We start from the raw sequence: 43,241 nt of genomic DNA on the forward strand, positions 1-43,241 counted from the left end.
CATGAGCAGGCGAGCAGGGAAGGCCTTTTCGAAAGGCGTAGATAGGAGGGCTATCTGCGGATAAAAATAGGTGGGTGCACTTCCCGATTCGGCGCGCCAGTTCTCTTCGATGAAAGGGATCGACAGTTGCTCTCCGAAGGCGAAGGCCACACGTTCGAATCGTGTCGGGTGCGCCGTTGCAATCTATGATTGCCGTTATGTCGGGCTCTGGCCTCCAATAAGCTAACTCTTAATCAGCGGGTCCTAGGTTCGAGCCCTAGTGCGCCCACCAAATAAATCAAAGACTTATGGCGTTTTCGCCGTTTCAGTTTCGAGAACTGAAACGGTTTTTGAAACGGTTTTGGCCGAAGTTTGCGATTAGCCCGCTTCTCCCACGATCTTTCTCGGCATCTTGCCGGGGGGGGCGGGGCGATGCGATGCTGTCCTCCTTCGCCTCCTACTCGCTGGAGAAGAAGGTGTCGAAGACCCCGCGGGAGTTTGGGCGTGGCGCCATCGAGGGGGTGGCGGGGCCAGAGAGCGCCAACAACGCCGGCGCGCAGACCTCCTTCATCCCGATGCTCACCCTGGGCATCCCCTCCAACCCGGTGATGGCGCTGATGATCGGGGCGATGATCATCCAGGGCATCACGCCTGGCCCTAACGTGATGAGCGAGAAGCCGGAGCTGTTCTGGGGGCTGATCGCCTCCATGTGGATCGGCAACGTGATGCTGGTGCTCTTGAACCTGCCGCTGATCGGGCTGTGGGTGCGGCTGCTCAGCGTGTCGTACCACTTCTTGTTTCCGGCGATCGTGGTGTTCTGCTGCATCGGCGTCTACAGCGTGAACAACAACCCGATGGACGTGTACACCATGGCGCTGTTCGGAGTGCTGGGTTACGTCCTGGTGAAGCTGGAATGCGAGCCGGCGCCGCTGCTGCTCGGCTTCGTCATCGGCCCCATGCTGGAGGAGTACCTGCGGCGGGCGATGCTGATTTCCCGCGGCGACCCTATGGTCTTCCTCACCCATCCCATCTCCGCAGCTCTGCTGGCAGTAGCCGTGATCGCCCTCGTCGCCGTCCTCGTCCCCTCCATTCGACACACAAGGGAAGAGGCATTTCAGGAATAGGATGGCCAACTTTTCGAGGGGGTAGTCGGGAGCAAAGGGTCGCCGCGAAGCGGGCTCTTATGAAAGAGGGATTTGCGAAAGACTGGTGCATTTCCTCGTTTCACGGAATCGAGGAGATGCTCTATGTCTTTGCGTTAACGCATTTTCTTTACGCGAACCGGTATCCACTTCGCTAGAATATGCCATAGAGCACGCGCCGATCAGTTCGCATCACAAGCTGATCGGTGCGTGCGTGGGTGTCACAGGCCGAGATAGGCGGTGCGCACCTTGGGGTCGTCGAGCAGGGCGGCGCCGGAGCCTTCCATCACCACGCGGCCGGTCTCCAGCACATAGCCGCGGTCGGCGATGGCCAGCGCCGCCGAGGCGTTCTGCTCCACTAGCAGCACGGTGATGCCCTCCGCCCGCAGCGCGCGCACGGCGGCGAGGATCTGGTCCACCAGCAGCGGCGCAAGGCCGAGCGACGGCTCGTCCAGCAGCAGCAGCTTGGGCGCCGCCATCAGCGCGCGACCGATGGCGAGCATCTGCTGCTGGCCGCCGGAGAGGCTCATGGCGGCGATCCTGCGCTTTTCCGCCAGTACCGGGAACAGGGCGAAGACGTGATCAAGCCGCCCGCGCATCCCTGCATCCTGCCGGCGATAGGCGCCGAGCCGCAGATTGTCTTCCACGCTCAGCGGCCCGAACACTTGCCGCCCTTCCGGCGACTGGGAGATGCCGCGCACCACCCGCTGGTGCGGCTCCAGCCGCTCGATGGCTTCGCCCTGAAACAGGATGCGTCCGGAGCGCGCCGGCTGCACCCCGGAGAGGGTGCGCAGCAGCGTGGTCTTGCCGGCGCCGTTGGAGCCCACGAGGGCGACGATCTCGCCGGCCTTCACCTGAAGCCACACCTCGTGCAGCACGTTGATGCGGCCATAGGCGGAGGTGATGGCTTCAACCGTGAGCACGATCGGCCTCCCGCGCGCCGTGGTCGCCGAGATAGGCGGCGATGACCTGAGGGTTCTCGCGCACCGCGCGCGGCGCGCCTTCCGCCAGCGGGCGGCCCTGGGCCAGCACCAGCACCCGGTCGGAAATCTTCATCACCAGCTTCATGTCATGCTCGATGAGGACCACGCCGACGCCGCTTTTGGCGATGTCGGCGATGAGATGGTCGATGGCCTCGGTCTCCACCGCGTTGCAGCCGGCGGCGGGCTCGTCGAGCAGCAGCACCTTGGGGTTCGCCGCCAGCGCGCGGGCGATCTCCAGCCGCTTCAGCGCGCCATAGGGCAGGGCGCCGGCGGAGGCATCCGCCAGATGGGCAAGCCCCACCCGGCCGAGCAGCGCGAGCGCGTGCTCCCGCGTCACCTTGTTCTGCCGCGCCACGGAGGGCAGGCCGAGGAGGTCGGCGAGGAAGGAGGTGCGCTCGGCGAGGTGGCAGCCCACCATCACGTTCTCCACCGCACTCATGCGGAAGAACACCTGCAGGTTCTGGAAGGTGCGCGCCATGCCCCGGCGCACCAGCAGGTGCGGGGCAAGGCCGGTCATGTCCTCGCCGGCTAGGGTCACCTTCCCCCGCGAGGGGCGGTAGATGCCGGTGACGAGGTTGAACAGGGTGGTCTTGCCCGCCCCGTTCGGCCCGATGATGGAGAAGACCTGCCCGGCCTCCACCGTGAAGGACACGCCGTCCACCGCCTTGAGGCCGCCAAACGAGATGCCCATGTCGCGGACTTCGAGGAGGCTCATGGCAGGCGCTCCAGGATATAGGCGCGGATGGATGGCACGATGCCCTGGGGCAGGAAGATCATGAACACCATGATGAGCAGGCCCAGCACCGCCTGCTCGTAGTCCTGGAGCGCGGTGAGCATCTGCGGCAGCACCACCAGGAAGGCCGCGCCCACCACGGTGCCGAACACCGAGCCGAGGCCGCCGATGATCACCATTGCCACCAGTTCGATGGAATGGGAGAAGCTGGCTGCCTCTGGCGTGATCAGCCCGTTCATGGCGGCAAGCAGCCCGCCCGCCACCGCCCCGTAGACCGCCGCCACCACGAAGGCGGCAAGCTTCTTGGCGCCCACATCGATGCCGGTGCCGGCGGCGGCCACCTCGCTGTCGTGGAGCGCGCGCAGCGCCCGCCCGGTGGGGCTCGCCGCGATGTTGAGCGCCAGCAGGGCGCCGATGAGCAGCGCGCCGGACGTGACCCAGTACCAGTTCAGCGCCCCGGCCATGCGCCAGCCGAACAAAGACAGGCGCGACACCGCCATGCCGTCCGGCCCGCCGGTGATCTCGGCCTCGCTGTGCAGCACCAGGGCGACGATGACGCCGAAGCCGAGGGTGGCGATGGCGAGGTAATAGCCCTTCAGCTTCAGGATGGGCCGGCCCACCCCATAGGCGATGGCGCCCGCCAGCACCGCGCCGAGCACGAGGCACAGCAGGGGATCGAGCCCCAGCCGCGCCGGTCCGATGGCCACCGCATAGGCGCCGATGCCGACGAAACCGGCGTGCCCGAGACTCACCTGTCCCGCATAGCCCATGAGGATGGTGAGGCCGAGGGCGGCCAGCGCGAAGATCCACACCAGCGCCGCCACCCGCAGGTGGAAGGAGGAGGGCGCCAGAACCGGCACCAGCACCATCAGCGCGGCGAGGACGACCAGCGGGGTGAAGCGAGCCCGCAGCACGCGGGAAAGGGTTGCCGTCGCACCCATCATACGCGCTCCACGCTGCGGCCGCCGAACAGGCCGCGCGGCAGGAAGAACAGGACGAAGAGGATCATCAGGAAGGCCACCGCGTCCTTGTAGGTGGAGGAGACATAGCCGGCGCCGAAGGTCTCCAGCAGGCCGATGAGCAGGCCCCCAACCACCGCGCCCACCGGATTGCCCATGCCGCCGAGCATGGCGGCGGCAAACCCCTTCAGGGCGAACAGGGTGCCGATGTCGTAGCGGGTCAACGTGATGGGGGTGGCCACCACGCCGGCCAGCGCGCCGATGGCCGCCGAGAGGCCGAAGGCCATGGCGAGGATGAGCGTGACATTGATGCCCACGAGGCGCGCCGCGAGCCGGTTGGCGGCGGTGGCGAGCAGCGCCTTGCCCGACAGGGTGTGCTCAAGGAAGAGATAGAGCGCCACCACGAGGCCGAGCGTGGTACCGAGCACCCACAGGCTCTGCGGCAGCAGGGTGGCGCCGCCCACCGGGATGGGGGTGTCGCCCGAGAAGGCGGGCAGGGAGTGGAACTGCTTGTCGAACACGATCTGCGCCACGCCCTTGATGAAGATGGAGGCGCCGATGGTGATCATGATCAGCGTCACCGGCGAGGCGCCGCGTGCCGGCTCGATGGCGAAGCGGTGCAGCAGCAGCCCCACCCCCACGGACGCCACCACCGCGATGAAGGCCGCCACCGGCAATGCGAGCCCGGCCGACATGAGGAACACGGTGGCCATGCCGCCGATCATGACGAAATCGCCCTGGGCGAAGTTGATCACGTCGGAGGCGTTGTAGATGAGGGTGAAGCCGAGGGCGATGAGCGCATAGATGGCGCCCACCGTCAGCCCGGAAAACACCAGCTGGAGAAATTCGGACATGATCGGGCCTGGCCTTTGGAGCGCTTTCGAGCGAAGTGGCGACCGGTTCGCGTGAAGAAAACGCGTCAGTACAAGAGACGAGCGCCATCGCTGCGGCGGCGCGCGCGGCACCGCCCTGTTTCAGGGGGCAGGGGTGAAGCCGCGCCTCAGCGCGTGGGGGCGTCCAGCGTCCAGTCACCGCCGCGGATCTCCAGCATGCGGAAGGAATCCGTGCCGAGGCCCAGATGGTCGGTGGGCGAGAAGCTGTAGACGCCGGTCACGCCCACGTAAGTCTTGGTGGCTTCCAGCGCGTCGCGGATCTTCTTCGGCTCGGCGGACTTGGCCTTGTCGATGGCCTGCGTCACCAGCTGGATGCCGTCGAAGCCGTAGCCGCCGAAGGTGGAGACGCTCTGGCCCGTGGCCTTCTCGTAAGACGCCTTGTAGCCGGCGACCACCGCCTTCTGCGGGTCCTCGGCGGCGAGCTTGTCACCAACCAGGATGGCGGGTGCCGGCAGCCGCACGCCTTCCGCCGCCGGTCCCGCCAGCTCGATGAAGCTCTTGGAGGCGACGCCGTGGCTCTGGTACAGCGGCAGCTTGAGACCGAGCTGGGCATAGTTGCGGGTCACGATGGCCGGACCCTGGCCGAAGCCGGGATTGAGCACCGCCTCGACGCCGGCGGTGTTCTTGATCTTGTTGAGCTGGGGCGTCATGTCGGAATCGGTGGCACCGTAGGTTTCGTCGGCGAGCACCGTGATGTTGTAGCCGCCGATCACCTTCAGGCACTGGTTGCGCATGGACTTGCCGAAGCCGTCGGTGCCCGAGATCATGCCGATCTTGGTGATGCCGCGCGCCTTCATGTCCTCGAAGATCTTCTGGCAGGCGGTCTTGTCGGTGTGGGGCGTCTTGAAGACGAAGGGGCGCACCGGCTCGATGATCTCGATGCCGCCGGCCAGCGACACGAAGGGGATGCCGGCCTCCTCGAACACCGGGATCATGGCCATGGTGGCGCCGGTGGAGGTGCCGCCCACCATGGCCACAACCTTGTCGTCTTCCACGAGGCGAGTGGCGAAGGTGCGCGCCTTGTTGGCGTCGCCACCATCGTCATAGAGCACCAGCTCCACCGGGCGGCCGAGCAGCCCGCCCTTCTTGTTCAATTCTTCCACATAGATCTTCAGGGTCTTGGCCTCGGGGTCGCCGAGGAAGGCCGCCGGGCCGGTGGCGGACACGACCGAGCCGATCTTGATGGGGTCCGCGGCCAGAGCGGGCGCGGCGGCGAGGGGCGCGAGGGCGAAGCTTGCGAAGGCGAGGGCGGCAGCGCGCAGCACCGGCCGCAGGCGAGCGGTCGTATCCATGAAGCGTTTCTCCAAAAGGTCCATTTCGGGCCAAGGAGCGGGTTTGCCCGCCTCCAGCCGCCGCGCCATTCGGCCGACGGTAGGGGAACTATATAATTAACCGACCGGATGGTCAATATAATCAGCGCTCCCCGAAAACGCTTGATGTGGATCATTGATCGACCAGCCGGACAATATTTGTTATCTCCTGTCCATTCGCCCAGGGGCGGACGATGGCCGGTGCCGGGGCTCGCCCAGCGGGGCGCCGGAGGGCAGGAACAGGACAGATGGCTCGGACACGCGCGCAGGACTACGACGCAAAACGGCAGGTGATCCTGCACAAGTCGGCGGAGCTGTTCGCCCAGTTCGGCTATTCGGGCACCTCGATCACCATGATCGCGGAGGCGTGCGGCGCCTCCAAGGCCTTGCTCTATCACTATTATCCAGACAAGGAGGCGGTGCTCTTCGACATCCTCTCCACCCATCTGGAACAGCTTATCCAGGCGGTGGAGACGGCGCTGGAAGCCGCCCCCGAGGGCGATCGGCTGTTCGCCATCGCCTCTGCCCTGCTCGAATCCTATCGCGATGCCGATGCCGAGCATCAGATCCAGATCGCCAATCTCAAGCTGCTGCCGGCCGACAAGCAGGATGCGTTGCGGGCCATGGAGCGCCAGCTTGTGGTGCTCATGTCCGACGCCATCGCGCAGGAGGTGCCGCAGATCGGTCGGGGGCCACTGTTGAAGCCGGTCACCATGTCCGCCTTCGGTATGCTGAACTGGCACTATCTGTGGTTTCGCGACGGCAAGGGGCTGACCCGCGCCGAATATGCCCGCCTCGTCACCAGCCTGATCACCGCCGGCGCGGCGGGAGCGGCCGCGGCCGTTGCGGGCCCCGAGGCGCCGCCCCGTGCCGAGCCCCGCGTGCGCGCGATCACGCCGTCCGCCGCGCCGGTTGCGGCCGCGCGACGCCGGGCTCCGGCGTCAGCCGCCAAGGCCGGACGGCGCAAGGCCGAGTAGAGCGCGATACGGGCAGATTGCTTCAATTTGCTCGGTGAATCGCCCTCTCACGCTCTCGTCCGGGGTTTCCGCTTGCGCGCATCTCGGGCTATGGAACGGCATGTCGCGCCGCGCCCTTGATCTCATCCTCGACCATGTCCGCGCCGAGCCCTCGCGCACCTGGTCCATCATCGTCACCATCTATGGCGATGCCATCGTGCCGCGCGGCGGCTCGGTGTGGCTCGGCACCCTGCTCGCCTTCTTCAAGGGGTTGGACATCGCCGACGGGGTGGTGCGTACCGCCATGTCGCGCCTCGCCGCCGACGGCTGGCTGACGCGCACGCGCATCGGCCGCAACAGCTTCTATGGTCTCGCCGACAAGGGCCGCGAGACCTTCGCCCGCGCCACCGAGCACATCTACAGCCACCGCCCGCCCGAATGGCGCGGCCATTTCCAGATGCTGCTCATCGAGCCCGCCGCGCGGGAAGGCGCGCGCGCCGCTCTGGACGCGGCCGGCTATGGGGTTCCCCTGCCCGGCGTCTTCATCGCGCCGGCGGGCGCCGAGGTGCCGGAAGAGGCGTTGGGGGCCCTGCGGCTTGAGGTTTCGGGCACGCCGGAAGCCCAGCAGGACCTCGCCGGCCGCGCCTGGCGGCTGGAGGAGACGGCGCAGGCCTATGTGAGCTTCATGGAGGTCTTCGCGCCCCTGCGCGCGGCGCTGGCGGCGGGGGAAACCCTTTCCGATCTTGAAGCCATGGTGGCGCGGGTGCTGCTCATCCACGAATATCGCCGCATCGTACTGCGCGATCCCATTTTGCCGGCCGCCATCCTGCCTGCCGACTGGCCCGGGCCGGCGGCCCGCGCCCTGTGCGCCGACATCTATGCTCATGTGATCGCCGCGTCCGAGCGCTGGCTCGATGACAACGCCGTGGGCGAGGACGGCGAGCCGCTCCCGGCCAGCGCGAAAATAAGGCGTCGGTTCAGAGACTAAGACCCGCTTATGACCCGCCGGGGGTGGCCGGAACGGGCATGATGCGCCGCAACATGTTACGAAAAACAATTGCTATAGAATTTTTCGTAATATATAAAACCGACACCCAGGGAGGAGAGCCCATGTACACGCAGGCCCTCAACGCCAATCCGGACGCCGACACCCGTGACCTTGAGGACGCCGCACAGCTTGCCCGTTTTGAGGCGCGTGTGGCCGACGAGGAGCGGATCGAGCCCAACGACTTCATGCCCGCCGCCTATCGCCGGACGCTGACGCGGCAGATTTCCCAGCACGCCCATTCCGAGATCATCGGCATGCAGCCGGAGGGCAACTGGATCACCCGCGCGCCCTCCCTGCGGCGCAAGGCGGCGCTGCTCGCCAAGGTGCAGGACGAGTGCGGCCACGGCCTCTATCTCTACGCGGCGGCCGAGACGCTCGGCACCTCCCGCGAGGAGCTGGTGGAGCAATTGCTCTCGGGCAAGGCGAAGTATTCGTCCATCTTCAATTATCCGACGCTGACCTGGGCGGATATCGGCGCCATCGGCTGGCTGGTGGATGGGGCGGCGATCATGAACCAGATCCCGCTCTGCCGCTGCTCCTACGGCCCCTATGCGCGGGCCATGATCCGGGTGTGCAAGGAGGAATCCTTCCACCAGCGCCAGGGCTACGAGATCATGCTCACCCTCGCGCGCGGCACGGCGGAGCAGAAGGAGATGGCGCAGGACGCGCTGAACCGCTGGTGGTGGCCGAGCCTGATGATGTTCGGCCCGCCGGACGCGGCCTCCAGCCATTCCGACAGCTCCATGCGCTGGAAGATCAAGCGCTTTTCCAATGACGAGCTCAGACAGAAGTTCGTGGATGCCACGGTGCCCCAGGCCCACTTCATCGGCCTCACCTTGCCCGATCCGGACCTTTCCTTTGACGAGGCCGCCGGCCACTGGCGCTATGGCACCATCGACTGGGAGGAATTCAAGCAGGTGATCGCCGGCAACGGCCCCTGCAACCGCGATCGCATGGCCACCCGCCGCAAGGCCCACGAGGACGGCGCCTGGGTGCGCGAGGCCGCCCGCGCCTTCGCCGAAAAGCGCGCCGCCGCCAAGACCGCCGCAGCGGCCTGAACCAACGCAAGATTTCGAGGAGACGCCTTATGGCCGACGCCGCAACCCCCTTGTGGGAAGTGTTCATCCGCAGCCGCAACGGGCTGGCGCACAAGCACGCCGGATCGCTCCACGCCGCCGACGCCACGCTGGCGCTCCAGGCCGCGCGCGATCTCTACACTCGTCGCGGGGAAGGGTTATCCCTGTGGGTGGTGCCGTCCAGCGCCATCACCGCCTCCGATCCGGCGGACAAGGGCATGATGTTCGAGCCCACCGCCTCGAAGATCTATCGCCACCCCACCTTCTACGAAGTCCCGGAAGAAGTCGGGCACATGTAATACCAACGGCACCGGTCTTCGACCGGTGCCGAGAGGGTTACGCTCAGACGCCGCGCGGGCTTTTCCGGCGGGCAATGAGGCAAGCTCGTCGCCCGCCTGCATGACCGAGGCGCGTTGCGCCCCTCATCACCAACAAGACTGCCCGCACGGCGGGCCGAGGCGAGGAACCCCACCATGGCCACCACCTCCATCACCGTGCGCGAGACGCCGCTGGTGCGCTATTTGCTGCGCCGGGCCGACGATGCGCTCATCCTCGGCCATCGCCTGTCCGAATGGTGCGGCCATGCGCCCACCATGGAAGAAGAGATGGCGCTGGCCAATATGGGCCTCGACCTCCTCGGCCAGGCGCGCTCGCTCTATACTTACACCGCCGAAGTGGAAGGCCAGGGGCGAACCGAGGATGACTTCGCCTATCTGCGCGGCGAGCGGGCCTATGGCAACCTGCTGCTGGTGGAACAGCCCAACGGCGATTTCGCCCAGACCATGGCACGGCAGCTCTTCTATTCGGCCTTCATCGATCCCTATTGGCGGGCGCTGATGGCCTCGCCTGACGCGACGCTGTCCGCCATCGCCGCCAAGGCGGAGAAGGAAAGCGCGTATCACGTGCGCCATTGCGCGGAATGGCTGATCCGCCTCGGCGACGGCACGGCGGAAAGCCACGCCCGCGCCCAGGCGGCGGTGGACGGCCTATGGGCCTTCACCGGCGAATTGTTCGAGGTGGATGCGGGCGAAGCCGGGCTCATCGCCGATGGCACCGTGCCGGACCCGGACAGCCTGCGCGCGGCGTGGACCGCCACCGTGTCCGCCGTGCTGGCGGAAGCCACCTTGAAGCTGCCGCAGGCCGGCTGGATGCAGAAGGGCGGGCGCGACGGCCGCCATTCCGAGCATCTGGGGCCGCTGCTCACCGAGCTGCAATATCTCCAGCGCACCTTCCCGGGAGCCTCCTGGTGACCGGCGCGGCGCTGGCCGATCCGGCGGCGCTGCGCGACGAGGTCTGGCGCGTGGCGGGTGCGGTCACCGATCCGGAAATCCCGGTGCTCTCCATCGCCGACCTCGGCGTGCTCAGAGATGTGCGCGTCGCGGACGGGCGAGTGGAAGTGCTGATCACGCCCACCTATTCGGGCTGCCCGGCCATGACCATGATCGCGCTGGAGATCGAACTGGCGCTCGACAAGGCGGGCCTTGGCCCGGTGGTGGTGAAGACCGTGCTGGCCCCGGCCTGGACCACCGATTTCATGAGCGAGGACGGCCGGCGCAAGCTGAAGGCCTACGGCATCGCCCCGCCGGCGAAAACCGCCGGGCGGCGGGCGCTGTTCGGGGTCGAGGTGGTGGACTGCCCGCAATGCGGCTCCTCCGACACGGCGGAAATCGCGCCGTTCGGCTCCACCTCCTGCAAGTCCCTGTGGCAGTGCAAGGCCTGCCGCGAGCCGTTCGACTATTTCAAATGCCACTGACGGGTGACGCCATGGACAACGCGATCGACACCACCGCCGCTTCCGGCATCCCGTCCACCGGCGCGGGCGCTGCCCCGAGGGGGGCGGGCACGCCGAAATTCCACCGCCTCGCCGTGCGCGAGGTGCGCCGCGAGACCGTGGACGCGGTCTCCATCACCTTCGAGGTGCCCTCGGCCCTTGCCGCCGATTTCGCCTTCGCCCCCGGCCAGTATCTGACCCTGAAGGCGACGCTGGAGGGGGAGGAGATCCGCCGCTCCTATTCCATCTGCTCCGGGCCGGACGACGGCGAGCTGCGCATCGCGGTGAAGCAGGTGGAGGGCGGCCTGTTCTCCACGTGGGTGAACGAAAGCCTGAAGGCCGGCGATGTGCTGGAGGTGATGACCCCCACCGGCCGCTTCGGGCTGGAGCAGGCGCCGGGCAATGCCCGCATCCATGTGGCGTTCGCGGCCGGCTCGGGCATCACGCCGGTGCTCTCAATCGCCCGCGGCGTGCTGGCGCGGGAGCCGGACAGCCGCTTTTTCCTATTCTACGGCAACCGCTCCACCGACAACATCCTGTTCCGCACCGAGCTGGAGGAACTGAAGGACCGCTTCCTCGGCCGGCTGTCCGTGTTCCACGTGCTGTCGCGGGAGCAGCAGGACCTCGCCATCCTCAACGGCCACCTGGACGGGGAGAAGGTGCGCCTGCTGCTCACCGCCATGGTGCCGGCGGCGGCGGTGGACCATGCCTTCGTCTGCGGCCCCACCGCCATGATCGACGAGCTGGAGGCGACCCTTGCCGACCTCGGCCTGCCGAAGGACAAGGTGCATGTGGAGCGCTTCGTCTCGGCGCTGGGCGGCAAGCCGCGTGCGAAGCCGGTGGTGGTGCCCGATGCCGCGCCGGCCCATGTGGCCTCCCTCATCGTGGACGGCAAGCGCCGCGACGTGCCGGTCGCCGAGGGTGAGGCCGTCCTCGACGCGGCGTTGCGGGCCGGCATGGACCTGCCCTTCGCCTGCAAGGGCGGCATGTGCTCCACCTGCCGCGCCAAGGTGGTGGAAGGCTCGGCCGAGATGGAGGTGAATTATTCGCTGGAGCCGTGGGAGCTGGAAGCCGGTTTCATCCTCACCTGCCAGGCGAGGCCCACCACCGCGCGGGTGGTGGTGGATTTCGACCAGGTGTGAGTGGGGGCGCCTTCGCGGCGTCCCGCCCATCGCGGTATAGAAAAAGGCCCGGCTTGCGCCGGGCCTTTTCAGTTGGGATGACGGCGGGCGCACCCGCCGCCGGGAGGATGGAAAGCTCACCCCTTGGGGCGGCGGTCGATGATGCGCTTGGCCTTGCCGGTGGCGGTGCGCTCGATGCCGCCGGGCTCGTGCAGCGCGATGCGGGTGGTGATGCCCACCGTGTCCTTGATGCGGGCGAGGATGCGCGCCGCGCAGGCCTCAATGTCGATGCCGCCATGGACCTCCTCGCGGATCTCCGCATGCACGGTCATTTCGTCCATGCGGCCCTCGCGGGTCAGCTCCAGCTGGTAGTGGCCCGAGCAGGTCTCGATGGAGAGCAAAATCTCCTCGATCTGGGTGGGGAACACGTTCACGCCGCGCAGGATGATCATGTCGTCCGAGCGGCCGGTGACCTTCTCCATGCGCCGCATGCCGGGCCGCGCCGTGCCGGGCAACAGGCGGGTGAGGTCGCGGGTGCGGTAGCGGATGATCGGGAACGCCTCCTTGCTGAGGGAGGTGAACACCAACTCGCCCTTTTCCCCGTCCGGCAGCACTTCGCCGGTGATGGGGTCGATCACCTCCGGCAGGAAGTGGTCTTCCCAGATGTGCAGGCCGTCCTTGGTCTCCACGCATTCCTGCGCCACGCCGGGACCGATGACCTCGGAGAGGCCGTAGATGTCGGTGGCGTCGATGGCGAAGTCGCGCTCGATCTCCTCGCGCATGGCATTGGTCCAGGGCTCGGCGCCGAAGATGCCGTATTTGAGCGAGGAGGCGCGCGGGTCCAGCCCCGCCTTGGCGAAGCCGTCCAGCAGCGCCAGCATGTAGCTGGGCGTCACCATGATGGCGTCGGGCTTGAAGTCGTGGATGAGCTGAACCTGGCGCTCGGTCATGCCGCCCGACATGGGCACGACGGTGCAGCCGAGGCGTTCCACGCCGTAATGGGCACCCAGGCCGCCGGTGAACAGGCCGTAGCCGTAGGCCACATGCACCATCATGCCCGGCCGCACCCCCGCCGCGCGGATGGAGCGGGCCATCACGTCGGCCCACATGTCGATGTCGGCGCGGGTATAGCCCACCACGATGGGCTTGCCGGTGGTGCCCGAAGAGCCGTGCACCCGCAGCAGCTTCTCGCGCGGCACCGCGAACAGGCCGAAGGGGTAGTTGTCGCGCAGGTCGGTCTTCACCGTGAAGGGGAATTTGGCGAGGTCCGACAGATCGCGCAGGTCGGAGGGGTGCACCCCCGCCTCGTCGAACTTCCTGCGGTAGAACGGCACGTTCTCATAGGCGTGGCGCAGCGACCAGGCGAGGCGCTCGCGCTGGAGGGACTGGATTTCGTCCCGGGATGCCCGTTCCGCTGCATCGAGGCCGGCCTCGAAGGTCCGGCCAAAGGAAACCGCCGGCAGAGCCATGTTCATCGTCTCCTCCATTCAAGCTGTGGTCGTGTGGTCGCGGCTCTCTGGCGCGCTTGGGGACGGGGCGATTAACGCCCCGCCGATGGTGCGAGAATGCCCGCGAAACTGCGCGATCACCACGCCATCCTCGCTCACCTCCACGTCGTAGATGCCGGAGCGCCCGCTGCGGGCGATCTCCCGCGCCGTGGAGAGGAGGGTCTTGCCGCGGGTGCCGGGGCGCAGGTAAGTGACCGCGCAATGGGCGGCCACCGTGCGCTCGTCATAGGAGTTGCAGGCGAAGGCGAAGGCGCTGTCCGCAAGGGCGAAGATGAAGCCGCCATGGGCCATGCCGAAGCCGTTGCACATGCGCTCGGTGAGCGTCATGGAGATCGTCGCCGTGCCGGGGCCCACCGCGACCAACTCCATGCCCAGCCCCTGGCTCGCATGGTCGGTGGCCCACATGGCGTCGGCGCTGAGGCGCGCGGTTTCCTGCGGCGTGCGCGACGGGGCTGCGTGAGGAGCGTGGGCGGGATCAGGGGCGAGGGTGCTCATGCGCGGCGTCCCGAGAAGCGCGCCGGGCGCTTTTCCATGAAGGCGGAAACGCCCTCGCGATAGTCCGGGGTGCGGCCGGCCTCGCGCTGGAGGTCGCGCTCCAGATCGAGCTGGGCGTCGAGGTTCTGGCCGGCGGAGGCGTTGAGCGCTTGCTTGGTGAGGGCGAGGCCCTGCGTCGGCTGGCAGGCGAGATGGGCTGTGAGGGCGCGGGCCTCGTCCAGCAGCGCGGCGTCGTCCACCGCCTTCCAGATCAAGCCCCAGCTTTCGGCCTTCTCGGCGCTGACCGGCTCGGCCAGCAGCATGAGGGCGCGGGCGCGGGCATCGCCGATGAGGCGGGGCAGGAAGAAGGTGCCGCCGGAATCCGGCACGAGACCGATCTTGGCGAAGGCCTGGATGAATTTCGCCGACCGCGCCGCCAGAACGATGTCGCAGGCAAAGGCGATGTTGGCGCCGGCCCCCGCCGCCACCCCGTTCACCGCGCAGACCACCGGCTTGCGCAGGGCGCGGATGCGCCGGATGAGGGGATTGTAGAAGGCCTCGATGGTGGCGCCGAGATCGAGCGGGCCCTCCGCGTTGGCCCGGTCGCCGAGATCCTGCCCGGCGCAGAAGCCGCGCCCGGCGCCGGTGAGCAGCACCGCCCGGCAGGCGTCGTCCGCTGCGGCGTCGAGGGCGGCGGCAAGCGCGCGGTGCAGATCCTCGGTGAAGGCGTTGAGGCGGTCGGGGCGGTTGAGGGTGAGCTCCACCCAGCCCTCATGCTGCGCCACGAGCAGCACCGGCGGCGCTGTGGCCGGCTCGCTCGTCAAGGTGTCCGCTTGGAGTGCGACCACTTCATCCTCCCTGTCTCGAGCTCTTGCGAGCCTCTTGAATTAACCGGTCGATCGGTTAATCTTTAGCGCAAGGGGCGGGCTTGTCAACATGGACGAGGCCCCGTGCCGGGAGGGGACGCCGGCCGGTCGCGGCGACCGGGCGGCAGGTTCCCTCGCAAACCAGAACAGCGCCTGGTCCGGTGGGACGAGGCTTCAGGGAGAAGGCCATGGATGATCTGTTCCAGGCGCATGCCGCGCTGCTGGAGAAGGCCGTTTCGGCGTCGCGCGAGCGCGGCTTCTGGGCGGCGTTTGCGGAAAACCCCAAGGCCTATCCGGAGGGCGCCGCGAGCGCCGGCAAGGCGGCCTTCGCGGCCCTGAAGAGCCAGCCGTTCGATCTCGGCGGCGAGGGGGAGCAGGAAGGGGAGGGCGCGCGCGTCGGCGCCGAGGTCTCGCCGTTCGGGCCGGCGTTGGGCATCACCTATGCGGCGCGCAGCGTCGACGCGCTGGTGGCCAATGCGGAGCGGGCCGGCGAAGGTTGGGCGCAGGCCTCCGTGGAGCAGCGGGTGGGCGTTGCGCTGGAAATTCTCGCGCGCCTCAACGCCGAAAGCTTCCTCATCGCCGAGGCGGTGGAGCACACCACCGGGCAGGCCGGGCCCATGGCCTTCCAGGCCGGCGGCCCCCATGCGCAGGATCGCGGGCTTGAAGCCGTCGCCTATGCCTATGCCGAGATGGCGCGGGTGCCCGGCGCGGTGCGCTGGGAGAAGCCCATGGGGCGCGCCTCCATCCGCCTCGACAAGGATTTCCATGTGGTGCCGCGCGGCATCGGCCTCGTCATCGGCTGCGCCACCTTTCCCACCTGGAACAGCTATCCCGCCCTGTTCGCGGACCTTGTCACCGGCAATGCGGTGATCGTGAAGCCGCATCCCGCCGCCATCCTGCCGCTGGCGCTGACCGTGAAAATCGGCCGCGAAGTGCTCGCCGCGCAGGGCTTCGACCCGGACGTGCTCCAGCTCGCCCCCGACACGGTGGAGGCGCCGCTCGCCAAGGAACTGGCGACCCATCCCGCCATTGCCCTGGTGGATTTCACCGGCTCGTCGGCGTTCGGCGGCTGGCTGCGGGCCAACCTGCGGGACAAGCTGGTGTTCACGGAGGAGGCGGGGGTGAACACCATCGTCATCGCCTCCACCGGTTCGTTCGCGGCCATGTGCGCCAACATCGCCTTCTCGCTCTCCCTTTACAGCGGGCAGATGTGCACGGCGCCGCAGACCATCTTTGTCCCCGCTGAAGGCATCGCCACCGACGAGGGCCATAAGAGCTTCGACGAGGTGGCCGCCGGCATCGGCGCCGCCATCGACGCGCTGCTGTCCGATCCCGCCCGCGCGGCGGCGGTGCTGGGTGCGATCCAGAATCCGGCGACGCTGACGCGCATCGCGGAGGCGCGCGGCCTCGGCCGCATCGTGCGCGACAGCGCGGCGCTTCAGGTGGAAGGAGCCCGCACCGCCACGCCGCTGCTTCTCGCGGTGGAGGCGGGCGACGAGGCAGCCTATCTGGAAGAGCGCTTCGGCCCCATCGCCTTCGTGGTGGCGGTGAAGGATGCGCCCGATGGCGTCGCCCGCGCCACCCGCGCCGCCCGCGAGAAGGGCGCCATCACTGCCGCGCTCTACAGCACCGAAGAGGCCGAGATCGCCGCGGCCATCCCGGCCTATGCGAAGGCTGGCGTGGCGCTTTCGGTGAACCTTACCGGCGGCATCTACGTGAACCAGAGCGCCGCCTTCAGCGACTACCACGTCTCCGGCGCCAACCCCGCCGGCAACGCCTGCATGACGGATTCAGCCTTCGTGGCAAGCCGCTTCCGCGTGGTGTGCGTGCGCCGCCCGGCCGCCGCCTGACCCCAGACATCCGGAGAACAACAATGGCGCACGCCTTTATCTGCGATTTCGCGCGCACCCCCATCGGCCGCTATGCCGGTGCCTTGAGGGATGTGCGTGCCGACGACCTCGCCGCCCATCCCATCCGCGTGCTCAAGGAGCGCAACCCGGGCGTGGACTGGGAGGCGGTGGACGATGTCATCCTCGGCTGCGCCAACCAGGCGGGGGAGGACAATCGCGATGTCGCCCGCATGGCGGCGCTGCTCGCCGGCCTGCCGGTGAGTGCGCCGGGCACCACCGTGAACCGGCTGTGCGGCTCCGGCCTCGACGCCGTGGGCATCGGTGCCCGTGCCATCATGACCGGGGACGCCGACCTCATCATCGCCGGCGGGGTGGAGAGCATGACTCGCGCGCCCTTCGTCCAGGGCAAGGCGGCCGAGGCGTTTTCCCGGCAGGCGGAGATCTACGACACCACCATCGGCTGGCGCTTCGTGAACCCGCTGATGAAGGCGCAATACGGCGTGGATTCCATGCCGGAGACCGGCGAGAACGTGGCCGAGGATTTCCAGATCTCCCGCGCCGACCAGGACCTGTTCGCGTATCGCTCCCAGCAGCGGGTGAAGGCGGCGCAGGACGCCGGCTTCTTCGCCCGCGAGATCGCCCCCATCGAGGTGAGGGGCAAGAAGGGCGCGGTGATCCGCGTGGAAGCGGACGAGCATCCGCGCGCCGAGACCACGCTGGACCAGCTTGCCGGCCTCAAGACCCCGTTCCGCAAGACCGGCGGCACGGTGACGGCGGGCAACGCCTCCGGCGTGAACGACGGCGCCGGGGCGCTCATCCTCGCCTCCGAGACGGCGGCGCGGAAGTACGGCCTCACCCCCCGCGCCCGCGTGGTGTCGGTGGTGCAGGCCGGGGTGCCGCCGCGCATCATGGGCATCGGCCCGGCGCCGGCCACGCGCAAGCTTCTGGAGAAGAACGGCCTCGCGCTGGCGGACATCGACCTTTTCGAGCTGAACGAGGCCTTCGCCGCCCAGGCCCTCGCGGTGCTGCGCCAGCTGGGCCTTCCCGACGACGCGGAGCATGTAAATCCCCACGGCGGCGCCATTGCGCTTGGCCATCCTCTTGGGATGTCGGGGGCGCGGCTTGCGATGACGGCGGTGAGCGCGCTGGAGGTGCGCGGGGGCAGGTGGGCGGTGGCGACCATGTGCATCGGCGTCGGCCAGGGCATCGCCGCCCTCATCGAGAGGGTCTGAGCCGTGGATGCCGTGACACCTCCGGTCACCGTTACGCGGCATGGCGCCGTCGGCGTGATCGCCATTGACTTTGCGCCGGTGAACGCCCTGTCGAAGGCGGTGCGGCAAGGGCTGCTGGATGCCGTGCGCGCGCTGGAGGCCGATCCCGATGTGGCGGCGCTGGTGATCAGCGGCGGGCCGGGCCGCTTCATCGCCGGCGCCGACATCCGCGAGATGAGCCAGCCGCCGGATGCGCCCTTCCTGCCGGATGTGGTGGCGGCCATCGACGCTTGTGCAAAGCCGGTGGTGGCGGCCATCGCCGGGGCGGCGCTGGGCGGCGGCTGCGAGATCGCGCTCGCCTGCGACCTCAGGCTCGGCGGGCCGAAGGCGCTGGTGGGCCTCACCGAGACCCGGCTCGGGCTCATCCCCGGCGCCGGCGGAACCCAGCGCCTGCCGCGCCTCGTCGGCGTGGCCCAGGCCATCGCCCTCATCTGTGAGGGGCGGGTGCTGAAGGCGGGCGATGCCCTCGCCCTTGGCCTGCTCGACGAAGTGGTGGAGGGTGACCTTCTCGCCGAAGCCATCGCCCGCGCACCGGGCGTCACGAAGCGCCGCCTTTCGGAACTGCCGGTTCCCGCCGGCGACGACGCGGCGGAGGAGGCGGCCATTGCCAGCGCCCGCAAGGGGGCGAAGGGTGTCCCGGCCATCGCAGAGGCCATCCGCGTCATCCGCGCGGCGGGGGAGGCTGAGTTTACGACCGGCCTCGCCGCCGAGCGCGCCGCCTTCCTCGCCCTGCGCGAGAGTGCCGAGGCAAAGGCGCTGCGCCATCTCTTCTTCGCCGAGCGCGAGGCCGGCAAGGTGCCGGGGCTGGAGAGCGTCGCGCCCCGTCCGCTGGAGGCGGTGGCAGTGATCGGTGCCGGCACCATGGGCGCCGGCATCGCCGTGGCGCTGGCCGATGCCGGCCTTGCCGTCACCCTGGTGGAGCGCGATGGGGAAGCCGCCGCCGCCGGCTTGCAGCGGGTGGCCGATCTCTACGCCCGGCAGGTGAAAAGCGGTCGGCTGACGCAAGCGCAGGGCGCCGAACGCCGCGCCCGCGTCACCCCCACCGCCGACTGGGCGTCTCTTGCCGCCGCCGACCTGGTGGTGGAGGCCGCCTTCGAGGACATGGACGTGAAGGCCGACATCTTCCGCCGTCTCGATGCGGTGGCAAAGCCCGGCGCGGTGCTGGCCACCAACACCTCCTATCTCGACCTCGACGCCATCGCCGCCGAGACCTCGCGGCCGCAAGACGTGGTGGGCCTGCACTTCTTCGCCCCGGCCAACGTGATGAAGCTGCTGGAGGTGGTGCGCCCGGCCCGCACCGCCCCCGATGTGATCGCCACGGCGCTGGCCCTGGCGAAGCGCATGGGCAAGCAGCCGGTGGTGGCGGGCAATTGCGACGGCTTCATCGGCAATCGCATCTATGCGCTCTACCGCCGCCACGCCGAGGTTCTGGTGGAGGACGGCGCCAGCCCGCAGGAGGTGGATGCGGCGCTGGAGGCCTATGGCTTCGCCATGGGCATCTTCGCCGTGTCCGACATGTCCGGCCTCGACATCGCCTATGCCATGCGCAAGCGCCGGGCGGCCACCCGCGATCCGGCCGAGCGCTACGTGGCCATCGCCGACCGGCTGGTGGAACAGGGCCGCCTCGGCCGCAAGACCGGCGCCGGCTGGTATGCCTATGACGCGGCGGGCGGCAAATCCGCCGATCCCGTGGTGGAGGCGCTGATCGCCGAAGCCCGCGCGGAGAAGGCCATCACGCCCCGCGTCTTCTCCGCCGGACAGATCCAGCGCCGGCTGCTCGCCGTCATGGCGAACGAGGGCGCCAAGGCGCTGGCGGAGGGCATCGCGCTGCGGGCCTCCGACATCGATCTCGCCTTCGTCCATGGCTACGGCTTCCCGCGCACCAAGGGCGGGCCCATGTGGGCCGCCGACCAGATGGGCCTGCGCGCGGTCGTCACCGAAGTGGAAGCCGCCCACGCCGCCGGCGGCGCCGGATCCGAGCCCGCGCCCCTGCTGCTGGCCCTCGCCCGCGACGGACGCAGCTTCGCCGACTGGCAACCGACAGAACAGGCAGAACAACAGGGAGGACAATAGCCATGACCCAAATCCTCAACAGCTACGCCCTCGACCGCTGGTTCGTGCCGCAAGAGGGCCTCATCGACATCCCGAGCGCCATCGACGGGCGGGTGGTGGCGCGCACCTCCACCAAGGGGCTGGATCTCGCCGCCATGGTACGCCATGCCCGCGAGGTGGGCGGGCCGGCCTTGCGCGGGCTCACCTTCCACGAGCGCGCCGACATGCTGAAGGCGCTCGCCGCCCATCTCGGCGCCCACAAGGAGGCGCTCTACGCCCTCGCTGCCGACACCGGGGCCACCAAGCGGGACAATGCCATCGACATCGACGGCGGCATCGGCACCCTCTACGCCTATGCCTCCCGCGGCCGGCGGGAGCTGCCGGGCGAGCGCTTCGTGGTGGAGGGCGGGCCGGAAGCTCTTTCCAAGGGCGGCTCCTTCATCGGCCTTCACATCCTCACCCCGCTGCAGGGTGTGGCGGTGCATGTGAACGCCTTCAACTTTCCCTGCTGGGGTCTTCTGGAGAAGCTTGCCCCCGCGCTCCTCGCCGGCGTGCCGGTCATCACCAAGCCGGCCACCGCCACCGCCTATGTGGCCGAGGCGGTGGTGCGGCTGATCGTGGAGGCGAACATCCTGCCCAAGGGCGCGTTGCAGCTGGTGAGCGGATCGGCGGGCGACCTGCTCGATCATCTCACCGGACAGGATGTGCTCTCCTTCACCGGCTCGGCGGAGACCTCGCAGATGTTGCGCGACCATCCGGCGGTGTCGCGCAACGCGGTGCGCTTCATCGCCGAGCGGGATTCGCTGAACGCCGCCGTGCTCGGCCCGGACGCCAGCGAGGGTGCCCCCGAGTTCGACCTCTTCATCAAGGAGGTGGTGCGCGAGATGACGGTGAAGGCGGGCCAGAAATGCACCGCCATCCGACGCATCATCGTGCCGCGCGCCCAGGAAAGCGCGGTGATCGCCGCGCTGAAGGGGCAACTGGCGAAGATCACCCTCGGCGATCCCCGCCGCGACGACGTGCGCATGGGCCCGCTGGCGAGCCTTGCCCAGCGCGACGCCGCCCGGGAGGCGGTGGCGCAGATCGCGCAGGAGGCGGAGATCGTCTTCGGCGATCCCGATGCCGCCGAACCCATCGGGGCCGATGCGCAGGCGGGGGCCTTCATGGCGCCGGTGCTGCTGCGCTGTGCCAAGCCGCTGGCGGCGGTGGCGCCCCACGCGGTGGAGGCCTTCGGCCCGGTGGCCACCGTGATGGCCTATGACCGGCTCGACGATGCGGTGGCGCTGGTGGCGAAGGGCGAGGGCAGCCTCGTCGCCTCGGTGTTCACCTATGATCCGCAGGTGGCCGACACGCTGGTGTTCGGCATTGCCGCCCATCATGGCCGGCTGCTGGTGCTGGACCGGGACTGCGCCGGGGAATCCACCGGCCACGGCTCGCCCATGCCGGGCCTCGTGCATGGCGGTCCCGGCCGGGCCGGCGGCGGCGAGGAGATGGGCGGGCTGCGTGGCGTGTTCCACTATATGCAGCGCACGGCGCTGGAGGGCTCGCCGGCCCGGCTCTCGGCCCTGACCCGCACCTGGCTGTCCGGCGCGCCGGCCCCGGTGACCGCCGAACACCCCTTCAAGCGGGATTATGAGGCGCTGCGCGTGGGCGACACCGTGGAGACCGCCTCGCGCGTCATCAGCCTCGACGACATCGAGCACTTCGCCCATTTCACCGGCGATACCTTCTACGCCCACATGGATGAGGCGGCGGCCAAGGCCAACCCCTTCTTCCCCGGGCGCGTGGCCCACGGCTACCTCATCCTGTCGTTTGCCGCCGGACTCTTCGTGGACCCTGCGCCGGGGCCGCTGCTGGCCAATTACGGGCTCGACGCCCTGCGCTTCCTGAAGCCGGTGTCGCCGGGGGATGCGATCCGCGTGCGACTCACCGTCAAGCACAAGCAGCCGGGCCGCCGGCCGGACTATGGCGAGGTGCGCTGGGACGCCGAGGTGTTCAACCAGAACTCAGAGACGGTGGCGCGCTATGAGCTGCTGACCATGAGCGCGCGGGCGCTGAACGAGATCCCGATTCGCGCCGCCGTCTGAAGCCGTCCGGTCACTCTCTACCGGGCTGCGGTGCGCGGGTGGGCCGGGCCAGCTCCGCCACCAGAAAGTCGATGAAGGCGCGTGCGCGGCGCGAGAGGACGCGCGTCCTGGGGTAGGTGAGGCTCACCTGGATCGGGGGGAGAAAATAGTCAGTCAGAAGCGCAGTCATGGCACCGGATGCGAGATCCGCCTGCGCCAGCCAGCTCGGCACGACGGCGATGCCGCGTCCGGCGCGGGCGGCATCGTATGCCACCTCGTCGCTGTTTGTGCATAGTCGTCCTCGGAGCCGGACGGCCTGGCGCCCGTGCTCGGAATCGAACTCGAGGCTCGCGTCGATGGTGTTGGTGGCCACGATGACGTCGTGCACGTCCAGATCGACGGGCTCGGTTGGCCGGCCACGCGCGGCGAGATAGGTGCCGGAGGCGACGACGACCCGCTCATAGACCCGGATGGAGCGGGAGACCAGCGAGCCCGAGCGGGGCTCGGCCGTGGTGACGACGATCTCGAGGCCCTCCTTGATCATGTCGTCCACCGTATCGGACAGCACCACCTCCACCGATACCGCCGGATGCAGCCGCATGTAGGCCGGAAGCAGCGGGACGATGTGAATCCGCCCGAAGGAGACGGGCACGGCGATGCGCAGCAAGCCGGCGATCTCCGGCCGCTGCCCGCGGGCGAAGGCGCGCACGTCGTCCAGGGCCTCCAGCATGCGCTGCACATGGCTGTAGAGCTGCGCGGCTTCGGCCGTGGGGTTGATGCTGCGCGTGGTGCGCACGAACAGCGGCATACCGAGGCTCGCCTCCAGCCCGGCGATGTGCTTGCTCACCGTGGATTGCGAAATACCCATGTCGCGACCCACGGCCGAAAAATTGCCGCGCTCCATCAGGCGGGCGAAGGCGATGTAGGCTTCGATGCTTTCCAACATTTATTCCATACGGAATATGTCATAGGCGATTTGCGATGCTTACGCCTGAACGATCGGTTAGTAAATAAGAATCATAAACCAGAAACGATGGGGAAACGCATGCAGAAAAGGATCGCCGTCATCGGCGCGGGAACGGCTGGCCTTCACCTTGGCCTGCATTTGCGGCAGTTCGGCATCGACGTCACCATATTCAGCGACCGCCGACCGGATCAGTTTCAGGGCCTGCGTCTGCTCAATACGGTTGCTCATCATCACGTGACCGTGGAGCGCGAAGACGACCTCGGTTGCAATCACTGGCCTCTCGATGAATATGGCTATTCTGGTCATTATTACTTCGTCGGCGGCCCTCAGCCGCTGCGCTTTTATGGCGCGCTGGAACGGCGGAGCCGCGCGGTGGACTATCGCATCTACCAGCCGCGCCTCATGGAGGACTTTCTGGCGCGTGGCGGCCTGATCGAGTTCCGCGAAATCACCCACGAGGACATTCCTGAGCTCGTCCGCGGGTTCGGCCTTATCGTGGTGTGCACCGGCAAGGGCCCCTTCGGGCAGATGTTCAAGCCGGAACCGGCCTATTCGCCTTTCGAGCGGCCGCAGCGCGCGCTGTGTGTCGGGCTGTTCAAGGGCATCCGCGAGCCGGCGACGCGCGCGGTGGTCATGAACTTCTCTCCAGGCGCCGGCGAGATGATCGAGATCCCGACCTATTCCTTCGGGGGCATGGCGACGGCGCTCGTGATCGAGAACCATGTCGGCGGCGATCTCGAAGTGCTCGCCAAGGCCTCCTATGCGGAGAGCCCCAGAGCTTTTCTGGATCTTTTGCTGCAGAAGCTGCGCCAGCACTATCCGGACTGCGCCGATCGCATCGACGAGCGCGAATTCGACCTCGCCAATGGACCGCTGGATATCCTCCAGGGCGGCGTGACCCCGACGGTGCGCAAGAGCCATGTGGCGCTCGATGGAGGTAAGCTCGCCGTCGCCTTGGGCGACGTGCAGGCGGTGGTGGATCCGGTGCTGGGACAGGGCGCCAACATGGCTTCCTATGCTGCCATCATTCTTGCTGAGGAGATCGTCGGGCAGGACGTCTACGACGAGCGCTTCATGGAGCGGGTGGAGGGACGGCGCCGCGACCGCGTCCTCAGCGCCACCCGCTGGACCAACTACATCCTCAACGCCCTCGGCTCGCTCGACCCGGACCTGCTGAACTATATCGGGGCTCTCAGCCAGCGCCCCGACCTCGCGGACGAGTTCACGGAAAACTTCAACTTTCCCGAACGCCAGTGGGATTGCTTCGCGAGCCCCGACCGCATTCGCGCCTGGATCGAGACCCGGCTGGCGGCTCCTCCGGCCGCGGACGTCCTCGCCAAAGCCGGCTGATCCCGTGGGGCGCATCGTTCGCGGTGCGCTTCCAACCGTTGCCGGCCTCCGGCGCAGCCGCTGCTGCGTGAGGCCACGCTTTTGGAGATACCGGTCGTGCCTGTTTCCGTTGATCTGTTCCGTAGCGCCCTCTCTCGCCTTGCCTCCGGCATATCGGTCATTTCGACCGCCCAGGAGGGCGAGCGCCGGGGGCTGACCGCCACCGCAGTGTGTTCCGTATCCGCCGAGCCGCCGACGATCCTCGTCTGCGTGAATACCGCGACAGGTACGGCGAAGATGATGAAGGACAAGGGTTGGTTCGCGGTCAGCCTCGTCAGCGAGGCGCACCGGGGTGTCGCCGAGGTCTTCGCCGGCCGCAACGGCCTCGCCGGTGATGCCCGCTTCCTCCATGGCGACTGGATTGAGGGCGAGAACGAAGCGCTGCCCGTGCTGTCGGGCGCGCTTGCGAGCCTCGAATGCCGCGTGACCGACGTCGTTGTTTCGGGCACGCACGAGGTGTTCTTCGGTCTTGTGGAGGCGATCCGCGTCGAGGATGGCGTTCCGCTCATCTACCACGGTGGCGGGTTTCACCTGCTGCCTCAGGCGGCGCCAACCGCAACGGAAACGGTATCGCAACACAGTCCGGCACCCGCCGCCGCCCGGTAGGAGGGCGGAACCGGCGTGACAAAAACAATCAAACGGGAGGAAAAAATGGTGAGTGCAAGCTATTCGGGCTCGGGGAAAGCTGATGTGGCCCCAGCCGCGAGCGATATCGAGCGGTCGGCCCTGAGGCGGACCATGGTCGGCCATGGCGCCTTGATGATCTTCGCGGCCCTGGTGGGTGGCGTGGGCTTGTGGATGTATCTGCTCGGCGGGTTCGAGATCGTTCCGGGCTATATCCTGTCGTTCCAACTGCCCGGATCGGCGGATGGCTGGCAGAGGGCCCATACCGGGCCGGTCCTCAATGGGCTCATGGTGATCGCCATCGGGTTCGCGCTCCCGTTGCTCGATTTCTCGGCGCGATGGTCGAAGATCCTGGGATGGACCATCATTCTCGACGGCTGGTCCAATACCGGCTTTTACTTCTTCAGCAATTTCTCCCCCAACCGCGGTCTCGCCTTCGGCCCGAGCAGGGTTGGCCCGGCCGACATCTTCAGTTTCCTTGCCCTGGCTCCCGCCTACCTGTTCGGCGTCCTCGCCATGGTCGCGCTGGTGGTGATCGGCTGGCGTGCCATCGGCAGCGCGCATTCCGCCGGAGTGTCGCGATGATTGGTCGCCATCGCCATCGGGTGGAAGCGGAGGGGGAAACCATGGGCAAAAGATATATTGCGACGGCCGCTCTGGCCCTTTTCCTGTCAGGCCAGGTTCATGCCGCCGATCTCGGCTCGGCAGCACCGGAGGCTTCGGTGTTTCGACCCTGGTACATCCATGTGGGCGCCATGGGCGTCATTTTCGACGAGGGCGCGAGCATCACGCTCGGCGGAACGCCCGTGCCGGGCGTAAGCGCCACGGCGGACGACAATTTCACTGTCGGTTTCGAGGTGGGCTACCGCTTTACGCCCAACATCGCCGTGTCGTTCACCGCCGGCTTTCCGCCCAGCACGACCCTCACCGGCACCGGCCCACTGGCGGGCATCGATCTCGGTCGGGTCACCTACGGACCGGCGGTGCTCTCTGCCCACTACCATTTCACCAATTTCGGTCCCCTGTTCCAGCCCTATCTGGGCGCAGGCGTCAACTACACCCTCGTCTGGAACGAGAAGGATCGGGCGGTCAGGGACCTGAAGGTGGACAATGCCTTTGGGTTTGTTCTCCAGGCCGGCATCGAGAGCGACATCTCTGAGCATTGGGGGAGCTTCGTCGATGTGAAGAAGATCTTCCTGACGACCGACGCCACTGGCCTCGTGGGAGGGGTGCCGGCCACGGCGGACATTGATCTCAACCCGTGGATCCTGATGGGCGGGGTGACCTATCGCTTCTAGAGCGGTTCCGCGCGAAGCGGACATCGCTTTGCGCGGAAAAGCGATCGAGCCCTCACCCGAGACGTTCATTCGAATCCCCCCGGCAGCAGGTCCTGGTCTCGCGCATCGCCGACCGGGCCTTTCCGTCGGGACGCAGCGGCGCGAGGCCGCCATGCGGAGCATATGATCATGCAGACTTATCCCCTCATCATCGCCGGCATGTCCGTGCCGGCAGGCGCGCATTTCGAGGTCCGTAATCCCGCCGACGGGAGCGTGGTCGGACTCGCTCCGAAGGCGTCCCTGGCGGACCTCGACGAAGCTGTCGCCGCCGCCACCGCCGCTTTTCCGTCCTGGAGCGCCACGCCGGATTCCATACGCAAGGCGGCTTGCCACGCGGTTGCGGACACGCTCGCGGCACATGCGGAGGAGCTGGCGCGCCTCGTCACCCTGGAGCAGGGTAAGCCCCTAAACGGCCTCGGGTCCCGCTGGGAGATCGGCGGCGCCCAGGCCTGGGCGCACTACACCGCGGACCTCGAGCTGCTGCCCAAAGTGCTTCAGGACGACAATGCGGGACGGGTCGAGTTGCATCGCACAGCGATCGGGGTGGTGGGCTCGATCACACCCTGGAACTTTCCGGTGATGATCGCCATCTGGCACATTGTGCCCGCCATTCGCGCCGGCAACACGGTGGTGGTGAAGCCTTCGCCTTATACACCCCTGTCCACCATCCGCATGGTGGAACTCATCAACGCCGTGCTGCCGCCCGGGGTGGTGAACTGCGTGACCGGCGACAACGAGATCGGTGCCGCCATGTCCACCCATGCGGGCATCGGCAAGATCGCCTTCACCGGATCGAGCGGGACCGGCAAGAAGATCATGGCCTCCGCCGCACCGACCCTCAAGCGCCTCACCCTAGAGCTCGGCGGAAACGACGCGGGCATCGTGCTGCCGGACTGCGACCCGAAAGCCATCGCCGAAGGCCTGTTCTGGGGGGCTTTCATCAACAACGGCCAGACCTGCGCGGCGCTGAAGCGGCTCTATGTGCACGAGCGCATCCATGACGAGGTCTGCGACGAGCTGGTGGCGGTGGCGCGTCGCACGCCCGTCGGCAACGGCCTCGATGAGGGGAGCGTGCTTGGGCCGATCCAGAACCGGATGCAGTTCGAACGGGTGCGGCAACTCGTGGACGATGCCGTCGCGCACGGTGGGCGCCTGCTCTCGGGGGGGCCGCCGCCGGATCCGGAGGGATCGCTGTTCTATCCGCCGACACTCGTCACCGGTCTCGACAATGGTGTGCCCCTTGTGGACGAGGAGCAGTTCGGTCCCGCGCTGCCCATCATCCGCTATGCTGATGTGGAAGCCGTGATCGCGCGAGCCAACGACAATCCCAACGGCCTGGGCGGTTCGGTCTGGAGCCCCGACATCGAAGCGGCGACTTCCGTCGCCCGGAGGCTTCGGACGGGATCCGTCTGGATCAACAAGCACGGCGCCATCCAGGCCAACGCCCCCATGGCGGGGGTGAAGCAATCAGGGCTCGGCATTTCCTTTGCAGAGGAAGGGCTTCAGGAATACACGGATGTGCAGGTCATTTTCAAATAATACGATCGGCCACGGTCTTTGAGCGATGCCAGGTGGGTTTCGCTTAAGCGCCGCGTGGGCTTGCCCAAGGGCCGGTGAGTCAATCTCACCGGCCCTTGGTATAATAGTTTGATAAACGTCAACTGGAGCCCGCGTATCCTGGGCAGTTGTTCGCATTGGAGTTGATGGTCGGCCTGGGCTTGCACTCGTGTTGAGTAGGGGGGCGAACGGGAGCGGCAATTGTATGTGTTCACGGGATCGGATCGGCACTTCCGGTATCATGACGCCAACCTTGGTCCACAGTCCAGCAACGGAGCTGCCGGCAGGCTGGCGGCCATGACATTGCGAAAGGTCGGAAGGGGCGCAAACGCCGGTCCGGACGTGTTTCCAAAAAGGCGCTTACATCCAGCTAATCCCCGCTGATATCCGTGCTCTCCGCATGCCAGGCAACAATACTCTGATGTTGAGCGCCAAGTTTCGTGATGCCGAGAGCTACGATATCGCCAGGTTTTAGGAAGACTGGATCAGGCTTCATACCCATTCCTACGCCAGGTGGAGTACCGGTGGTGATGATGTCTCCTGGCATCAGCGTCATGTAGCGGCTCACATAACTGATGATCGTTGCGCAACTGAAGATCATCGTACGGGTATTGCCTGTCTGCATGCGGCGGCCGTTCACTTCGAGCCATAGGTCCAGATCTTGAGGGTTCCCAACCTCGTCGGCGGTCACCAACCAAGGCCCGACTGGGCCGAACGTGTCGCAACCCTTACCTTTGTCCCAGGTTCCGCCGCGTTCAAGCTGGTATTCACGCTCGCTGACGTCGTTCACGACGCAATAGCCCGCGACGTAGTTCAAGGCATCCCGTTCCGGCACATAAGAGGCGCGGCGGCCGATGACGATCCCCAGTTCGACCTCCCAGTCAACCTTTGCGGCTTCAGGCGGAAGCACTACCGTGTCGTCGGGACCATTCAAGGATGTGATCGCTTTCAAGAAGATTACCGGCTCCTTCGGAAACGGCAAATTCGCTTCTTCGGCATGTTCGGCATAGTTGAGACCAATGGCAACGAACTTGCCGATACCCGCGACTGGTACTCCCAACCTGGGTTTTCCCTCGACCACGGGTAGGCGCCCCACATCAAGGCGCGAAAGCGCAGCGAGGCCTTCGGGCGAGATCGCTTCGGGTGAGAGGTCGACGAGTTGACCGGAAAGGTCACGGATGCGGCCCTCAGCATCAAGCAAGCCCGGCTTTTCTCGACCCTTCGGACCGTAGCGCAACAGCTTCATGTTCTTGATCTCTGTTCTACAGAAGCCAACTAAACCAGGTTGGAAATTATATGGGTGCGAAATAGCCGCATCATTGGCGTATGCGCGGCAACGCACTGTATCTCTAGAGCGTGATCCGGTCATATGGAAGCACATTGTAGTTCCATATGACCGTTGAAACGCCGGCAGCGATTCAACGTGGGCGAATCCGGTTCTAGAGGACGTCAAAGCTTGCCGTGACAGTGCCGAGTCCCTCGATCGTCGCCTCGAAGGCATCGCCAGGCATAACTGGAACCATCGGCCCCAGCGCTCCAGTTAGCACCACATCGCCCGTCCGGAGCGGGCGGCCACGGCGGGCGACCTCAGCCGCGAGCCAAACCGCCGCATTCAGCGGATGTCCCAGGCAGGCGGCCCCACTTCCTTGAGAGACCGTCTCGCCGGCGCGGCTCATCTTCATGACCGCACCGCGCAGGTTCAGCCCGTCGAGGCGGCGCGGAGGTCCCCCGAGTACGAACAGCCCGGAGGACGCGTTGTCGGCGACAGTGTCGACGATGCCGATATCCCAACCCACGATCCGGCTGCCGACGATTTCGAGTGCGGGCACGACGTAATCGATCGCCCCGATCACGTCTGCGATCGTCGGATGAACAATGTCGAGGTCGCGGCTGAGGACCAAGGCGATCTCCGCTTCGATCTTGGGCTGGAGGACCCGGCCGAACGGGATAGGCTCACCTTCGCCGACCGGTATGTCGGCAAACAGGATGCCGAAGTCCGGACGGTCGACACCGAGTTGTTTCTGAACGGCCCGGGAGGTGAGACCGATCTTGCAACCGACAATTCTGCGCCCTTCTGACTGCCAGTACGCCGTGTTCACCTCCTGTACCGCATAGGCAGCATCGACATCGTCCGCGCGAAGGCGACCGCGCACAGGTGGAATTGGTGTTCCCCCGTGGCGGCCTCGTCGTCAAGGTTGCCGCGCTACTCATCGAGTAGCGCGTTTGCGCGTATGACATTTGCGGCGCGTCGAATGTGATTTGCGAGTGCGGAAACCGCTTTACTCACGTCCCTCGCCATAGCGGCATTGAATATCTCTTCATGTTCCTTGTGGACTTCGACGGGAATTGGCCCCTGCGTGCCGGACAAGCGACGGTAGCGCTCAGAGTTTTGGAACAAAACCTGTCTGAAATGCGCAAGCCAGCCTGAAGGGGAAGCATTAACAAGTGCATGATGAAATTCTCTATTCCGAACCTCCCATGCATCGAAGGCGGCAGCGGGATCAGCTTCTAGTCGCTCCTGTGCCCTTGCCAGGCGATGAAAGCTGGTGACGAGGGTATCTTCCCATACATCTCCTCCAGTTTGAATGCTTTCAATCAAGGCGCTCGTTTCCAATGTTATGCGCGCACGCGTCAGGTCCTCGAGATCCGACAGCGACATAGGGGTCACGCTGAACCCCTTTTGCCCCTCTGTAAATACAACGCGATCCACCATCAATCGGGTTAGCGCCTCGCGCAGTGTACTTCCGCTAATGCCAAACGAGGTCTTAAGATTTTCGAGATTAATCTTCGATCCATGGGGGTAGACGCCGTCTATTATACGACTTCTAATAATAGCATAGGCAGACTCGATGGCTGTCGATTCTCTCTTCGCGGTTCGCGAGCTACCGATATCTACCACCGAATCATTGTCAGAATTTCCACGCTCAACCATTTTAGCGTCAACTCCAGATATATCTCCAATTCCGGCCAGCGTTGGCGCCTGACATGAACAGGCAGCCGGACGAGTGGCGCGGACGCGCTCCAGCACCAACAACCAATATAAGAGCATCGTCGTTTTCACGCTACAAAATCACTTGACCGCCAGCAAAAACGATTTTAGCGTTCATCAACGTTTTTAAAGAGGTGCGCAGCACCCGGGTAGAGAGGAAGCGACCATCGGCAGTGCCATTGCGCCTGCCCAGATGTCTCCATTTCTCAATCCGCGTGCTGCGTCACCGTGGGTGGCGGACGGGCGCGGCAGTCGCGCAGGAAGTCCGGAGGACTTGAGGAGGCGGTGTCGTGCAGGAAGCCTATCCGGAAATTGCCCGAACAGTGGACGCGATCGGGATCCGTACCAATCTTCACGATGTCGGATTGGGTGCACCCGTTCTGCTTGTTCACGGCTCAGGCCCCGGTGTCACGGCCTGGGCAAACTGGAGAGCCGTGATACCGGCATTGTCGAGGGACAGGCGTGTCATCGCCCCTGACATGGTCGGGTTTGGATTCACGGAACGTCCTTCTAATGTTGAATATGGCCCTGATTTATGGCTCCAACATTTGGTTGGCATTTTGGATGCGTTGGAACTGGAGAGAGTTGATCTGGTCGGAAATTCTTTTGGTGGGTCGCTGTCACTCGCGCTCGCTATCAGATTTCCAGAGCGGGTTCGGCGTCTTGTCCTTATGGGATCCGCGGGAGTTAACTTCGAGCTCACCGAAGGCCTCAATGCGGTATGGGGATATGACCCATCTATCCAGAACATGCGAAAATTAATGGACTATTTCTCTTATGATAAGAACCTCGTAAATGATGAACTAGCTGAATTACGCTACAAGGCCAGCATCAGACCTGGCTTTCAGGAATCGTTTTCAGCGATGTTCCCCGCTCCGAGGCAGCGGTGGATCAATGCACTTGCCAGTTCTGAAGAAGACATCCGCTCCATCTCCCACGAGACGCTTATCCTGCATGGGCGTGAAGACAATGTTGTTCCTCTCGAGACCTCGCTGCGACTAAACCAGCTTATTGTGCCGTCCCAGCTGCATGTCTTTGGCCGATGCGGACACTGGGTGCAAATCGAGCACGCCGCTCGCTTCATTCGACTGGTGGAGGATTTCCTTTCCGAAGATGAATGATGCCTCGGGAGCACGCGCCGATCATCTACGCTGCAATCCGATCTGGTCGGGCTCTGACTGCGGAGTTGCTACAGTCCACGGAGGCTTTGGCGGCGCAAAATCAAGAACTATAATTAGGAGGAAGCAATGAGTGTTCCGAAAGCAAATGGATGTGGGGTAAAGGCACATTGGAGAAAGGAGCAGATCCTCGCCATGGTCCGGGAGGATGTGGGGCTTCTTGACCCGCGAATCTACACCGATGAAGATTTGTATCAGCTGGAATTGGAGCGTGTTTTCGGTCGCGCTTGGTTGTTGATGGGTCATGAAAGTCAAATCCGGAAATCCGGTGATTATTTCACGACCTATATGGGTGAAGATCCGGTCATTGTCGTTCGGCAGAAAAATGGAAGCATCAGCGTTTTCCTGAACCAATGCCGGCATCGCGGAATGCGCATCTGCCGCGCGGATTCCGGAAATGCAAAGGCCTTCACCTGCAGCTATCATGGCTGGGCATATGATACCGCGGGAAATCTCGTAAGTGTTCCTTTCGAAAGCGAAGCATTTTCCTGCCTCGATAAAAAGGCGTGGGCGCCGCTCCAGGCCCGGGTCGAGAGCTATAAAGGATTGATCTTTGCCAATTGGGATGCCGATGCTCCCGATTTGGATGCTTATCTCGGGGAAGCCAAGTTCTATATGGATCATATGCTGGATCGAACGGAGGCGGGAACAGAGGCGATCCCCGGTATTCAGAAATGGGTCATTCCGTGTAACTGGAAGTTTGCGGCGGAACAGTTTTGCAGTGACATGTATCACGCGGGAACGACATCTCATCTTTCGGGGATCATTGCCGGCCTGCCCGATGGGGTGGAGTTGGCCGACTTGGCTCCTCCGACTACCGGAAAGCAGTATCGTGCACCGTGGGGTGGGCATGGAAGCGGGTTCTATCTCGGCGATCCCAACCTTCTGCTCACGATCATGGGGCCGAAGATCACGCAGTATTGGACCGAAGGGCCGGCCGCAGAGAGAGCTGGGGCACGTCTGGGAAGCATCGAGCGCGGCACTCGGGTCATGACGCAGCACATGACGGTGTTTCCGACATGCTCGTTCCTGCCGGGCATCAATACCGTTCGCGCCTGGCATCCCCGCGGACCCAATGAGGTCGAGGTTTGGGCCTTTACCGTCGTGGACGCCGACGCGCCGGATGAGATCAAGGATGAGTTTCGTCGTCAGACGTTGCGAACCTTCTCGGCCGGGGGGGTCTTCGAGCAGGATGATGGCGAAAACTGGGTAGAGATTCAGCACATCTTGCGTGGCTATAAGGCGCGCAGCAGGCCGTTCAATATCGAAATGGGCCTTGGAAAGGCCGTGGATAACGACTCGGATTATCCAGGCCGGATCAGCTACGTCTATAGCGAGGAGGCGGCCCGCGGCATGTATACGCAATGGGCGCGCATGATGACCTCCGAAAACTGGGGCGTCCTCAACGCCACCCGTCCGTTAGCGGCCGAGTGATTGCCCTCGGGGTGCGGCTGGCGTCCGAAGGGACTCGTGCCGTCCGCCGCACCTGCGTCGTCCCGCCTTCTCCGCCAAGCCATGAAGGGCCACGCCATGCTTGATAAAATCGAGAAATCCGACGTCTTTCGGAAAAAGCCAGCTCCAGTTGAAATCGAGCTACAGCAGGAAGTCGAGCAGTTCTACTATTGGGAGGCGAAACTTCTCAACGATCGCCGCTTCGGTGAGTGGTTTGCGCTGCTCGCTGCGGATATTCACTATTTCATGCCGATCCGCACAACACACATCATGCGTGACGCGGATCTGGAGTATTCCGGCGTAGGGCAATACGCACATTTCGACGACGATGCGCAGATGATGAAGGGCCGCTTAAGAAAGATCATGTCCGATGTGTCTTGGTCGGAAAATCCTGCTTCGCGTACCAGGCATCTTATCTGCAATGTCATGATCGTTCAGGGAGGAGTGACGGCCGAGTATAAGACGTCAAGTACGTTTATCGTCTATCGCAATCGATTGGAGCGACAGCTCGATATATTTGCAGGTGAGCGTCAAGATACGCTTCGACGCAACGACAGCGAGGCAGGCTTCGAAATTGTCGAGCGAACCATCCTGATCGATCAGAGCACGATCCTGTCCAACAACCTCAGCTTCTTCTTTTGAGGCGTCTGAAGCATGACGTGGACATTTATCACGCGACAATCGGATCTGCCGCCCGGTGAAATGTATCGCCACGAAGGTGGACCGGAGCCGGTTGTCCTGTGCAACGTAGGCGGCGAGTTCTTTGCAGTGCAGGATACTTGCACTCATGGCGAGTGGGCACTCTCTGATGGTTACCTCCATGGCGATGTCATCGAATGCACGCTGCATTTTGCCAAATTCTGCGTGCGCTCGGGCAAGGTGAAGGCTCTCCCAGCCTGCAAGGCGCTTCGCGTCTTTCCAGTTAAGGTGGAGGAGGATGCCATCTTCGTCGACCTCGATTGCGGCGAGGTGACGTGATGTCCGGTCATGTCGTCATTATCGGCAATGGCGTGGCCGGCATTACCACGGCTCAGGTCTTGCGCGCGGAGGGCTACGAGGGCCGCATCTCCCTCATCGGGGAGGAGGTGCACCTGCCCTACGACAGGCCGTCGCTGTCAAAAGCGGTACTCAGCGGGGACCTCGCGCAGCCGCCGTCTCTGGTGCCATCGGCGTGGAGTGAGGAAGCCCGGGTTGACGCCATTTCGAGCCGGGCAGCGGTCCGGCTCGACGCCGCGTCACGGGTGGTCTTTCTCGACGACGGAACAAGGCTTGCTGGCGACGTGATCGTGATCGCCACGGGCAGCCGCGCCCGCAAGCCGGCACTTGCCGGCGCAACGCTCCCCGGCGTTGCGACGCTGCGCAGCTTCGATGACGTTGCGCGTCTGCGGCGCGACTGGACGCCCGGAACAGCCCTTGTCGTGGTGGGCGGCGGGCTGATCGGCTGTGAAGTCGCAACGACGGCCCGAAAACTGGGTCTGGACGTGACGATCCTTGAGGTCTCCGACGAATTGCTGGTGCGTGTCCTCGGTCGCCGGATCGGCGCCTGGATCCGTGAGCAGTTGGAGGCCTTGGGGATACGTGTCGAGCGCGGCACCGGGGTGCGCGAGTTTGCCGGCGAAGGTGGACTTGCGGCGGTGACGACCAGCGATGGTCGTCGGTTCAGAGCGGAAAGCGCGCTGATTTGCATCGGCGCCGAACCTGCCGACCAACTCGCGCGAGACGCCGGCCTGGCGTGTGACAGGGGAGTGATCGTCGACAGCCGTGGTGCGACGGGTGCCGAGGGGATTTTCGCGGTCGGCGATGTTGCGAATTGGCCGTTGCGCGACGGCGGGCGGCGATCGCTGGAGACGTATCTGAACGCTCAACGCCAAGCGGCGGCTGTAGCGGCGACGATCCTTGGAAGGGACGGCGGGGCAGCCCAGGTGCCGGTCTCCTGGACGGAAATCGCCGGGCGCCGGATGCAGATCTGCGGAGAGATCGAAGGGCCGGGAGAGACAGTGCTCCGCGGAAAACTCGGGAATGGGCCGGCATTGCTTTTCCGGGTCTTGGGAGGGGTCGTTCGCGCCGTTGTGGCGGTTGACGGGCCGCGCGACTTCGCGGCGGCAATCAAGCTAGTGGAAAATGCGGCCGTTGTGGCTCCCGCTCGGCTCGCCGACGTGAGTATCGGCATGCGCGATCTTGTGGGGGAACATCAGGGGGGAGTTCAAGCGTGAGACTCAAAGGTGAAGTTGCGCTGGTAACGGGAGGTTGCACCGGCCTGGGGCGGGCAATCGTTGATCGCTATATCGCCGAAGGCGCCCGCGTCGCCGTCCTTGACCGATCGGGCGACGGTTTGGTGGAACTCCGCCGGGTTCATGGCGATTCCGTCGTCGGCGTGGAGGGCGATGTCCGCTTTCTGGATTGTCACAAGGAAGCGGTCGACCGCTGCCTCGCAGCGTTTGGCAAACTGGACTGTCTGATCGGCAACGCTGGGGTATGGGACTACATGACCCAGTTGGTCGACATCCCCGATGACCGGATCGCGGACGCCTTCGACGAGATGTTCGCCATTAACGTCAAGGGTTATATCCTCGCCGCGAAAGCCGCTCTGCCTGCGCTCTACAAGAGCAAGGGCAGCGCGATCTTCACCGTTTCGAACGCCGGATTTTATCCGTCCGGTGGAGGTGTGCTCTATACAGCTGGTAAGCATGCCGTGGTCGGAATGATCAAGCAGCTTGCCTATGAGTGGGGGCCACATATTCGGGTCAATGGGATTGCCCCGGGGGGAATCCTGGGCAGTAAATTGAAGGGACCGGAGGCTTTGAATCTTCAGGATCGATGCATTTCGACCATCCCTCTGGACGAGATGCTCGGAAAAGTCCTGCCGACCGGGCGTGTGGCGACAGCCGAGGAATATGCCGGGGCGTATGTGTTCTTCGCCACGCGTGCAGACACGGTTCCGCTTACTGGGAGCGTGTTGAACTACGACGGGGGTTGGGGGGTGCGCGGATTGATCGAGGTCAGCCTCGGAGCGCAACTCGATAAAAATTTCGCAAAATAGGGAGGCACGAAATGAGCATTCAGAGGCTTGGATATTTGGGATTCGAAGTATCGGACGTGTACGCTTGGCGTTCCTTCGTCACTGATAAGCTTGGTGCGATGGAGGCCTCCGCCTGCGATGACAGGGCACGGTTTCGGATCGACTCCCGTGCTTGGCGCCTGAATATCGAGAAGGGTTCGGCAGACGATATCGTCTTCTCAGGCTATGAGGTCGATAGCGAAGATGAATTGATGGCGGTCAGAAAGCGGCTCGAGGCGCATGGCATCGCTGTGACAGTCGAGAGCCCGGAGATGGCGCTGGATCGTGGCGTTCTGGGGCTGATCTCATGCACGGATCCAGCGAATAACCGGGTTGAAATCTATTATGGAGCGACAGAGCTCTACGAAAGACCTTTTCATTCACCTGTCGGGGTTTCGGGTTTTTTGACTGGTGACCAGGGCATCGGTCACTATGTGCTGAATGTTCCAGATGTCGCGACCGTGCTGGATTTCTATATCAAAGGGCTCGGTTTTCATCTCTCTGATATCATCGACTGGAAACTAAGCGAGGATCTTACAGTGCAGGTGCATTTCCTGCATTGCAATTGTCGTCACCACTCGCTCGCTATTGGCAGGTTGCCGGATGGAAAGAAGATCCATCATTTCATGCTTGAAACGAACCATCTTGACGACATCGGACTAGCCTTGGACAGATTTGAAGCTGATGGCACCGTGGTGGCAACGTTGGGGCGGCACACCAATGACCATATGATTTCATTCTATGGAGCGACCCCTTCGGGGTTCGCGGTGGAATATGGCTGGGGTGCGCGCGATGTCCAAGCCAACTGGTCCGTCGTTCGCTACGACAAGATCAGTATCTGGGGGCATAGGTTTCCTGGAATAAAGTGAGCTGCCAAGAGCCGTGATCCAAATATAATAATTATCATAGGGAGGAAGGTGATGTTGAAATGGCGTATTCCTTATATTTTATTTATAGCGCTATATATTGTTCCGCTGTCGTCAGCCGATGCCCAAACTCGTATCTCGGAGGAGCCAGTAGATAGCTTCAAGAGATGGTTGATACATGCCGATGTAGTCGACGTCATCACAAACGAGAGCGCAACAGTGTCTGTTGGAAATGTGCCTGTCACCGGTGGCTCGGTCTCAATGGCGGATAATTTCACAGCGACAATTGATGTAAGTTATTTTCTAACCCCCAATTTCGCAGTGAACGTCTACACTGGATACCCGCCGCGGGCGCATATCAAAGGTGCTGGTTCGCTCGCTTCCTTCGGCACACTGGCCAGCGCGAATTATGGCCCGCTGACCGTGTCTGGTGAATATCATTTCCTGGGTCTTGGTGCGTTCAAGCCCTATGTCGGGATCGGTGTCACCTACGCCATTTTCCTGAATGTCGATGACGCGGCGCTTCAGAATGTGAACGTCGATAATGCGTTCGGGCCAGCCTTTAAGATTGGGGTTGACTACGACATTTCAGAGAAATGGACAGTACATAGTTATGTTCAACAGATATTATTGACTACTGATGTAAGTGCGATGGTGAGTAGCATTCCAGCATCGGCTCGGGTTAAGATTAATCCAACAATTGTCGGTGTGGGCATCGGATATCGATTCTGACCGAGCATCGACTGCTGCGGGAGTGATTTCAATGAATGCTGTGACGGGAATTACGTTGGAGAATTTGCACCAAGCGGCGCGTCGTCTTTTCGAGGCCGAGCGAACAGGAGCGCCGGTTTCGCCGTTGAGTGATTTGATCGGGCCAGGTGATATCGAGGCGGCGTACAGGGTTCAGGAGCTCAACACGAAAAGAGCGCTGGAAGCTGGCCGGCGCCTGGTGGGGTGCAAAATAGGCCTCACCTCTGTGGCGGTGCAGAAGCAGCTCGGCGTCGACCAGCCCGATTATGGCGTCCTGCTCGACGACATGGCAGTGCCCGACGGCGGCGAGGTGCGGCCGGGCAGGCTCATCCAGCCGAAAGCGGAGGCGGAAGTCGCCTTCGTCCTCGGCCGGGATCTGACGGACGAGCACATCACCGTCGCCGACATGATCCGCGCGGTGGAGTTCGCGCTGCCGGCCATCGAGATCGTGGATTCCCGCATTGTCGACTGGCGCATCAGCATCGTCGACACCATCGCCGACAACGCTTCGTCTGCGCTCTACGTGCTCGGGTCGTCGCCGCGCAAGCTCGATGCGTTCGATGTCTCCGGCTGTGAGATGACGTTCGAGGCGGACGGCCAGAAGGTCTCGTCCGGCGCGGGCCATGCCTGCCTCGGCAGCCCCATATCCGCCGCGCTGTGGCTGGCGCGGACCATGGCCCGCATGGGCCGCCCCCTCAAGGCGGGGGATACGATCCTGTCCGGAGCCCTCGGCCCCATGGTGCGGGTTGAGTGGGGCCGCCGGATGGAAGCCCACATCGCTGGCCTCGGTTCGGTCCGGGTGTCGTTCGCCGCGGAGACCAATTCATGAAGAAGATTTCCTGCGCCATCATCGGGTCGGGCAATATCGGCACCGATCTCATGATCAAGATCATGCGCACCTCGAGGCATCTCGAAATGGGGGCCCTGGTCGGCATCGATCCGAATTCCGACGGCCTCGCCCGCGCTGCGCGCCTCAACGTTCCGGTGACCCACGAGGGCATCGAAGGGCTCCTGAAGCTGCCCAACTACAAGGACATCCGCATCGTCTTCGATGCCACGTCTGCCAAGGCGCACCTCACCAACAACGCGCTGCTCCAGAAGGACGGCAAGAAGGTCATCGACCTCACCCCGGCGGCCATCGGGCCGTTCACCATCCCGGTGATCAACGGCGCGGCCAATCTCGACGAGCCCAACGTCAACATGGTCACCTGCGGCGGCCAGGCGACCATTCCCATGGTCTATGCGGTGAAGCGGGCCACGCAGCGCCTCGTCTATGGGGAGATCGTCGCCTCCATTTCCTCGAAATCGGCAGGCCCCGGCACGCGCGCCAACATCGACGAATTCACCGAGACCACCTCGAAGGCCATCGAGGTGCTGGGCGGCGCCGAGCGCGGCAAGGCGGTGATCATCCTCAATCCCGCCGAGCCGCCGCTGATCATGCGCGACACGGTCTTCACTCTCTCCCAGGGGGGAGACCAGGACGCCATCGCCGCGTCCATCGAGGACATGGCTGCGGCGGTCCAGAAATACGTGCCCGGCTATCGCCTGAAGCAGAAGGTGCAGTTCGAGCAGATCGGCGACAATGCGCCAGTGCGCATTCCCGGCATCGGCCCGTCCACGGGGCTGAAGACCACCATCCTGCTGGAAGTGGAAGGGGCGGCCCACTATCTGCCCGCCTATGCCGGAAACCTCGACATCATGACGTCCGCGGCCCTCACCACCGCCGATCACTGGGCGGGCGCCGTTCTTGCGAAGGAGGCCGCGTGATGGCCCGTCCCAATCCCGACAAGCTCTACATCCAGGACGTGACGCTGCGCGACGGCATGCATGCTGTCCGCCACCAGTATTCGCTGGAAACCACGCGGGCTATCGCCCGCGCCCTCGACAGGGCGAAGGTGGACGCCATCGAGATCAGCCACGGCGACGGCATCACCGGCTCCACCTTCAATTATGGCTTCGGTGCCCACGACGATCAGGAATGGATCGCCGCTGTGGCGGAAGAGTGCGAGCACGCCGTGGTCACGGTGCTGCTGCTGCCGGGTATTGGCACGGTGCATGACCTGAAGGCTGCGTATGACGCTGGTGCCCGTTCGGTGCGCGTGTGCACCCATTGCACCGAGGCCGACGTGTCGCGCCAGCATATCGAGGCGGCACGCGCGCTCGGCATGGACACCGCGAGCTTCCTGATGATGGCCCACATGATCCCGGCCGAGGTCCTCGCCGAGCAGGCGAAGCTGATGGAGAGCTACGGCTCGGAATGCGTCTACGTGACGGATTCCGCCGGTGCCCTGCTGCCGGAGGACTATACGCTGCGGGTGAGGACGCTTCGGGATGCGCTCAAGCCCGAGACCGAGATCGGGGTCCACACCCACCACAACCTCACCATGGGCGTCGCCAACGCGGTGGCGGGCATCGAGGCCGGCGCGGTGCGGGTGGACGCATCCCTCGCCGGCATGGGCGCCGGGGCCGGTAACGCGCCGCTGGAGGCGCTCATCGCGGTGCTCAACCGCAAGGGCATCGACACCGGTTGTGACCTCTACGCCTTGATGGACGCCGCCGACGACCTGGTGCGCCCGCTGCAGGACCGTCCGGTGCGGGTGGACCGCGAGAGCCTCTCGCTGGGCTATGCCGGGGTCTATTCCAGCTTCCTGCGCCATGCGGAGAATGCCGCGAAGACCTACGGCGTGGACACGCGGGAAATCCTTTCCGAACTCGGCCGCCGCCGCATGGTGGGCGGCCAGGAAGACATGATCATCGACGTGGCTCTGGACATGCAGGCGGGCGCCGGGCAATGACCGGCGCCGTCGACATCCACGCCCACGTGGTGCCGGCCGACTTTCCCCGCTATGCCTGCCGGCACGCGGATCACGCTTGGCCGTCCATGTGTCATGTGGGGTGCGGGCACTGGCACATCATGATCCGCGGCAACGTCTTCCGCACGGTGTCGGAAGCCTCGTGGGACGCGGCGCGGCGGATCGCCGACATGGACGCCGCGGGTATCGCGGTGCAGGCGCTGTCCCCCATGCCGGAGTTGTTGTCCTACTGGTTCGAGGCGGACGACGCGGTGGCCATGGCCGAGGTGGTCAACGGCTCCGTCGCCGATATGGTGGACGCCCGGCCCGGTCGTTTTGTCGGGCTCGGCATGGTGCCGCTTCAGGCTCCTGATCGCGCCGTGGAGGTTTTGCAAGCCCTGATGCGCGATGGCCGCTTTCGGGGCATCGAGATCGGCACGAACGTGAACGGGGTTCCCGTTGGCAACGAGCGGTTCGCGCTGCTGTTCGACCTTGTTCAGCGTCGGGTGTCGCTTTCTAGCTTATCGTCCAAGTGGATGGCGTGTGTTCGAATCGGGGCGGCGTCCCGGATGGCTGTGAACCAGCGAAAGAGTGCTCTGTTCATTTGCAGATCGGGCGGCGGACGCCGCCACGAGATGCCGCTCGCAGCGGACACAAGATAGCATTGGGGATTTTCCGGGAGGGACCAGAAGCGTGGGCGGCTCGTAGCCTACTGCGCTGCCGTTAGGGTAAGAGGCGAAGGTTATGGATAAAATGCGTTCTCCGATTGAGTTACGCCATCTCCGATACCTCATTGCAGCCGCCAGATGCGGTAGCTTTCGAAAAGCCGCAACGGAATTGGGAGTCCGCGTTTCCTCCATGAGCCGTCGTATTCGCGACCTGGAGGATGAAATCGGAGCAACACTGTTTATCCGACATCGAAGCGGGGTGCGGCTTACCCAAGCCGGAGAGATCTTCCTGTGGCGAGCGCAGAGTGCCATCGGTCAACTTAGTTCCGCTGAGCGGGACGTTGGTGCTATCGGGCGCGGAGAACACGGTGCGGTGAGGGTGGGGGTTTCGACTTCCATGGCGTCAGATTTTCTTGCGATGCTCATGAAAGTTTTTTCCGCCGAATATTCCGGGGTGCAGTTAGATTTTTTTGAAGGAAGCCCGACTGAGCAAATTCAAGCAATACGGAGTCACGGTATCGATGTCGCATTCATGCTTGGGTCTCCCAAGCTAAAATATTGTGAAACCGTTGATTTGTGGACTGAAGAGGTCGTGATCGTCATGCCACATGGCGATCCTCTCGCAGATCTCGGTCAAGTCACGTGGAAGGATCTGCGAGGGCGGCATTTCATTGTGAGTGAGGCGTGGCCGGGCCCCGAGGTTCACGACTTCCTGGTGAGGCACTTGGGAGAGCTGGGCAGCCGCCCGTCTATCGAGTTTCAATCAGTCTACCAAGATACCTTAATGCAAATCGTCGCTAGCGGCAGAGGGTTAACTCTGACTAGCGGATCCAAAGTGGCAATGCGATTTCCGGGCGTTGCGTACCGCTATCTCACGGGAGAAGTTCTGCCGTACAGCGCAGTTTGGTCGGCCGAGAACAGGAATCCGGCATTTCACCAGCTGCTCAGCGTGGCCCGCGAGTTGACATTTTCACGCCGAGTGGAGCGCTAACGTTGGTTTCGGAAGGTGCTGCTGGCGCAAATGGTCCCGAGATCGTGTTTCGCGAGCTGTGCGATGAGGACGGTCCCACATCCAATTCGCTTGGAGAGAGTCCAAACAGAGAGAGGCACTGTGGCCTTTTCTCGACCTGCTTCGCGAGCGCTATTCCGACACGGCTCCGGCCTTGTCGTCGGAATGAGCGATCCGGCCGCGCTTGGCCTTGGCGAATCCGCGATCTGTGGCGATGAACCGCTCCAGCATCGGGATGATCAGCTTCACGGGATCCGTCGCCGGTTGTCCGGTCCCGCGGGCCAACACCTCTGCATAGGCAGTTAGGTCGCGATGGAGAGCGGCGGGCAATTCCAGCGTGACTTTGACTGGCTTGTCATCGGCAATTGGTCCCAGCTTCAGCTTCGTCATGATCATCCTCCGTAGGGTTCCAGGATCAGGTCATATGCCGCGTCTGCGGCTATTCCGATTGAGGAAGATTGAAGGGCCATAAGACCATGACGATCATCGGTTTTATATGCAGCCGTTATCGGCATAGTCTCTCCTATAGTCGGTTGAGGAAGGCGAG

The 43,241-nt window shown here is 64.7% G+C and carries 41 protein-coding genes, 1 tRNA gene and 2 pseudogenes; 31 read left to right on the top strand and 13 right to left on the bottom strand.

Annotated elements, in window-relative coordinates; translation table 11 throughout:
- Positions 1-93: 93 nt before the first annotated feature.
- Together V5F48_RS15165 and V5F48_RS15170 are read left to right on the top strand one after the other, a co-directional pair.
- Positions 94-173, top strand: a tRNA-Ser gene (locus V5F48_RS15165).
- Between the two features lie 234 nt (positions 174-407).
- Positions 408-1,103, top strand: a pseudogene (locus V5F48_RS15170) (tripartite tricarboxylate transporter permease); the annotation flags it as partial.
- A 239-nt stretch (positions 1,104-1,342) separates the two neighbouring features.
- Here the strand turns inward: V5F48_RS15170 and V5F48_RS15175 are convergent.
- From V5F48_RS15175 to V5F48_RS15195, 5 genes are all read right to left on the bottom strand, one after another.
- Positions 1,343-2,044 (bottom strand): ABC transporter ATP-binding protein, encoded by a 702-nt coding sequence (locus tag V5F48_RS15175; RefSeq protein ID WP_229645339.1) that lies wholly within the window; start codon positions 2,042-2,044, stop codon positions 1,343-1,345.
- Complete coding sequence (locus V5F48_RS15180; RefSeq protein WP_394259391.1) at positions 2,031-2,819, bottom strand: ABC transporter ATP-binding protein; 789 nt, start codon at positions 2,817-2,819, stop codon at positions 2,031-2,033. Before V5F48_RS15180 ends, V5F48_RS15175 begins: the two co-directional genes overlap by 14 nt.
- A complete protein-coding gene (locus tag V5F48_RS15185; RefSeq protein WP_394259392.1) occupies positions 2,816-3,778 on the bottom strand; it encodes a branched-chain amino acid ABC transporter permease in 963 nt (320 codons plus the stop codon). Before V5F48_RS15185 ends, V5F48_RS15180 begins: the two co-directional genes overlap by 4 nt.
- Positions 3,778-4,650 carry a branched-chain amino acid ABC transporter permease gene (locus V5F48_RS15190; RefSeq protein ID WP_393994022.1) on the bottom strand — a complete coding sequence of 291 codons (873 nt, stop codon included), beginning with the start codon at positions 4,648-4,650 and terminating at the stop codon, positions 3,778-3,780. Before V5F48_RS15190 ends, V5F48_RS15185 begins: the two co-directional genes overlap by 1 nt.
- 146 nt (positions 4,651-4,796) lie before the next feature.
- Entirely contained in the window at positions 4,797-5,981 is a 1,185-nt protein-coding gene (locus V5F48_RS15195; protein ID WP_394259393.1) for an ABC transporter substrate-binding protein, read from the bottom strand.
- Positions 5,982-6,247: 266 nt separating this feature from the next.
- On the opposite strand from V5F48_RS15195, the gene V5F48_RS15200 reads away from it, so the two are divergent.
- The 7 genes from V5F48_RS15200 to paaE all read left to right on the top strand — a co-directional run bounded on the left by V5F48_RS15200 (position 6,248) and on the right by paaE (position 11,992).
- Entirely contained in the window at positions 6,248-6,976 is a 729-nt protein-coding gene (locus tag V5F48_RS15200; protein ID WP_246089553.1) for a TetR/AcrR family transcriptional regulator, read from the top strand.
- Between the two features lie 100 nt (positions 6,977-7,076).
- On the top strand, positions 7,077-7,943 hold the full coding sequence (gene paaX, locus V5F48_RS15205; protein ID WP_394259394.1) for a phenylacetic acid degradation operon negative regulatory protein PaaX: 867 nt from the start codon (positions 7,077-7,079) through the stop codon (positions 7,941-7,943).
- 122 nt (positions 7,944-8,065) lie between these two features.
- The gene (paaA, locus tag V5F48_RS15210) at positions 8,066-9,061 is read left to right on the top strand and encodes a 1,2-phenylacetyl-CoA epoxidase subunit PaaA (RefSeq protein WP_394088656.1); all 996 of its coding nucleotides are present in this window, start codon (positions 8,066-8,068) and stop codon (positions 9,059-9,061) included.
- Between the two features lie 29 nt (positions 9,062-9,090).
- Positions 9,091-9,378 (top strand): 1,2-phenylacetyl-CoA epoxidase subunit PaaB, encoded by a 288-nt coding sequence (gene paaB / locus V5F48_RS15215; RefSeq protein ID WP_149578500.1) that lies wholly within the window; start codon positions 9,091-9,093, stop codon positions 9,376-9,378.
- A gap of 174 nt (positions 9,379-9,552) precedes the next feature.
- Positions 9,553-10,329, top strand: coding sequence for a 1,2-phenylacetyl-CoA epoxidase subunit PaaC (paaC, locus tag V5F48_RS15220; RefSeq protein WP_394259395.1), 777 nt, complete (start codon positions 9,553-9,555; stop codon positions 10,327-10,329).
- Positions 10,323-10,832 (top strand): 1,2-phenylacetyl-CoA epoxidase subunit PaaD, encoded by a 510-nt coding sequence (gene paaD, locus V5F48_RS15225; RefSeq protein WP_138398215.1) that lies wholly within the window; start codon positions 10,323-10,325, stop codon positions 10,830-10,832. The genes paaC and paaD overlap by 7 nt, the downstream gene beginning before the upstream one ends.
- Positions 10,833-10,843: 11 nt before the next feature.
- The gene (gene paaE / locus V5F48_RS15230; protein ID WP_394259396.1) at positions 10,844-11,992 is read left to right on the top strand and encodes a 1,2-phenylacetyl-CoA epoxidase subunit PaaE; all 1,149 of its coding nucleotides are present in this window, start codon (positions 10,844-10,846) and stop codon (positions 11,990-11,992) included.
- Positions 11,993-12,108: 116 nt separating this feature from the next.
- On the opposite strand, the gene paaK is transcribed toward paaE, so the two are convergent.
- The 3 genes from paaK to paaG are packed head-to-tail and all read right to left on the bottom strand — an operon-like array spanning position 12,109 to position 14,747.
- Positions 12,109-13,446: a phenylacetate--CoA ligase PaaK gene (gene paaK, locus V5F48_RS15235; RefSeq protein ID WP_394259397.1), complete on the bottom strand. Its 1,338-nt coding sequence runs from the start codon at positions 13,444-13,446 to the stop codon at positions 12,109-12,111.
- A 12-nt stretch (positions 13,447-13,458) separates the two neighbouring features.
- Positions 13,459-13,974: a hydroxyphenylacetyl-CoA thioesterase PaaI gene (paaI, locus tag V5F48_RS15240; RefSeq protein WP_394259398.1), complete on the bottom strand. Its 516-nt coding sequence runs from the start codon at positions 13,972-13,974 to the stop codon at positions 13,459-13,461.
- Positions 13,971-14,747 carry a 2-(1,2-epoxy-1,2-dihydrophenyl)acetyl-CoA isomerase PaaG gene (paaG, locus tag V5F48_RS15245; protein WP_394109762.1) on the bottom strand — a complete coding sequence of 259 codons (777 nt, stop codon included), beginning with the start codon at positions 14,745-14,747 and terminating at the stop codon, positions 13,971-13,973. Before paaG ends, paaI begins: the two co-directional genes overlap by 4 nt.
- Positions 14,748-15,007: 260 nt before the next feature.
- On the opposite strand from paaG, the gene paaN reads away from it, so the two are divergent.
- Genes paaN through paaZ form a run of 4 tightly spaced genes read left to right on the top strand, consistent with a single transcriptional unit; the run spans position 15,008 to position 22,079 of the window.
- Entirely contained in the window at positions 15,008-16,669 is a 1,662-nt protein-coding gene (gene paaN, locus V5F48_RS15250) for a phenylacetic acid degradation protein PaaN (protein ID WP_229645427.1), read from the top strand.
- A 23-nt stretch (positions 16,670-16,692) separates the two neighbouring features.
- On the top strand, positions 16,693-17,901 hold the full coding sequence (pcaF, locus tag V5F48_RS15255) for a 3-oxoadipyl-CoA thiolase (RefSeq protein ID WP_229645428.1): 1,209 nt from the start codon (positions 16,693-16,695) through the stop codon (positions 17,899-17,901).
- A gap of 3 nt (positions 17,902-17,904) precedes the next feature.
- Positions 17,905-20,013, top strand: a complete 2,109-nt coding sequence (locus V5F48_RS15260) for an FAD-dependent oxidoreductase (protein WP_394259399.1) — start codon at positions 17,905-17,907, stop codon at positions 20,011-20,013.
- A gap of 2 nt (positions 20,014-20,015) precedes the next feature.
- Entirely contained in the window at positions 20,016-22,079 is a 2,064-nt protein-coding gene (paaZ, locus tag V5F48_RS15265; protein ID WP_394259400.1) for a phenylacetic acid degradation bifunctional protein PaaZ, read from the top strand.
- Between the two features lie 10 nt (positions 22,080-22,089).
- Here paaZ and V5F48_RS15270 read toward each other — a convergent pair whose 3' ends face one another.
- Positions 22,090-23,004 (bottom strand): LysR family transcriptional regulator, encoded by a 915-nt coding sequence (locus tag V5F48_RS15270; RefSeq protein WP_394038515.1) that lies wholly within the window; start codon positions 23,002-23,004, stop codon positions 22,090-22,092.
- A 99-nt stretch (positions 23,005-23,103) separates the two neighbouring features.
- On the opposite strand from V5F48_RS15270, the gene styA reads away from it, so the two are divergent.
- The 5 genes from styA (at position 23,104) to V5F48_RS15295 (ending at position 27,914) form a co-directional block, all read left to right on the top strand.
- Entirely contained in the window at positions 23,104-24,375 is a 1,272-nt protein-coding gene (gene styA / locus V5F48_RS15275) for a styrene monooxygenase subunit StyA (RefSeq protein WP_229646812.1), read from the top strand.
- A gap of 96 nt (positions 24,376-24,471) precedes the next feature.
- A complete protein-coding gene (locus tag V5F48_RS15280; RefSeq protein ID WP_229645431.1) occupies positions 24,472-25,020 on the top strand; it encodes a flavin reductase family protein in 549 nt (182 codons plus the stop codon).
- Between the two features lie 45 nt (positions 25,021-25,065).
- On the top strand, positions 25,066-25,623 hold the full coding sequence (styC, locus tag V5F48_RS15285; protein ID WP_394038518.1) for a styrene-oxide isomerase StyC: 558 nt from the start codon (positions 25,066-25,068) through the stop codon (positions 25,621-25,623).
- 41 nt (positions 25,624-25,664) lie between these two features.
- On the top strand, positions 25,665-26,336 hold the full coding sequence (locus tag V5F48_RS15290; protein ID WP_267491557.1) for an OmpW/AlkL family protein: 672 nt from the start codon (positions 25,665-25,667) through the stop codon (positions 26,334-26,336).
- 168 nt (positions 26,337-26,504) lie between these two features.
- On the top strand, positions 26,505-27,914 hold the full coding sequence (locus V5F48_RS15295; protein ID WP_394038519.1) for an aldehyde dehydrogenase family protein: 1,410 nt from the start codon (positions 26,505-26,507) through the stop codon (positions 27,912-27,914).
- Between the two features lie 388 nt (positions 27,915-28,302).
- Here the strand turns inward: V5F48_RS15295 and V5F48_RS15300 are convergent, their stop codons facing one another.
- The 3 genes and pseudogenes from V5F48_RS15300 to V5F48_RS15310 all read right to left on the bottom strand — a co-directional run bounded on the left by V5F48_RS15300 (position 28,303) and on the right by V5F48_RS15310 (position 30,993).
- On the bottom strand, positions 28,303-29,178 hold the full coding sequence (locus tag V5F48_RS15300; RefSeq protein ID WP_394038520.1) for a fumarylacetoacetate hydrolase family protein: 876 nt from the start codon (positions 29,176-29,178) through the stop codon (positions 28,303-28,305).
- A gap of 193 nt (positions 29,179-29,371) precedes the next feature.
- A pseudogene (gene mhpD / locus V5F48_RS15305) lies at positions 29,372-30,109 on the bottom strand (2-keto-4-pentenoate hydratase); the annotation flags it as partial.
- A 26-nt stretch (positions 30,110-30,135) separates the two neighbouring features.
- Positions 30,136-30,993: a GntR family transcriptional regulator gene (locus tag V5F48_RS15310; RefSeq protein WP_394259401.1), complete on the bottom strand. Its 858-nt coding sequence runs from the start codon at positions 30,991-30,993 to the stop codon at positions 30,136-30,138.
- A gap of 218 nt (positions 30,994-31,211) precedes the next feature.
- Here V5F48_RS15310 and V5F48_RS15315 point away from each other — a divergent pair, with 218 nt between their 5' ends.
- The 13 genes from V5F48_RS15315 to V5F48_RS15375 all read left to right on the top strand — a co-directional run bounded on the left by V5F48_RS15315 (position 31,212) and on the right by V5F48_RS15375 (position 42,676).
- The gene (locus V5F48_RS15315) at positions 31,212-32,042 is read left to right on the top strand and encodes an alpha/beta fold hydrolase (RefSeq protein ID WP_229645436.1); all 831 of its coding nucleotides are present in this window, start codon (positions 31,212-31,214) and stop codon (positions 32,040-32,042) included.
- Positions 32,043-32,168: 126 nt separating this feature from the next.
- Positions 32,169-33,533 carry an aromatic ring-hydroxylating dioxygenase subunit alpha gene (locus V5F48_RS15320; protein WP_394259402.1) on the top strand — a complete coding sequence of 455 codons (1,365 nt, stop codon included), beginning with the start codon at positions 32,169-32,171 and terminating at the stop codon, positions 33,531-33,533.
- 36 nt (positions 33,534-33,569) lie between these two features.
- Positions 33,570-34,193: an aromatic-ring-hydroxylating dioxygenase subunit beta gene (locus V5F48_RS15325; protein WP_324255534.1), complete on the top strand. Its 624-nt coding sequence runs from the start codon at positions 33,570-33,572 to the stop codon at positions 34,191-34,193.
- Between the two features lie 12 nt (positions 34,194-34,205).
- Positions 34,206-34,529, top strand: coding sequence for a non-heme iron oxygenase ferredoxin subunit (locus V5F48_RS15330; protein WP_229645437.1), 324 nt, complete (start codon positions 34,206-34,208; stop codon positions 34,527-34,529).
- The gene (locus V5F48_RS15335) at positions 34,529-35,764 is read left to right on the top strand and encodes an NAD(P)/FAD-dependent oxidoreductase (RefSeq protein WP_229645438.1); all 1,236 of its coding nucleotides are present in this window, start codon (positions 34,529-34,531) and stop codon (positions 35,762-35,764) included. Before V5F48_RS15330 ends, V5F48_RS15335 begins: the two co-directional genes overlap by 1 nt.
- A complete protein-coding gene (bphB, locus tag V5F48_RS15340; RefSeq protein WP_394038522.1) occupies positions 35,761-36,591 on the top strand; it encodes a cis-2,3-dihydrobiphenyl-2,3-diol dehydrogenase in 831 nt (276 codons plus the stop codon). The genes V5F48_RS15335 and bphB overlap by 4 nt, the downstream gene beginning before the upstream one ends.
- An 11-nt stretch (positions 36,592-36,602) precedes the next feature.
- The gene (bphC, locus tag V5F48_RS15345; RefSeq protein WP_229645440.1) at positions 36,603-37,478 is read left to right on the top strand and encodes a biphenyl-2,3-diol 1,2-dioxygenase; all 876 of its coding nucleotides are present in this window, start codon (positions 36,603-36,605) and stop codon (positions 37,476-37,478) included.
- A gap of 51 nt (positions 37,479-37,529) precedes the next feature.
- Positions 37,530-38,207, top strand: a complete 678-nt coding sequence (locus V5F48_RS15350) for an OmpW/AlkL family protein (RefSeq protein WP_394038523.1) — start codon at positions 37,530-37,532, stop codon at positions 38,205-38,207.
- Between the two features lie 64 nt (positions 38,208-38,271).
- The gene (locus tag V5F48_RS15355) at positions 38,272-39,054 is read left to right on the top strand and encodes a 2-keto-4-pentenoate hydratase (RefSeq protein ID WP_394259403.1); all 783 of its coding nucleotides are present in this window, start codon (positions 38,272-38,274) and stop codon (positions 39,052-39,054) included.
- On the top strand, positions 39,051-39,992 hold the full coding sequence (locus V5F48_RS15360) for an acetaldehyde dehydrogenase (acetylating) (protein WP_394038525.1): 942 nt from the start codon (positions 39,051-39,053) through the stop codon (positions 39,990-39,992). The genes V5F48_RS15355 and V5F48_RS15360 overlap by 4 nt, the downstream gene beginning before the upstream one ends.
- Positions 39,992-41,020 (top strand): 4-hydroxy-2-oxovalerate aldolase, encoded by a 1,029-nt coding sequence (gene dmpG / locus V5F48_RS15365; RefSeq protein ID WP_394038526.1) that lies wholly within the window; start codon positions 39,992-39,994, stop codon positions 41,018-41,020. Before V5F48_RS15360 ends, dmpG begins: the two co-directional genes overlap by 1 nt.
- Entirely contained in the window at positions 41,017-41,679 is a 663-nt protein-coding gene (locus V5F48_RS15370; protein ID WP_394038527.1) for an amidohydrolase family protein, read from the top strand. The genes dmpG and V5F48_RS15370 overlap by 4 nt, the downstream gene beginning before the upstream one ends.
- A 91-nt stretch (positions 41,680-41,770) precedes the next feature.
- Positions 41,771-42,676, top strand: coding sequence for a LysR family transcriptional regulator (locus V5F48_RS15375; protein WP_229646817.1), 906 nt, complete (start codon positions 41,771-41,773; stop codon positions 42,674-42,676).
- Between the two features lie 150 nt (positions 42,677-42,826).
- Here V5F48_RS15375 and V5F48_RS15380 read toward each other — a convergent pair whose 3' ends face one another.
- Positions 42,827-43,084: a DUF2274 domain-containing protein gene (locus V5F48_RS15380; protein ID WP_394259404.1), complete on the bottom strand. Its 258-nt coding sequence runs from the start codon at positions 43,082-43,084 to the stop codon at positions 42,827-42,829.
- Between the last annotated feature and the right edge of the window lie 157 nt (positions 43,085-43,241).

The sequence above is a fragment of the Xanthobacter autotrophicus ATCC 700552 genome (assembly GCF_043194565.1).
GTDB classification, from domain to species: domain Bacteria; phylum Pseudomonadota; class Alphaproteobacteria; order Rhizobiales; family Xanthobacteraceae; genus Xanthobacter; species Xanthobacter autotrophicus_F.

Bases quoted from the DNA above. Each gene is read 5' to 3' on its own strand.
- styC (WP_394038518.1), top strand. From the start codon at position 25,066: ATGGTGAGTGCAAGCTATTCGGGCTCGGGGAAAGCTGATGTGGCCCCA.
- V5F48_RS15375 (WP_229646817.1), top strand. From the start codon at position 41,771: ATGCGTTCTCCGATTGAGTTACGCCATCTCCGATACCTCATTGCAGCC.
- paaK (WP_394259397.1), bottom strand. From the start codon at position 13,446: ATGAACATGGCTCTGCCGGCGGTTTCCTTTGGCCGGACCTTCGAGGCC.
- paaE (WP_394259396.1), top strand. From the start codon at position 10,844: ATGGACAACGCGATCGACACCACCGCCGCTTCCGGCATCCCGTCCACC.
- V5F48_RS15360 (WP_394038525.1), top strand. From the start codon at position 39,051: ATGAAGAAGATTTCCTGCGCCATCATCGGGTCGGGCAATATCGGCACC.
- V5F48_RS15290 (WP_267491557.1), top strand. From the start codon at position 25,665: ATGGGCAAAAGATATATTGCGACGGCCGCTCTGGCCCTTTTCCTGTCA.
- paaI (WP_394259398.1), bottom strand. From the start codon at position 13,974: ATGAGCACCCTCGCCCCTGATCCCGCCCACGCTCCTCACGCAGCCCCG.
- styA (WP_229646812.1), top strand. From the start codon at position 23,104: ATGCAGAAAAGGATCGCCGTCATCGGCGCGGGAACGGCTGGCCTTCAC.
- paaX (WP_394259394.1), top strand. From the start codon at position 7,077: ATGTCGCGCCGCGCCCTTGATCTCATCCTCGACCATGTCCGCGCCGAG.
- V5F48_RS15370 (WP_394038527.1), top strand. From the start codon at position 41,017: ATGACCGGCGCCGTCGACATCCACGCCCACGTGGTGCCGGCCGACTTT.
- bphC (WP_229645440.1), top strand. From the start codon at position 36,603: ATGAGCATTCAGAGGCTTGGATATTTGGGATTCGAAGTATCGGACGTG.
- V5F48_RS15300 (WP_394038520.1), bottom strand. From the start codon at position 29,178: ATGAAGCTGTTGCGCTACGGTCCGAAGGGTCGAGAAAAGCCGGGCTTG.
- paaA (WP_394088656.1), top strand. From the start codon at position 8,066: ATGTACACGCAGGCCCTCAACGCCAATCCGGACGCCGACACCCGTGAC.
- paaB (WP_149578500.1), top strand. From the start codon at position 9,091: ATGGCCGACGCCGCAACCCCCTTGTGGGAAGTGTTCATCCGCAGCCGC.
- V5F48_RS15190 (WP_393994022.1), bottom strand. From the start codon at position 4,650: ATGTCCGAATTTCTCCAGCTGGTGTTTTCCGGGCTGACGGTGGGCGCC.
- V5F48_RS15330 (WP_229645437.1), top strand. From the start codon at position 34,206: ATGACGTGGACATTTATCACGCGACAATCGGATCTGCCGCCCGGTGAA.
- V5F48_RS15200 (WP_246089553.1), top strand. From the start codon at position 6,248: ATGGCTCGGACACGCGCGCAGGACTACGACGCAAAACGGCAGGTGATC.
- V5F48_RS15380 (WP_394259404.1), bottom strand. From the start codon at position 43,084: ATGACGAAGCTGAAGCTGGGACCAATTGCCGATGACAAGCCAGTCAAA.
- pcaF (WP_229645428.1), top strand. From the start codon at position 16,693: ATGGCGCACGCCTTTATCTGCGATTTCGCGCGCACCCCCATCGGCCGC.
- V5F48_RS15320 (WP_394259402.1), top strand. From the start codon at position 32,169: ATGAGTGTTCCGAAAGCAAATGGATGTGGGGTAAAGGCACATTGGAGA.
- V5F48_RS15335 (WP_229645438.1), top strand. From the start codon at position 34,529: ATGTCCGGTCATGTCGTCATTATCGGCAATGGCGTGGCCGGCATTACC.
- V5F48_RS15350 (WP_394038523.1), top strand. From the start codon at position 37,530: ATGTTGAAATGGCGTATTCCTTATATTTTATTTATAGCGCTATATATT.
- V5F48_RS15270 (WP_394038515.1), bottom strand. From the start codon at position 23,004: ATGTTGGAAAGCATCGAAGCCTACATCGCCTTCGCCCGCCTGATGGAG.
- dmpG (WP_394038526.1), top strand. From the start codon at position 39,992: ATGGCCCGTCCCAATCCCGACAAGCTCTACATCCAGGACGTGACGCTG.
- paaZ (WP_394259400.1), top strand. From the start codon at position 20,016: ATGACCCAAATCCTCAACAGCTACGCCCTCGACCGCTGGTTCGTGCCG.
- V5F48_RS15295 (WP_394038519.1), top strand. From the start codon at position 26,505: ATGCAGACTTATCCCCTCATCATCGCCGGCATGTCCGTGCCGGCAGGC.
- V5F48_RS15185 (WP_394259392.1), bottom strand. From the start codon at position 3,778: ATGGGTGCGACGGCAACCCTTTCCCGCGTGCTGCGGGCTCGCTTCACC.
- V5F48_RS15195 (WP_394259393.1), bottom strand. From the start codon at position 5,981: ATGGATACGACCGCTCGCCTGCGGCCGGTGCTGCGCGCTGCCGCCCTC.
- paaC (WP_394259395.1), top strand. From the start codon at position 9,553: ATGGCCACCACCTCCATCACCGTGCGCGAGACGCCGCTGGTGCGCTAT.
- paaN (WP_229645427.1), top strand. From the start codon at position 15,008: ATGGATGATCTGTTCCAGGCGCATGCCGCGCTGCTGGAGAAGGCCGTT.
- V5F48_RS15180 (WP_394259391.1), bottom strand. From the start codon at position 2,819: ATGAGCCTCCTCGAAGTCCGCGACATGGGCATCTCGTTTGGCGGCCTC.